The 42,954-nt window shown below is 62.6% G+C and carries 31 protein-coding genes and 1 tRNA gene; 13 read left to right on the forward strand and 19 right to left on the reverse strand.

Annotation, left to right across the window (positions count from 1 at the left end):
* Nucleotides 1-81 precede the first annotated feature (81 nt).
* The 3 genes from M5G11_RS14095 to gabD all read right to left on the reverse strand — a co-directional run bounded on the left by M5G11_RS14095 (nt 82) and on the right by gabD (nt 4,331).
* Complete coding sequence (locus M5G11_RS14095) at nt 82-1,290, reverse strand: response regulator (RefSeq protein WP_273909349.1); 1,209 nt, start codon at nt 1,288-1,290, stop codon at nt 82-84.
* Between the two features lie 135 nt (nt 1,291-1,425).
* On the reverse strand, nt 1,426-2,709 hold the full coding sequence (gene gabT, locus M5G11_RS14100) for a 4-aminobutyrate--2-oxoglutarate transaminase (RefSeq protein ID WP_273909348.1): 1,284 nt from the start codon (nt 2,707-2,709) through the stop codon (nt 1,426-1,428).
* A 179-nt stretch (nt 2,710-2,888) separates the two neighbouring features.
* Nucleotides 2,889-4,331 (reverse strand): NADP-dependent succinate-semialdehyde dehydrogenase, encoded by a 1,443-nt coding sequence (gene gabD, locus M5G11_RS14105; protein WP_273909347.1) that lies wholly within the window; start codon nt 4,329-4,331, stop codon nt 2,889-2,891.
* A 261-nt stretch (nt 4,332-4,592) separates the two neighbouring features.
* On the opposite strand from gabD, the gene M5G11_RS14110 reads away from it, so the two are divergent.
* From M5G11_RS14110 to M5G11_RS14125, 4 genes are all read left to right on the forward strand, one after another.
* A tRNA-Arg gene (locus M5G11_RS14110) sits at nt 4,593-4,669 on the forward strand.
* 181 nt (nt 4,670-4,850) lie between these two features.
* Nucleotides 4,851-5,366, forward strand: a complete 516-nt coding sequence (locus M5G11_RS14115; RefSeq protein WP_273909346.1) for a sigma-70 family RNA polymerase sigma factor — start codon at nt 4,851-4,853, stop codon at nt 5,364-5,366.
* Nucleotides 5,363-6,352 carry a FecR domain-containing protein gene (locus M5G11_RS14120; protein ID WP_273909345.1) on the forward strand — a complete coding sequence of 330 codons (990 nt, stop codon included), beginning with the start codon at nt 5,363-5,365 and terminating at the stop codon, nt 6,350-6,352. The genes M5G11_RS14115 and M5G11_RS14120 overlap by 4 nt, the downstream gene beginning before the upstream one ends.
* A gap of 96 nt (nt 6,353-6,448) precedes the next feature.
* Nucleotides 6,449-8,995: a TonB-dependent siderophore receptor gene (locus M5G11_RS14125; protein WP_273909344.1), complete on the forward strand. Its 2,547-nt coding sequence runs from the start codon at nt 6,449-6,451 to the stop codon at nt 8,993-8,995.
* Nucleotides 8,996-9,132: 137 nt separating this feature from the next.
* Here the strand turns inward: M5G11_RS14125 and mqo are convergent, their stop codons facing one another.
* Nucleotides 9,133-10,767: a malate dehydrogenase (quinone) gene (mqo, locus tag M5G11_RS14130; protein WP_273909343.1), complete on the reverse strand. Its 1,635-nt coding sequence runs from the start codon at nt 10,765-10,767 to the stop codon at nt 9,133-9,135.
* Nucleotides 10,768-11,576: 809 nt separating this feature from the next.
* On the opposite strand from mqo, the gene M5G11_RS14135 reads away from it, so the two are divergent.
* Nucleotides 11,577-11,894 (forward strand): DUF3077 domain-containing protein, encoded by a 318-nt coding sequence (locus tag M5G11_RS14135; protein ID WP_273909342.1) that lies wholly within the window; start codon nt 11,577-11,579, stop codon nt 11,892-11,894.
* A gap of 56 nt (nt 11,895-11,950) precedes the next feature.
* Here M5G11_RS14135 and M5G11_RS14140 read toward each other — a convergent pair whose 3' ends face one another.
* The 3 genes from M5G11_RS14140 to M5G11_RS14150 all read right to left on the reverse strand — a co-directional run bounded on the left by M5G11_RS14140 (nt 11,951) and on the right by M5G11_RS14150 (nt 14,692).
* On the reverse strand, nt 11,951-12,199 hold the full coding sequence (locus M5G11_RS14140) for a BrnA antitoxin family protein (protein ID WP_273909341.1): 249 nt from the start codon (nt 12,197-12,199) through the stop codon (nt 11,951-11,953).
* Nucleotides 12,177-12,455, reverse strand: coding sequence for a BrnT family toxin (locus tag M5G11_RS14145; RefSeq protein WP_273909340.1), 279 nt, complete (start codon nt 12,453-12,455; stop codon nt 12,177-12,179). Before M5G11_RS14145 ends, M5G11_RS14140 begins: the two co-directional genes overlap by 23 nt.
* Before the next feature lie 230 nt (nt 12,456-12,685).
* Entirely contained in the window at nt 12,686-14,692 is a 2,007-nt protein-coding gene (locus M5G11_RS14150; RefSeq protein ID WP_273909339.1) for a TonB-dependent receptor family protein, read from the reverse strand.
* 219 nt (nt 14,693-14,911) lie between these two features.
* Between M5G11_RS14150 and M5G11_RS14155 the strand changes: the two genes are divergently transcribed.
* The 4 genes from M5G11_RS14155 to M5G11_RS14170 all read left to right on the forward strand — a co-directional run bounded on the left by M5G11_RS14155 (nt 14,912) and on the right by M5G11_RS14170 (nt 24,795).
* Complete coding sequence (locus M5G11_RS14155) at nt 14,912-16,771, forward strand: DUF3857 domain-containing transglutaminase family protein (protein ID WP_273909338.1); 1,860 nt, start codon at nt 14,912-14,914, stop codon at nt 16,769-16,771.
* Between the two features lie 125 nt (nt 16,772-16,896).
* A complete protein-coding gene (locus M5G11_RS14160) occupies nt 16,897-17,406 on the forward strand; it encodes a hypothetical protein (protein ID WP_273909337.1) in 510 nt (169 codons plus the stop codon).
* A 1-nt stretch (nt 17,407) separates the two neighbouring features.
* A complete protein-coding gene (locus M5G11_RS14165) occupies nt 17,408-24,172 on the forward strand; it encodes a calcium-binding protein (protein ID WP_273909336.1) in 6,765 nt (2,254 codons plus the stop codon).
* A gap of 182 nt (nt 24,173-24,354) precedes the next feature.
* Nucleotides 24,355-24,795, forward strand: a complete 441-nt coding sequence (locus tag M5G11_RS14170) for a CBS domain-containing protein (RefSeq protein WP_273909335.1) — start codon at nt 24,355-24,357, stop codon at nt 24,793-24,795.
* Here M5G11_RS14170 and M5G11_RS14175 read toward each other — a convergent pair whose 3' ends face one another.
* From M5G11_RS14175 to M5G11_RS14185, 3 genes are all read right to left on the reverse strand, one after another.
* A complete protein-coding gene (locus tag M5G11_RS14175) occupies nt 24,796-25,443 on the reverse strand; it encodes an NADH:ubiquinone oxidoreductase subunit N (protein ID WP_273909334.1) in 648 nt (215 codons plus the stop codon).
* A gap of 72 nt (nt 25,444-25,515) precedes the next feature.
* The gene (locus M5G11_RS14180) at nt 25,516-25,758 is read right to left on the reverse strand and encodes a DUF2789 domain-containing protein (protein WP_273909333.1); all 243 of its coding nucleotides are present in this window, start codon (nt 25,756-25,758) and stop codon (nt 25,516-25,518) included.
* A gap of 61 nt (nt 25,759-25,819) precedes the next feature.
* Nucleotides 25,820-26,278 carry an aminoacyl-tRNA deacylase gene (locus M5G11_RS14185; RefSeq protein ID WP_273909332.1) on the reverse strand — a complete coding sequence of 153 codons (459 nt, stop codon included), beginning with the start codon at nt 26,276-26,278 and terminating at the stop codon, nt 25,820-25,822.
* A 109-nt stretch (nt 26,279-26,387) separates the two neighbouring features.
* On the opposite strand from M5G11_RS14185, the gene M5G11_RS14190 reads away from it, so the two are divergent.
* A complete protein-coding gene (locus M5G11_RS14190; RefSeq protein ID WP_273909331.1) occupies nt 26,388-27,725 on the forward strand; it encodes an NfeD family protein in 1,338 nt (445 codons plus the stop codon).
* A gap of 2 nt (nt 27,726-27,727) precedes the next feature.
* Complete coding sequence (locus M5G11_RS14195) at nt 27,728-28,471, forward strand: slipin family protein (protein ID WP_273909330.1); 744 nt, start codon at nt 27,728-27,730, stop codon at nt 28,469-28,471.
* 102 nt (nt 28,472-28,573) lie between these two features.
* Here the strand turns inward: M5G11_RS14195 and M5G11_RS14200 are convergent, their stop codons facing one another.
* From M5G11_RS14200 to M5G11_RS14225, 6 genes are all read right to left on the reverse strand, one after another.
* Complete coding sequence (locus M5G11_RS14200) at nt 28,574-29,974, reverse strand: efflux transporter outer membrane subunit (protein WP_273909329.1); 1,401 nt, start codon at nt 29,972-29,974, stop codon at nt 28,574-28,576.
* Nucleotides 29,971-30,846 (reverse strand): efflux RND transporter periplasmic adaptor subunit, encoded by an 876-nt coding sequence (locus M5G11_RS14205; RefSeq protein ID WP_273909328.1) that lies wholly within the window; start codon nt 30,844-30,846, stop codon nt 29,971-29,973. Before M5G11_RS14205 ends, M5G11_RS14200 begins: the two co-directional genes overlap by 4 nt.
* Nucleotides 30,843-31,055, reverse strand: coding sequence for a DUF1656 domain-containing protein (locus M5G11_RS14210; protein ID WP_273909327.1), 213 nt, complete (start codon nt 31,053-31,055; stop codon nt 30,843-30,845). Before M5G11_RS14210 ends, M5G11_RS14205 begins: the two co-directional genes overlap by 4 nt.
* Nucleotides 31,052-33,142 carry an FUSC family protein gene (locus M5G11_RS14215; RefSeq protein ID WP_273909326.1) on the reverse strand — a complete coding sequence of 697 codons (2,091 nt, stop codon included), beginning with the start codon at nt 33,140-33,142 and terminating at the stop codon, nt 31,052-31,054. Before M5G11_RS14215 ends, M5G11_RS14210 begins: the two co-directional genes overlap by 4 nt.
* Nucleotides 33,139-33,591 (reverse strand): MarR family winged helix-turn-helix transcriptional regulator, encoded by a 453-nt coding sequence (locus tag M5G11_RS14220; RefSeq protein ID WP_273909325.1) that lies wholly within the window; start codon nt 33,589-33,591, stop codon nt 33,139-33,141. Before M5G11_RS14220 ends, M5G11_RS14215 begins: the two co-directional genes overlap by 4 nt.
* Before the next feature lie 104 nt (nt 33,592-33,695).
* Nucleotides 33,696-34,514, reverse strand: a complete 819-nt coding sequence (locus M5G11_RS14225; RefSeq protein WP_273909324.1) for a tetratricopeptide repeat protein — start codon at nt 34,512-34,514, stop codon at nt 33,696-33,698.
* A 205-nt stretch (nt 34,515-34,719) separates the two neighbouring features.
* On the opposite strand from M5G11_RS14225, the gene M5G11_RS14230 reads away from it, so the two are divergent.
* Nucleotides 34,720-35,316, forward strand: coding sequence for a WYL domain-containing protein (locus tag M5G11_RS14230; RefSeq protein ID WP_273909323.1), 597 nt, complete (start codon nt 34,720-34,722; stop codon nt 35,314-35,316).
* A 130-nt stretch (nt 35,317-35,446) separates the two neighbouring features.
* Here M5G11_RS14230 and M5G11_RS14235 read toward each other — a convergent pair whose 3' ends face one another.
* Genes M5G11_RS14235 through M5G11_RS14245 form a run of 3 tightly spaced genes read right to left on the reverse strand, consistent with a single transcriptional unit; the run spans nt 35,447 to nt 40,358 of the window.
* Nucleotides 35,447-36,820 carry an HlyD family type I secretion periplasmic adaptor subunit gene (locus tag M5G11_RS14235; protein WP_273909322.1) on the reverse strand — a complete coding sequence of 458 codons (1,374 nt, stop codon included), beginning with the start codon at nt 36,818-36,820 and terminating at the stop codon, nt 35,447-35,449.
* Complete coding sequence (locus M5G11_RS14240) at nt 36,810-38,966, reverse strand: type I secretion system permease/ATPase (protein ID WP_273909321.1); 2,157 nt, start codon at nt 38,964-38,966, stop codon at nt 36,810-36,812. The genes M5G11_RS14235 and M5G11_RS14240 overlap by 11 nt, the downstream gene beginning before the upstream one ends.
* Before the next feature lie 39 nt (nt 38,967-39,005).
* Nucleotides 39,006-40,358, reverse strand: a complete 1,353-nt coding sequence (locus tag M5G11_RS14245; protein ID WP_273909320.1) for a TolC family outer membrane protein — start codon at nt 40,356-40,358, stop codon at nt 39,006-39,008.
* A gap of 348 nt (nt 40,359-40,706) precedes the next feature.
* Between M5G11_RS14245 and M5G11_RS14250 the strand changes: the two genes are divergently transcribed.
* On the forward strand, nt 40,707-42,954 hold a 2,248-nt coding region (locus tag M5G11_RS14250), incomplete at its 3' end, for a retention module-containing protein (RefSeq protein WP_273925297.1).

Genomic DNA, 42,954 nt, shown 5'->3' on the forward strand with positions numbered 1-42,954 from the left:
CCTTGCCGGCACCTACCACAAATGCGGTTTCAGCCAGATCCTGTGGGAGCCGGCCTTGCCGGCGATGGGGTCACCTCGGTCTCAAGCCTTGCGCAACCGCCCCAATTCAACCATCCCCACCTTCAACAACCTAGCCGCCCGACTGTCTGCCAGCGGCTCCAGCCCCTGATCCGCCGGCAAGCGCGCCAGCTGCCCGCACAGGTTCATTACCAGGTCTTCGCGCTGATACACCCCGCCACCCAGCTGGTACACCGCTGCGATCAACTCACGCAGCTCCAGCGGCAAACGCCAGCGCGTACGCAACGCCGAGCCATACGCCGCGCCATATTCGTTCAGCGACAGCTCGATGGCATCCTCATCCAGTTCACCTCCAGCCTGCTGCCACTCCTGCAAAACCCGCAACAACGCCAGGTCCCCCAGGCAATGCAGCAACCCCGCGCAATAACAACGCTCCTGCTCAAGCTCCAGCATCCTCGCCAGCGTGCGCGCGTATTCGGCGGTGTGCAGCGACATGTCCCAGAAGTGCGCGGCATTTTGCGCCAGCAACGGGTCTGTCAGCTTGGCACTGCGCTTGAGCGTCAAGCCCAGTATCAGGTTCATGCTCTGGGTGGTGCCCAGCTTGTTCAGCGCTTGCATCAACGTCTGCACCGCACCATCGCGGTGCAAGGCCGCGCTGTTGGCCGCCGCAATCAACACCGCCGTGATCTGCGGGTCACCGCGCAGCTCCTCCTCCAGCACCTTCAAATTCAAACCCTGCGGGTTCAACGCCCGCTTCACCGCCTGCTTCACATCGGCAATCAACGGCCCGCCATCCGCCGTGGCGCGGTGATCTTCCAGGTAGCGCGACAGGGTGATCCCCGGGCGCAACGGCACCACCAGGCAAGCGATCTGCTCGCCCACCTTGAGCAGCAGCTCCTCCAGCCGACGGCGCAGCAGCTCCATGTCCAGCGGCTTGCTCAGGTACGCCGTAGGCGCCAGTGGCAGCGCCTCGCGCACGCTGGCACTGTCGCTGCGGCTACTGAGCAGAATGAACGGCAAGGCCGGCTGCCGGCGCTTGGCGCGCACATTGCGCAGCAAGTCCAGGCCATCGAGCCCCGGCAGTTCACGGGCGGCGATAATCAGGTCAGGTTGGCTGGCCAGTGCGGCCAGCGCCTCGTGGCCATCGGCACAGACCTGCATGCGGGCGTCGCAGCGTACATCGAGCACCAACTGGGTCAGCATGTCACGCACCCACGGGTCACCCTCCGCGATCAGCACACAAGGCGCCGCCGCTATGTCTTCAACAGTCATCGGTCTCTCCTGACAGCTTTGCACGCGTTCCAGTGCACCTTCCTGGGTGTCTCGTTAGGGAAACCTTAGCGCTCACACATTCATTTGGGCGAAAAAAAACCCGCCGAAGCGGGTTTTTCTCTAGCCGGTCACAGTTTACGCAAGTTCGTCGAAGCACTCGGCGATGATTGCCAGACCTTGGTCCAGTTGTTCATCAGGCGAGGTCAGCGGAACCAGGATACGCAGGACGTTGCCGTAGGTGCCGCACGACAGCAGGATCAGACCCTTGTCACGCGCCTTGGCCACAACCGAGGCCACTGCAGCAGCGTTCGGTACCAGGGAGCCGGCTTTCTCGACGACTTCGATGGCGATCATCGAACCCAGTGCACGCACTTCACCGATGATTGGGTGCTTGGCCTGGATCTGCTTCAGGCCGGCAACCAGACGCTCGCCAACAGCCTGGCTGCGTTCCAGCAGTTTCTCTTCTTCGAACACTTCCATCACGGCCAGGGCCGCAGCGCAAGCGATCGGGCTACCGGCGTAGGTGCCGCCCAGGCCGCCTGGTGCGATGGCGTCCATGTACTCGGCCTTGCCGCACACACCGGCCAGTGGGAAGCCACCAGCGATGGATTTGGCGAAGGTGGTCAGGTCAGGCGCAACGCCCATCTGTTCCATGGCGAAGAAGGTGCCGGTACGGCCAGCGCCAGTCTGCACTTCGTCAGCGATCAGCAGGATGCCGTGCTGGTCGCACAGGGCACGCAGACGCTTCATGAACTCTTTAGGTGCAACGTAGAAACCACCTTCGCCCTGCACTGGCTCGAGGATGATCGCCGCGATGTCACGGGCTTCAGCGTCGTTCTTGAAGATGCGTTCGATCGAAGCGATCGAGTCGTCAATGCTCACGCCGTGCAGTTCGTTCGGGTACAGCGCGCGGAAGATACCGCCTGGCATCAGGCCCATGCCGGCCGAGTACGGTACGACTTTGCCGGTCAGACCCAGGGTCATCATGGTACGGCCGTGGTAAGCGCCGGTGAAGGCGATCACGCCAGCACGGCCGGTAGCGGCACGGGCGATCTTGATGGCGTTTTCAACGGCTTCGGAACCGGTGGTGACCAGCAGGGTTTTCTTGGCGAAGTCGCCTGGCACGCGAGCGTTGATCTTCTCGCAGACTTCTACGTACGGCTCGTAAGCCAGTACCTGGAAGCAGGTGTGGGTCAGCTTGTGCAGTTGAGCTTCAACGGCAGCGATGACTTTCGGGTGCAGGTGACCGGTGTTCAGTACCGCGATGCCGCCGGCGAAGTCGATGAACTCGCGGCCTTCAACGTCGGTCACGGTGGCGTTTTTCGCCGAGTCGGCGAAGATCGGGTGGATCTGGCCAACACCGCGTGGAACAGCGGCGACACGACGTTGCATCAGGGATTCGTTGGTCTTCTTGCTCATGATGTCCTCATTTCGCCAGCACAGTGGCGCGATTCAGTCTGGGCGGCCGGTATTCAACTGCAACAGCATTCGTTGATCGACTGCTGCAGGGGCCAGGCTGCCGGATGTTTCGGTGTAAAAAAGGCCAGCGAGACGGCGCTCTCGCGTCCCGCTGGCAGAGGCAAAGCCTTACCGGTGGATCAGACGCTGATGCACAGGTATTTGATTTCCAGGTAGTCCTCGATGCCGTACTTGGAGCCTTCACGGCCCAGGCCCGACGCCTTGATACCACCGAACGGCGCGACCTCGTTGGAGATCAGGCCGGTGTTGATGCCAACCATGCCGTATTCCAGCGCTTCGGCAACACGGAACACACGGCTGATGTCGCGGGCGTAGAAGTACGACGCCAGGCCGAATTCGGTGTCGTTGGACATGGCGATGACTTCGGCCTCGTCCTTGAAGCGGAACAGCGGCGCCAGTGGGCCGAAGGTTTCTTCCTTGGCCACGGCAGCGTTTTTCGGTACATCAACCAGGATGGTCGGCTCGAAGAAGTTGCCTTCGATCAGCTTGCCACCGCTCAGTACCTTGGCGCCTTTGCTCACCGCGTCGGCGATGTGCTCTTGCACCTTGGCCACGGCCTTGCCGTCGATCAGCGGGCCGGTGGTGGTGCCTTCTTCCAGACCGTTGCCGATCTTCAGCTTGGCCACGGCGGCCTTGAGCTTCTCGGCGAACTGCTCGTAGACGCCGTCCTGCACGTAGATACGGTTGGCGCAGACGCAGGTCTGGCCGTTGTTGCGGTACTTGGAGATGATCGCGCCGTCGACGGCCTTGTCCAGGTCGGCGTCGTCGAACACGATGAACGGCGCGTTGCCGCCCAGCTCCAGGGAAACCTTCTTGATGTCCTTGGCGCATTCAGCCATCAGCTGGCGGCCGATTTCGGTCGAGCCGGTGAAGGACAGCTTGCGCACGATCGGGTTGCCGGTCAGCTCGCTGCCGATGTCGCCGGCGCTGCCGGTCACCACGCTCAGCACGCCAGCCGGGATGCCGGCGCGGGTGGCCAGTTCAACCAGGGCCAGGGCCGAGTACGGGGTTTGCGAAGCAGGCTTGAGCACCATGGTGCAGCCAGCGGCCAGGGCCGGGCCGGCTTTACGGGTGATCATCGCGGCCGGGAAGTTCCACGGGGTAATGGCCGCGGTCACGCCGATAGGCTGCTTGATGACGATCAGGCGCTTGTCTGGCTGGTGGCCAGGGATGGTGTCGCCGTAGACGCGCTTGGCTTCTTCGGCGAACCACTCGATGAACGAGGCGGCATAGACGATTTCGCCCTTGGCTTCGGCCAATGGCTTGCCTTGCTCGGAGGTCATCAGGCGGGCCAGGTCGTCCTGGTGCTCGATCATCAGTTCGAACCAGCGGCGCAGCTTGCCGGCACGCTCTTTGGCGGTCAGTGCACGCCAGGCCGGCAGGGCCTTGTCGGCCGCTTCGATGGCGCGGCGGGTTTCAGCGGCGCCCATTTTCGGCACGGAGCCGAGGATCTCGCCGGTGGCCGGGTTGTTGACCTGGATGGTCTGACCGTTGTCCGCGTCCAGCCACTCACCGTTGATGAAGGCTTGCTGGCGGAACAACTGGGCGTCTTTAAGCTGCATGTCGGCTTCCTTAACAGCACCGCGTAGGAACGGGGCGAATTATTGATTGTAAAAAAGGAGAGCGTTTGAAATCTCAAACGAATCCTAGGATCAACGGCAAAAAAGGACAATAGGGTGTTCGAAAAAAAGAACAAAACGTTCAAGCTTTCCGTCGTTTTTCGGATCAACGACAGGTATAGACCCTAATGTGTGCGAAATCGAACACAGCAGTGTTCGACGATGGACGGGGCAGGGTGAGATGGGTATCATGGCGCCCGCATTGCACTCGTAGCTCAGCTGGATAGAGTACTGCCCTCCGAAGGCAGGGGTCGTGGGTTCGAATCCCGCCGAGTGCACCATCTATTAGGGCTGGATCTGTCCCAGATAATCTAGCCCCCGAGAAGCCCGCCCTGTGCGGGCTTTCTTGTTTCTGGCCTGAGCGACCCCGGGCAACTCAGCCGGCGCTTGCCATGTTCAATCGCCAAGCTATAGGATGCGATGAATTCTCAAATGCACTGAGTTTTCATAAAGGGGCTTGCCGTGTCGCCATCCTCCGCTCCCCCCTCTTCGCCGCTGGACGTCCAGACCCTTTACCTCGATCACCACGCCTGGCTGGTCGACTGGCTGCGCAAGCGCCTGAGGCACCGCGACAATGCCGCCGACCTCGCGCATGACACGTTCGTAAAGATTCTCGGCAAACCGCAACGGCTCAGCGAAGTGCGCCAGCCACGGGCCTGGCTGAGCACCGTGGCCAACGGCCTGCTGATCGACCGCGTACGTCGGCAACGGGTTGAGCGTGCCTACCTGGAAGCGATTTCGCACATTCCAGAAGCACTGGTGCCGCCACCGGAAACGCAATTGATGCTGATGGAAACGCTGGCGCGCATCGACCAATTGCTCGATGGCCTTGCGCCCAAGGTTCGTGCCGCTTTCCTGCTCTCTCGCCTGGAAGGCTTGGGCCACAAAGAAATTGCCATGCGCCTGGGGGTGAGCCTGCGCTCGGTGGAAAAATACATGGTCAGCGCCATCCGTCACTGTTATCTGGCCCAACGATGAGCGCCGCGCCCGCCCCTGAGCTGCCCGAAAAAATCCTCGACCAAGCCATTGGATGGCTGGTGCGCATGCAATCTGGCAACGTCTCCGATCAGACCCGCAGCGCTTGCGCACGCTGGCGCCAGGCGGACCTGCTGCATGAAGCCGCCTGGCAGGCATTGCAGGCAAGCGAGCGGGATTTTCAGCGCATCGGCGGCTTGCAGGGCATCTGCGGTGAGGTGGCAATCGACACCCTCGAGCGTCTGCAAAGCGCCCGGCACAGCCGCCGCAACGCGCTCAAGCTGCTCGGCCTCGGCACGATGGCCGGCGCCATGGGCGGCTGGGGATTGAACGAGCGCCCACTGTCGACCTGGGGTGCGGACTATGTGACCGGCGTGGGGGAGCGTCGACCGTTCAACCTCAGCGACGGTACGCGGCTGCAACTGAACACGGCCAGTGCAGTGGACGTGCAGTTCAGTGCGCAGCGGCGGCTGATCAACCTGCGCCGTGGCGAAATTTTCATCGACACCGGCAACGACGCGGCCAGCCCCACAGGGCGTCGCGAGTTTTGGGTGCACAGCCCGCACGCACGCTTGCAAGCGTTGGGAACCGCCTTCGCGGTACGCCAGTTGCCACACGCTTCACGCCTGCGTGTCGAGCAGCATGCGGTGGTTATCCACAGCCACGCGCAGCAGATCCGGGTAGAGGCTGGCGAAGAGTATCTGATCACCGCCGAGGGCTGCCGCAAGGTCGAAGGCAACCCGATGCATTCCAGTGCCTGGACCCAAGGCCAACTCGTAGCCAGGCGCATGCGCCTGCGCGACCTTGCCGCCGAGCTTGCGCGCTACCGCCATGGCTGGTTGAGCTGCGACCCGCAGATTGCCGAGCTGCACGTCTCGGGGGTGTTCCAGCTCGATGACATCGACCAGGCCTTGAGCGCCGTGGCAGATCACTTGCCGGTGCGCATCGAGCGCTTCACCTCACTGTGGAGCCGTATCGTCGCGCGCTAAACCGGATGCCTCGATTGTTTAAAAAAAACAGTGCGGTTTTTTTCGAGCACTTCGGCAAATAGGAAAACATCCTGTTTTCGCAAGGAGTCGCCGTACATGTCTTCCGCTTCCACTCCCCCCCGCACATTGCAGCGCAGCCACCTGGCACTCGCCCTGCGCGGTATCTTGTTGGGCAGCATCGCCACCACGCCCGTGGTCAGCTTCAGTGCCCATGCGCAGCAAGCCGCCGTACGCCAATACGACCTGCCCGCCGGCACCCTGGAAGACTCGTTGAATGCTTTTGCGCAGGCCGCGGGCATCAACCTGCCGCTCGACCCCGCCATGCTGCACGGTAAACGCGCGACCGCCCTCAAGGGTGAATATGGCGTGCAAGAAGGCCTCAACCTGTTGCTCAGCGGCAGCGGGCTGGCTGCCAACCCCAGCGCGAGCGGCAACTGGCTGCTGTCTGTTGCGCCCCTGCACATCGGCACGCTGGAGCTCGGTGCGACCACGGTCAGTGGGCAAGGCATGGGCCAGGCGACCGAGAACTCCGGCTCCTACACCAGCGGCCTGGTGAGCGTCGGCTCGAAGACGCCGGTCAGCCTGAAGGACACCCCGCAAACGGTGTCAATCATCAGCCAGCAGATGATCGAAGACCAGCGCATCACCACCCTGCCTGAGGCCATGAAACGCACGCCTGGCATTACCGTGCGCAACAGCAACTACCACACCCAGCAGTTCTTCTCGCGCGGCTTTGCCATCGACAACGTGCAAATTGACGGCGCCGCGCCCATGGACATCGGCACCGGCCTGGGCACCTTTTACAGCGACCGTCAGTACGACATGGCCACCTACGACCATATCGAGGTGCTGCGTGGCGCCAGCGGGCTGCTGGGTGGTACCGGTGACCCGGGCGGCATCGTCAATCTGGTGCGCAAGCGCCCACTGGACCAGTACCAGCTCAAACTCAACACCTCGGCAGGCTCCTGGGACAACTACCGCAGCGAGGTCGACCTGACTGGCCCATTGGCGTTCGACGGCAAGCTGCGCGGGCGCATGGTAGCGGCCTACACCGACCGCCAATACTTCATGGACAACCGTAGCACCGAGAAGCCATTGCTCTACGGCATCCTTGAAGCAGACCTGACTGACAACACCCTGCTGACCGTCGGCGGCAGCTACGACAAGGTCAAGGAAAACGGCACCGGTGACGGCCTGCCGCGCTACAGCACCGGCGGCGACGTAGGCCTGCCGCGCCATACCTGGTACACCACCAACAAGGCCTGGTCCGACAGCTACTCGCGTGAGTGGTTTGCCAAGCTTGACCACGATTTCAATGAAGATTGGAAGCTCAACACTTCCTACACCTACTCCTATAACCACTCCACCACCGAAGGCATCATTCCCTACGGCTCGGTGGATGAAACCACCAATAGCGGCCCTTACTGGTGGGGCAGCTACGCGTCGAGCTGGAGCAAACAGTCGGTCTTCGACGTCAACCTGTCCGGGGGCTTCGACGCCTTCAATCGTCGTCATGAGGTGCTGTTCGGCGCGGACTACCAGAAGGTCACCAGCCGTTGGCGTGCGGCCCAGGGCATGCTCGGCAAAGGTGGCCTGATCGACCTGTGGGACCCGCAATCGACCCCGTTGACCAGCGATGCGTCCAACCACAAGTTCTTCCGTGATTACTCACCCAACCAGCGTGAGCAATATGGCCTGTACTCGACCCTGCGCCTGCAACTGACAGACCCTCTGAAACTAGTGGTGGGGGCCCGTGCCCAGCGCTACAAGTTCGAGCAGGCCTACCGCATGCGCCCACAAGCGGGCACTGGACCGTGGGCCGAGCAAGACAGTGTTTCGGATCGCGAACCCACCACCCTGGTGCCGTTTGGTGGCCTGATCTACGCATTGAATGATGAATGGTCCACATACGTCAGCTACGCCGAAGTGTTCAAGCCTCAGGCGCAGAAGTTGAAAGGGCCGCTGGACGCACCTGCCTCCATCGAAGCCATGACCGGCAAAACCTACGAGACGGGGATCAAGGGTGAAGTGCTCGACGGCCGGATGAACGTCAGCGCCGCGCTGTTCTACACCACCCGAGAACATCAGGCAGCGAAAGACCCGTCCTACCCTGAAAAGCCGTTCAGCTACAGCAGTTCGTGTTGCTACCTGGCCCAGGACAAGATCGTCAGCAAAGGCCTCGACCTGGAAGCGACCGGCGAGATTACCCCCGGCTGGGAAGTGCAGGCCGGCTACACCTACAACCAGGTTCACAACGACACGGCCGAAACGCTCTACAGCACCGTGACGCCAAAGCACCTGCTCAAGCTCTGGAGCCTGTATACCTTGCCTGGCCGGTTGTCTGACTGGCGGGTTGGCGCCGGTGTGACCGCGCAAAGTGCAACGTTCGTGGAAGGCCAGGCCTACCGTTTCGACAGCATTGGCGAACCGATTGACGCCCAACCCTACAAGTTCAGCCAAGCCGGCTACGCCGTGTACGACGCCATGGCAGAGTACACAGTGGATGAAAACTGGTCGGTAGCGCTCAACGGCAACAACCTGTTCGACCGCAAGTACTACGCCAGTGTGGGCACTTCGGAGTACGGCAACTACTACGGCGAGCCCCGTAACTTCACCATTACCCTGCGCGGCACCTTCAAATAGGCACCCCGCCCCTCTGTGGGATGGGCCGCAGCGGCCCCACTTGGCAAGCCCAGCGGCTACAAAAAATGGGGACGACAGTTGGGCACAAAAAAGCCCCGTCAAATCACTTTGACGGGGCTTTTGTCTGACCGGGGGCTTTACAGCGCCATGTCAGAAACCGGCTTGTTGTCCTTTGCAGGCGCAGCAGCTGGCTGTGGAGCGACAGTCTTGTTGATCATCGGCGGCGGGGTCAGCTGCAGGGTTTGTGCAGTGTTTACCCACTCCTGATACGCCTTCTCAGGCGAATCGTTCAGCTTGGTGCCGTAGCTTGGGATGATCTCGTGCAGCTTCGCTTGCCACTCTGGGGTAGCAACCTTGTCCTTGAAGACCTTCTCCAGCACGCTCAGCATGATCGGCGCGGCAGTCGAAGCACCTGGCGATGCACCCAGCAGGCCGGCAATGCTGCCGTCCTTGGAGGTGACGATCTCGGTGCCCAGCTTCAGCACGCCGCCGTGCTCGGCATCACGCTTGATGATCTGCACGCGCTGACCGGCTTGCCACAGGCGCCAGTCTTCCTTCTTCGCGTGAGGGTAGTATTCCTTCAGCGCGGCGAAGCGGTCGTCGTCAGACATCATCAGCTGGCTGCCCAGGTAGGTCACCAGCGAGAACTGATCAACACCCACCTTGAACATCGACCACGCGTTGTGGGTGGTGGTCGAGGTCAGCAGGTCAAACAGCGAGCCGTTCTTCAGGAACTTGGTGGAGAAGGTCGCGAATGGCCCGAACAGGATCACGCGCTTGCCGTCCAGCACGCGGGTGTCCAGGTGCGGTACCGACATCGGTGGCGCGCCGGTCGAAGCAATGCCGTAGGCCTTGGCCATGTGCTGCATGGCAATGGTCGGGTTCTCGGCCACCAGGAACGAGCCGCCTACCGGGAAGCCTGCGTATTCGTTGGCTTCCGGGATGCCGGACTTCTGCAGCAGGTGCAGCGCACCGCCGCCCGCGCCGATGAAGACGAACTTGGCATCGGTGGTGGTTTGCGTACCGTCTTTCAGGTTCTTGTAGGTGACGTGCCAGCCGCCATCCTTGTTGCGGGTGATTTCCTGTACTTCGCTCGACAGCTTCAAGGTGAAGTTCGGCTTGGTTTGCAGGTTGCCCACGAACTGGCGGGTGATCTCGCCGAAGTTCACGTCGGTGCCCAGCGAGGTCCAGGTAGCGGCCAGCTTCTGATTCGGGTCACGCCCTTCCATCATCAGCGGGACCCACTTCTTGATCTGCTCGTGGTCTTCGGAGTATTCCATGCCGCTGAACAGCGGGCTGGTTTGCAGCGCTTCGTAGCGGGCCTTGAGGAACTTGATGTTGTCATCGCCCCACATGAAGCTCATGTGCGGGGTGGAGTTGATGAACGACTGTGGGTTCTTCAGCACGCCCTGCTTGACCTGCCAGGACCAGAACTGACGCGAGATCTGGAACGACTCGTTGATCTCGATGGCCTTGGTGATGTCGATCTTGCCGTCTTTGTACGGCGTGTAGTTCGACTCGGCCAGTGCGGAGTGACCGGTACCGGCGTTGTTCCAGCCGTTGGAGCTTTCTTCGGCGACGCCGTCGAGGCGCTCGACCATTTCCATCGACCAGCCCGGCTCCAGCTCGTTCAGCCAGACACCCAGGGTCGAACTCATGATGCCGCCACCGATCAGGAGCACATCGACTTGCTTTGTATCTGCTGCATGCACAGGCATGATCCCGGCGGTCATGGCCATGACCAGCAGGGACTTGTTAATTTTCTTCAACATTCGGTCACCCATATGAAAAACGTCTTCCGCCCGCCGCTCTAGTCATGAGGAGGCCTGCGCAGGGGCAGGCCAATGGCGCTCTCAATCCATAGGACTGAAGGAGGGGGATCTATAAGGCCGTGACGCCTCTGACCTTTATTTATTTCCCTACTGCGCTGACTTCTTGTTCATATTGGTTTCAGCTGGCTTGAAGGGTACGAGGTAGCCACGCTGCTTCAGGCATAAGCGTAGGCTCTCGTGGTACAACCGGCGCATTGTAAGCGGAAATATCCTCAATTCCTTGGGAAAAAACGATTTAGCCGGGGATTTTCTGTAACGAGATTGGCTGATTTGCCATTACAGCTTGCCTATATGGCCACAACGGTAGTGGCGCTGCTCTCTGTGGGAGCTGGCCTTGCCAGCGATTGGCCGGGGGCCATGGGTCGATTTCACGGGCCCCATCGCCGGCAAGGCCGGCTCCCACAGGGGAAGATATCGCCGGCGTTTAAACCGGATGTTGAAGGCAAGTGTGGATATTTCTGCTGGCGGAGACAGTTGCCTACGAAATACCCTACGCGGTCTGTCATTCATGGATGGCTTACCCTGGGCTTCCGACCAGATACGCTCCCCCTGTCGCCGAAAACTCGGTGATCGGGTGTGGTAACCCGGGGTACGGTAAAAAACAGCTGACTGTTGTTATGGCGGCTGTGCGCGGGAGGCCTTCGGGTCTGCCGGTGTTCCTGTGCCCCGGTTTACCACCCCGCGTACAGCTGCCACCCAATCGTGTGGTAACGAGCGGACGCAGCTTCATCTCACAGGATAAGTTCGCCATGAAGAAAATCGTCCCCGATCCCCCGCTCGACGCCAACTGCGCCACGGCTGCCATGATTTTTGGCAGTTGCCAGGCCGGTCACCATCCGTTGTTCTCCGTGTGCGCGGGCATTGCCGCCCACGATGTGCTGGTGCACGTATCGCTGTACCTGCGCTGCGCCTACGACACCGCGCACAAATCCTTCGACGGTATCGATGCCGACAACAAGGGCTTCCTCTGGTCGACAATGCACTCGGTCGAAATGGCCAAGGGCCTGGTCGATGCACTGCTCGATGGCATTGAAGAACGCGGAATAAGCAAAGCCGCCGCCAGCTAGCCAAGCACAACCCTGTAGGAGCCGGCGTTGCCGGCGCCTACAGTGAGTGGTGAGCTCTAGCCCTGATGCGCCTGCATGTAATGGCGCAGCAGCTGGTTGATCCGCGTCTGGTAACCCGCACCCTGGCTTTTGAACCACTCCAGCACGTCGGCATCAAGGCGGATGGTCACCGTTTGCTTCACTGGCACACGCAGCTCGGCGCGCCGGAAGAAATCTTCGCCAAGCTCGGGGATATCGCTGGTATCAATGGCCTGGTCATCTTGCTTGGCCAGGCGTTCCCAATCAGTTTTCGATGGTTTCGACATAGTGTTTGCCCTCCTGTCGGGTGGCTTTGCGGGCAGAAATGATACGAATCACATCGCCCCGTCGTTCCGTGTAAACGACAACGCCAATCACTGACCTGATCCGCCCGATGCTGATCCAGCGTTCTTCGTCATAGTCCCGGCGATGATCACGCAAGACCAGTGTCGGATGCTGGAAAAGCTCAGGTACGTCATTGAAATCGATGCCGTGCTTGTGAATGTTGACCCGGTTCTTGGCCTCATCCCATTCAAAATACATGGGGTCGTCCTTGTATTTACATATGTAAATACACCATAGCTGGTGGAACGGCAAGGACAAGCTTGATTGGCCGGGTATTCGTTACAAACGGCTTCGGTGCCAGGCCGGCCCACAGTTCTGCGCATGACACTGTAGCCGCTGCCGTCAGGCTGCGCTGGAGCCTGCCAGGGCTCCCGAAAGCGGCGCCTGCGTTGCAGGCGAGCGCAGCCTGACGGCAGCGGCTACAAGGCTTAGAAGGTCACCTTGACCCCTGCATACACCGTACGCCCAGGCCCCGGTTCGTAGTACCGACTGCTACCGTCGTTGATCCGCAGGTTGTCGTAGTAGCGACGGTCAGTCAGGTTATCCAGGCCCACGTACGGCTCCAGCACCTGGTCCTGCAACTTGAAACGCTTGCCCAGGCGCACGTTGAACAACGCCACCCCCGCCACCCGCGCGGTGTTGGCGTTGTCGGCGTACTGCGGGCCATAAGCGTTCATGTTCAGCCGCGCATAGAAGTCATCCGCCTCATACGCCACCTCACTGAACAAGGTCTGCCGCGGGATGCCCGGCAAGCGCTTGTCGTCATACGGGTCGAACCGCGTGTAGCGGTAATCACTGAAGCTATAGGCCATCGACAAACGCCAGTGCTCGACCGGCGTGTAGTCCGCGCTCAGCTCCACCCCGTCACGCTGCGAGCGACCGGCATTGCGGTAGTAGGTCGGCCCGCTGCCGCCCACGGTGTAGGGCACCAGTTCGTCCTGCAGCAGAATGCTGTAGGCCACCGCCTCCCAACGCAGGTTGTCCCACTCACCCTTCAGGCCCAGCTCGCGGTTCAGCGCCTTGGCAGGCTCCAACCCCGAATTGAAGCCACCCCCGGTCGGGCTGGTCAGCTCATTGAGCGTCGGCGTTTCGAACGAAGTGGCCACCCGCGCATACGCCAGGTAGTGCTCATTGATCCGATAACTCAAGCCGACGCTGTAGTTCCAGTCTTCAAACCGCTGCACATCGGAGTCATCACCGTTGCCCAGAAAACGATCATCCACCGACTGGCGGATCGTGTCGTAACGCCCACCCAACGTCAGCTGCCAGCGCTCACTCAGGTCGATGCTGTCTTGCAGGTACAACCCGACACTGCCGGCCTTTTCCCGTTGGCGCAGGGTCAGCGCGCCGGTGCCGCCACCGACCAGATTGTTGTGCCGCTCGCGGTCATCGCGCTGCTGCTCGATATCGACCCCGGTGGTCAGCACGTTGCCCAGCCCGAACCACTCGGCACGGTGGGTGAACTGCGCGCCAGCGCCCGCGAACAACCGCCCATAGGAAGTCTGCCCACCGGCGCTGTAAGGCAGCCGATTGCCAAACTCGCGGTGCCCCAGCCAACTGCGCAGCTGATAGCTGTTCGCCGCGTCCAGGTCTGCCGTCCAGTTCACCGCCAGGCGCTGCTGGGTGATGGTCTCGTCGGAATTGAATTTCAGGCTTTCCGGCCGCGCCTGGCCACGGTCGGCGCGCACCTGTTGCAGGTTCAGCGCGCCCGGATCTTCCCAGCGGTTGTCCAGCGCCTGGAAGGTCACGCCCAGTTGCCCGTTGTCACCCTGCCAACGCACCTTGCCGGTCAGGTTGCGTGCCTCGGAGGTCGAGTGCTCGCGGTAGCCGTCCATGTTGGTGACGTTGAGCGCCAGCAAGCCGCCGACATTGCCGGAGGTGCCGCTGGTTTCTGCGCGCAGGCGTTGGTAGCCGTACTCGCCACCACTGACATCAATCGTCGACGTCGGGGTCAGCGACGGCTCGCGGGTCTGGATCGCCAGCACCCCACCAGCGCCATTGCCATACAAGGTCGAGGCGGAGCCGCGAATGACTTCGACACGCTCCACCAGGCCGAGGTCGACGCCGTCCATTTCGGTCTGGCCGTCAGGCATGGTCAGCGGCACGCCATCGACCATCACGCGAATACCGCGCATGCCGAAGCTGGAACGCGCACCGAAACCGCGAATCGACAGGCGCATGCCCTGGGCCATGTTGTAGCGGCTCTGCGACACGGTGCCCGGCACGGCGCTGAGCAGGCCGTCGAGGGTTAGCAACTGTTCGCCGGGCTTGTCGGCAACGCTCACCGAGCTGATGGCGGCCGGGGTTTCCAGCCAGGTCGAGGTGACCCGCGTGGAGGTCACCTCCAGGGGGGCCAGGTCAATGCTGTCGGCGGCACTCGCGGTGCCGGCACTCAACAGTAAAACGGTAACGACGGATCGCCGCCTCGAAAACATGCAAACTCCTTGGTCGTGGCTGCGCCGAAAACGAGTGTGGAAGACTCCCCCACTGCGCAGCGAGTCACGAAAAACGGCAGATTGTGTTGCGCAGTATTTCCTCGATACCCCAACGTTCTAAATTGCCTCAGCAAGCCTGCGTTCAACAAGGCAGAATGCCGCGCACTTTCTCGTGCTTTGGTACGAAAAAGTCGGATCAATAGTAGAAAAAGGAATTTTATGAAGCAGTTTGTTTCATCCCCAGCCCGTTGGCTGGCGATGCTCGCTTGCCTGTTCACGGTTACCCTGGCGCAGGCCCAGGATGACGGCACCGATCATTCGGTGACCATTGAAAAGGATATTCGCCACACGGTTGTCGCTGCCGACGGCACCTACACCTTCACCCAGGACCTGGTCCTGCGGATCAATGAAGACCGCGCGATCAAAGTCCGCGCCCAGCACCCGCTGCCCTACAACCGCACCCAGGAAACCCTTGAGGTAAAAGAGGCCTATACGCTCAAGGCCGACGGTCGCAAGGTGGCGGTCAGCGCCGAGCAGATCCGCGAGCAGCAGGAGCCGGCATCGGCCCAGGCGCCGATGTTCCATGACAGCCTGGTCAAGGTGGTGATCTTCCCCGACGTGGCCGTGGGCGACCGCCTGGTGCTGTCGTACAAGAAGCAGCGCACCACCGCGCTGTTCCCGGGGCAGTTCGAAGACATCAACTTCCCCGAGCTGCACCCCGTTGACCGCTTCACGCTGATCTACGACCTGCCCGCCGACCTGGCGTTGCAGGCCGATGCCAAGGGCTTCAAGGCCTCCAGCCCGAAAGCCGCAGCCGGCCGCAAGGTCTACCAGTGGGATTACCAGCCGAGCGCACAACCGCGTCGCGAGCAGGGTTCGATTGCCTATTCGGATTACGGCCAGTACCTGGCAGTGTCGACCTTCAAGGACTACGCCAGCTTCGCCCGCGCCTACGCGCAACGCGCCAATGTCGAAGTCACGCCAGCCATTCGCGAGTTGGCCCTGTCGCTGACCGCCAAGGCCGACAGCCCACGCGCCAAGGCCCTGGTGCTGGGCGACTGGGTGCGCAAGAACATCCGTTATGTCGCCGTGTACATCGGCTCCGGCAGCGTCGTGCCGCATGCTGCGCAAACGGTGCTGGACAACCGCTACGGTGACTGCAAGGACCACGTCGCCCTGCTCGAGGCACTGCTCAAGGCCGTGGACATCGACAGCACGCCGGCGCTGGTCAACCTGGGCAGCGCCCACCAGTTGCCGAAGGTGCCGACCCTGGGCGTGCTCAACCACGCGATCAACTACATTCCGCGCCTGGACCTGTACCTCGACAGCACCGCTGAACCCATCGCGGCGGGCTTCCTGCCGATCACCGTGCTGGACAAGCCAACCGTGCTGACCGCCAGCGCCACCCTGGGCCGCACCCCGGGTATGCAGCCGAGCAAGGTCGAGAACCTCACCACCTTCCGCATCGACGCCAAGGGCGGCGCCAGCTTCGAACACGACTCCAACGTCGAAGGCTGGGCTGCCGAGTTCAACCGCTGGGGCCTGCGCTCGATGCAGCCAAGCGACCGCGACCTGCTGGTGCAGCGTATCCTCAGCGCCTACGGCCAGAGCGGCAGCGGCAAGGTCGAGGTGTCCGGGCTGGACGAGGTCAGCCCAAGGTTCGACATGAAGTTCGTCGGCACCACCAGCAACCTGGTGAACTTCCCCGGCCCGATCGGCGTACCGACACTGACCAGCTTCGCCGGCGGTATTGCGCAGAGCGTGTTCGGCATCGTCAGCGAAAAAGAACGCCGCCAGCCGTTCACCTGCATTGCCGGGCTGACCGAAGAGCGCGCGCGCTTCGAGTTCCCGGCAGGCGTGCAGATCATTGCCTTGCCCAAGCCAGTGGCGCTCAACACGGCGCACTTCGACTACAGCGCTGCCTACCAGCAGGAAGGCAATGCGGTGGTCATCACGCGTCGTTTCGACTTCCGTCACCCGAGCGCGGTGTGCTCGCCGGACGACTTCAAGGCGATGCTGCCAAGCGTCGAGACGATGATCCGCGATCTCAATAGCCAGGTAATCGTGCAGCAAGGCTGAACCTGACTTTTTGGAATAACGCTTAATCCGTTTTTGTTGAAAATGCCGAGCTACGGACACAACGTGGCTCGGCTACGCTCGATTCAGCGCCGCATTTGCGTAAGTGCCTGGACGAGATCGAGCGTATGGAAACGACCACCCTGCCCCGCTGGCAAGCCCCCCGTTGGTTCCGCACCTACGGCGCGGCAATTCTCTATTTGGGCTATGCCCTGATCAGCCTTGCCTATCAATGGGCACTCGCCATCCCCGACGAGCTGCAGACGCAGTCCGGCACCTTTTCCATCGAGATCGTCGGCAAGAAGCACATGAGCGCCGTGACCTCTGCCGAAGGGACCTTCCTGTTCAGCTGTGCCAGCACGCTGGGCGGTCATCCCGAGTGCGTGGATATCAAGGACGAGGCGAATTACGTCGGCAAACCTGCCCAGGTCAGCTGGTACCGCCAGCCGATTTTCCCTGGGGTGACGCTCAACAAGCTGGTCACCTTGAGCATTGATGGCAACGCCATCGTGACCCGCGCCAAGGCCGAGGCGTGGATGGCCAGCAGAACCCGCATCAGCCTGTGGACTCACCTTGGCGTGGGGCTGTTCATTCTTTGCCTGTGCATATGTTTTTTAAGGAAAACAAGGAGCAACTGACGTGGACCCAAATACCGTCTCAGCCGTCCAAAGCCTGTTGTCGTTCTACAGCACACCGGTGAGCACAGCGCCTGTTACCGTCGGCATCTCCAAAGGCGAAACAATGGGTGCCACGGTGAGTGCCTTGCAAACTGCAGCGGGCGCTGCCGAGATGGTCGGCAAAGGTCTGAAAACCCCAGCCTCGGTGCTGCTCTCTGGTGTTGCCCTGGGCACGGATGTCTCCAACCTTGCCGACAGCATTGCCAATAATGGCCAGGTGAAGCAGCAGGATGTGCTGTCGGCGGCCTCCAACCTTACCAGCATGGCGGCGTCCATCGCCCTGGCGGCCGCTGCCGGGGCCACCGGTGTCGTTGCCGCGCCGGCATTGCTGGCGACGGCCGTGCTGGCGACGGCCGCCGCCGCAGTGCTCACGCTCATGGCGGTGTCCAAGGACGAAACCGACGTCATCGACGTGCAGCCGTACATCGACTCCATGAAGCAAAGCTTCGACAACCTGCGCGAAGTCATGGGCAGTGCCTATACCGATGCCGTCAATGCCTTCAAGTCCGCCCTGGATGCCGCTGGCGACTTCGGCCAGGCGTTGATGGACTATGCCTCCACTGCGTTCAATGACATCAAGAATTCCATTACCTCCCTCGACCTGACACAGATGGCCGATGACATCATCGCCAAGATATTCGGGGCCTTTGGCAATGCCGAAACCACCCGCAGCCCGCTGGTGCTCGACCTGGATGGCGACGGCGTGGAAACCCTGTCCAAAGCTGGCGGCATTCATTTCGACCACGACGGCAACGGCTTCGCCGAAACCACCGGCTGGGCCGGCAAGGACGACGGCATCCTGGTCTGGGACCGCAATGGCAACAACCAGATCGACGATGGCAGCGAACTGTTCGGCAACCACACTGCCGGCAGCGCCGGGGACGCGGCGGCCAACGGCTTTCTCGCGCTCAAGGCGCTGGACCGTAACAACGACGGCAAGGTCGACGCAGGCGATGCGGATTTCGCCAACCTGCGCGTCTGGGTCGACCGCAACAGTGACGGCAAATTGCAGAACGGTGAGTTGCTGACCCTGGCCGAGGCTCAGGTACAGGCGCTCAACGTTGGTTACCTGGAGCCTGGCAAGCCCAATGCAAATGGCGAGATACCTGGCGCAGTCATCGACAGTAACGGCAACCAGCACCGTCAAACCGGCACGTTCGTGCGCAGCGACGGCACCCAGGGCGGCATGAACGATGTGTGGTTCGATGCCGACACGGCACGCACCATCGACCTGAACCCGGTAGCCGTTGGCGCAACGATCAAAGCGCTGCCCGATATCGACGGGTTCGGCAATGTGCGCAGCCTGCACCAGGCCATGGCCCGTGATACCAGCGGGGTGTTGCAGGCATTGATCGTACAATTTGCCGCCAGCACCGATGAAGCCACCCGCAAAGGCCTGCTGACCGACATCATTTATCAATGGGCCGGCGTGCAAGACGTCGACCCCGACAGCCGCGCGGCCTCGAAAATCTATGGCAATGCCATTGGCGATGCCCGGCGCCTGGCGACACTGGAAGCGTTCCTCGGCCAGAACTATTTGGGCACCTGGTGCTGGGGTGAGCGCGACCCCAACCCCCACGGGCCTGCGGCCACCATCCTGTTGCAGGCGTTCGACAACCTGGCGGGGGTCATCTACAGCAAGTTGATGTTGCAGACGCATTTGTCGGCGCTGGTCGACGTGGTGAAAATCGATGCCAGCGGTACAGGCGTCAACTGGAACATCGACAACCTGGTCACCCTGTTGCAACAGAAATACAACGAGAACGCCGCCACCGGCGGCGCACTGGTCACCGAGCTGACCAAAGCCCTCGGCTCCAGCGGCGCCTTTGGCAAGGAAATCATCGGGCAACTGGTGGGCCGTGGTGACCCGCAGGGTTCGGGGCTGTCCCTGCTGCTGGCACAGCTGGGCAACCCGCTGCTGGGCAGCGCCGGCAGCGACTTCCTGTTCGGCACGAACAACGATGACAACCTGCTCGGGCTTCAAGGCAACGACAACCTCTACGGCAATGCCGGCAACGACCGCCTCACCGGTGGCGCGGGTGACGACAACCTGAGCGGCGGCGACGGCGCCGACACTTACGTGTTCAACCGTGGTGATGGCCACGACACCATCAACAATGCCGACGCGGATGCCTACGGCGTCGCGCTGGACACCCTGAGCTTCGGCGCAGGCATCAGCCCGGATGACATCCTGCTGACCGGCGCCTACTACGACCTGATCATCACCATCAAAGGCAGCGACGACAGCATCAGGGTCTTCAGCTTCTTCGATGACACATCGGTGATGAACTACGGCTACGCCATCGACCGCTTCACCTTTGCCAATGGCACGGTGTGGAACAGCGATCAGATCCGCGCGTTCCTCAACCAGCCCGGCGCAGGGAACGACACGCTGTACGGTGGCGCTGGCGCCGACACGCTGTCCGGCGGGCTGGGCAATGACATCCTGATGGGCGAAGCCGGCAACGACATGCTGTTCGGCGGCGATGGCAACGACGAACTATGGGGCTCGACCGGGAACGACACCCTGCAAGGCGACCGCGGCAATGACATCCTGTATGGCGGCTATGGCAGCGATACCTACCTGTTCTCGCTCGGCGACGGACACGACAGCGTGGTCTACGGTGAACGCGGGGCGGGCGATATCGACACCCTGCGCTTTTCGGCGGGCATCCTGGCTGCGGATATCAAGGTGGTCGGCGTCGGTGCCGACCTGGTGCTCAAGCACAGCAACGGCACGGACAGTGTCACCCTCAAGTTCTGGGGCAAGGACTACGACAGCCACTATCGCATTGACCGCGTCGAGTTTGCCGACGGCACGCTCTGGACCGGCTTCGACTTGAACGAACGCCTCACCCGAATGGTCGGCGGTGCCGGCGACGATATCCTCGATGGCAGTACCAACACCTTCGATCTGCGCCTGGAGGGTGGCGCGGGCAACGACCAGCTTTCCGGTGGCAAGGGCAACGACCGCCTGGAGGGCGGCAGCGGCGACGACGTGCTTGAGGGCGGCCTGGGCCAGGACATCCTGATCGGGGGCGCTGGCAACGACACGCTGCGTGGCGGGCCAGGGGTGGATACCTACCTGATCGAGGTGAACGGCGGCCAGGACGTGATCGAGGATTTCGATGGTTACTTCAACCCCAATATCCTCAAGTACGGTGCCGGCATCAATGCCGCCGACATCACCGTCAGCCGCGATGGCCTCGACCTGTGCCTGACGCATGTGAATGGCGTGGACAAGGTGACGCTGAAGAACTGGTTCAGCCTGAACGACCGCCAACCCTACATCAGCCGAATCGAATTTGCCGACGGCACCCTCTGGTCGCCCATGGAGATCAGCAACCAGTTCCTCAACCTGTACGGCACTGATGGCGACGATGTACTGACCGCCACCGGCGGCCTGCCACAACTGCTGTTCGGCGGTGCGGGCAACGACACGCTGATCGGCAATTATGGTGACGACACGTTCATTGGCGGCACAGGCAACGACCTGATGATCGGCGACCTGGGGGCCGACACGTTCATCTTCAATCTCGGCGATGGCAACGACACCATCATCGAGAGCTATGGCAATGCAGTCGACAGCCTGGTCTTCGGCGCCGGCATCAGTGCAGCAGACATCACCGTCAGCAAACAGGGCCAGAACCTGGTGTTCAACCACCTCAACGGCCTGGACAGCATTACCGTCCAGGACTGGTTCAAGAACGCCACCACCCTTGAGCAGATCAAGTTCGCCGACGGCACCGTCTGGAATGGCCAGGACCTCACCCAGGTCTACTCCCACGTCACCGGCACCGCGGCCGATGACACCTTCGACCAGGCGGACATCTATCAAAACCAGGTGCAGAACGGCCTGGATGGCAATGACGTGCTGATCTCCGGTGGCGGTAACGATCAGTTGTTCGGCGGTGCGGGCAACGACCTGCTCAAAGGCGGCAAAGGCGCCGACCAGCTGTTTGGCGGCGATGGCGATGACGTCCTGATGGGTGAGGAAGACAACGACGTACTCACCGCAGGCGCGGGGAATGACGTACTGGTGGGCGGTGGCGGTGCGGATGTGCTGACAGGGGGAAGCGGAAACGACACCCTGGACGGCGGCTATGGCTCCGACACCTACCACTTCAGCCTGGGTGACGGCCAGGACATCATTCTTGAAGAGGACGGCAGCTTCGGCAGCAACGTCGATGTGCTGATATTCGGCGCTGGCATTCTGGCTGCCGACATTCGCATCGAGCAGGCCGGCACCGACCTGGTGCTGGCTCACCAGAATGGCAGCGACAAGGTCACCATCAAGCGTTTCTTCGAGTACGACGACTTCCGCTTCAGGGTCGAGCGCGTGCAGTTTGCCGATGGGTCCTTCTGGACCAGTACCTACCTGGCCGGGCGCTTTGCCGACCTGCGCGGTGGCGACGGCGACGATGTTCTGACCAGCAACGCGGGCAATACGCCGCAGTTCATCTTCGGCGGTGGCGGCAACGACACCATCACCACCAGCACCGGCAACGATACCCTGCAAGGCGGCACCGGGAACGATACGCTGGTGGGCGGCAGCGGCTCAGACACCTACCTGTTCGAGCTGGGCGACGGTCGTGATGTCATCAGCGAAACCATGCAGTATTACTTCGCCGACACCAACGTGCTGAAGTTTGGCCAGGGCATACGCCCCGAAGACATCACCATCAGCCGTGACCAGTACGGGGCACTCGTGCTCAAGCACAGCAACGGGACCGACCAGGTGACGATCCAGGACTGGTTCGCCTACAACTGGCAACTTGAGCGCGTCGAGTTCTTTACCGGTGAAGTGTGGACCAGCACCGACCTCGCCAGCACATTCCTGACCTTTGAAGGCACTGCCGCCGACGACGACATCAGCGCCAGCTACACCAACCGTCAACAGGTGCTGCGCGGCCTGGCGGGCAACGACCAGTTGACCGGGGCACGCGGTGACGACCTGCTGGAAGGCGGGGCCGGCAATGACTACCTGCTGGGCATGGCAGGCAACGATACCCTCAAGGGCGGCAAGGGCAACGACACCCTGAACAGCGGCAACGGCTCGGACACCTACCTGTTCGACCTGGGTGATGGCGATGACCTGATCCTGGAGGACGGCACCAGCTGGTTGAGCTCGGCCCCCGATATCGACGTGATGAAATTCGGCCCGAACATCCTCGCCAGCGACCTCACCGCCATCCGGCTCGGCAACAACCTGGTGTTGAGTCACGCCAACGGGCTGGATCGCATCACCTTCGCGCAATGGTTCAGCGCGGGCCCGACGCCTGGTCATTACCAGATCGAACGCTTCGAGTTTGCCGATGGCACCCAGTGGCAAAGCAGCACGCTCGCGCTCACAGCTCCCACGCTGGCAGGCACCGACGCCGATGATGTGTTGGTTGCATCACTGGCCACCGATCAATTGATCATGGGCGGCGCAGGCAATGATCAGCTGACCGGGGCTGCGGGGCGCGACATTCTGGAGGGGGGCACAGGCAACGATACCCTCAGGGGTGGCAGCGGCTCGGACCTGTACTACTTCAGCAAAGGTGACGGCCAGGACCTGATCGAAGAACTGCCCGGCACAACCCCGGACAACAACGTCATACGCTTCTCGCCGGAGGTTTCCAGCCGCGACATTCTGGTCAGCCTGCAAGGCCAGGACCTTGTGCTGAGCAACCGAACCACAACCGACACGATCACCGTGAGAGACTGGCTGGTGGGTGATTCGGCAGCCCGACTGGCACAGGTTGAGTTCGCGAACGGCACACGTTGGAGCGCAGCAGAACTGCAACGCTACGTGTCTGGCGCCAGCACTACGGGCGGCGATGGCGACGACCAACTCAACGGGCTCGATGACTACTATCAGCTCTCCCTCTCCGGTGGCGCCGGCAACGACACCCTGATCGCAGGCACAGGCGATGACCAGCTTGTCGGCGGCCAGGGCAATGACATGCTGGTTGGCGGGGCCGGCTCGGACCTTTACCTGTTCGCCCGAGGCGATGGCCACGACACGGTGCTTGACAAGAACCTGCGCTGGGAAGGCACTGACACGCTGAGGTTCGGGCAGGGGATCACCCCTGAAGAGCTGACGCTGACCAGGAACGGCCTGGACCTCACCCTGGCTATTGCTGGAACAACCGACAGCGTCACCATCAAGAGCTGGTACCTGATCGATCAAGCAAGCGGGACAAGCCTCAACCAGATCGAACGGATCGAGTTCGCCAACGGCGTTGTCTGGAACAATACCGACATATCCTACAAGGTACCCAGCGACGGTGACGACACGCTGATTGGCGATGCCGGCAACAACCACCTGCGTGGCGGCAAAGGCAACGATGTGCTGGGCGGCCTGGCGGGTAGCGATACCTATTATTTCGCCGCCGGTGATGGCCAGGACCAGCTCGTCGGTATCCAGAACAACCCCGCAGACGCCGACAAGCTGGTGCTCGAAGGGCTCTCGGTGAATGACCTGTGGTTCTCGCGCAGTGGCAACGACCTGACTCTGGACGTTCTGGACTCAAGCGATCGCATCACGGTCTACGGCTGGTACACCGACGATTCCATGAAGCTGGCCGCTATCGAAGCCGGCAGCCAGACGCTGTACCTCAATGCGCTCAACAACCTGGTCGATGCCATGGCAGCCTTCGGCCCGCCCGTTGCTGGCGAGGTGACGCTTTCCTCTTCGCAGCGCGACGAAATCAACGTAGCCATCGCAGTGAACTGGCAGTGACGGCCCAGGCCGTTTGCCCGCAACCCGCCTGAAATCATGGCCGCCGGTATGAAAACCTGCGGCCATGGCGTTTTTCCATGGCATTCATGCCGCTTTCAACCTTGCCCACTTGCCATCTGTGCACGATTCTTTAGCTATCTGCCGCCACCGCGCGCCGACCAATAACAATGCAGAGGCCTCTTATGAAAACCGTGGCACAGCTTTTGAAGTTGAAGTCCCAGCAGAATCAGCAGGTCCACACCATCGCGCCTGACCAGACGGTGCTCGAAGCACTGCAACTGATGGCGGAGAAAAACGTCGGTGCGTTGCTGGTGGTTGAAGGTCGCCAGGTAAAGGGCATCGTCAGTGAACGCGACTATGCCCGCAAGATGGTGCTCAAGGGACGTTCCTCCGTCGCCACGCCCGTGCGCGAGATCATGAGCGCGCCGGTAATTACCGTAGACACCCATAAAGACGTCGATCACTGCATGAAGATGATGACCGACAGCCACCTACGCCACCTACCTGTGGTGGAGAACGGCGAGCTACTAGGGTTGCTGTCGATTGGTGACCTGGTCAAGGAAGCCATTGCCGAACAAGCCGCGCTGATCCAGCAACTGGAGCAGTACATTCGCGGCGAGTGATCAGCGGTATTCGCCCTCCAGCTCATCGAGCTGGTGGTCGAAGCTGCGCAGGCGGGCCGACCAGGTGTACACCAGCACTTCCAGGTCGCGGTTGAGCACCGCGCCGCCTACCCCACCGCGGCGGCTGCTTTGCTGCGAGTCGCACAAGTCCAGCTGATAACGTTCGCGGGCCATCGAGGTGGCCACGCTGGACAGTTCACGGGCATTGTTCAACCAGTGCCAGCGGCGGTCGTGTACCTCCTGGTCCAGCTCGCGGCATTGGCGCTTGAGTGCTTCAAGGCTCTGCTCCAGCGGCGTGCCTTCAAGCTCGCCCATGACCTCCTGGAAAGTACGCCCCGGCTGCCAGTAACTGCCCCAGAAATAGCGGTCGAACACCGTTTCAACCCGGCGCAGCGCCACCTTGGTGTTCCAGATGGCGACCAGGGTGCGCCCCTGCGCCAGCTGGCGTTTGCGCACCTTGAGCTGCTGCCAGCTGGACCAGGCCAGCGCGCTCAAGGCCAGCGCCGCGATGATCGCGGCCCCGGCATAGAGAAAATGCATGGCCTGCGCGAGCTGGTACAGCTCGCGCACACCGTAGAAATAACCAGCGGTCAGTAACGTCAGAGCAGTCACGGCTGCCCAGAAACCAGGCATGTAGGGGTCTTTCATTGGCGCTGTCCCCTTGTTGTTTTTTTCTGAGCATAGCAACGCCAACCGCTCACACCCTGTGCCGCTCGGCGGTTATTTTTTCGGGTGCCTGAGCGCTTCGTTGAGTTGGTCGAACATCAATGCCCAATCGGCATCCTCGTTGATGCTGTCGCGCAGGAAGGTGCGCTGTGGCTCAGACCAGAACGGCGCATCCACCAGCTTGATATCGCTTTTGAGTGGCGAGTGGCTGGTGATGAACTGGTCGATGCCTACCGGGTCATCCGGCAAGCCAAGCTGCTTGAACAGTTCGGAAAAATTGTGCGTTGGCGCTTCCATGGGTCACTCCTGCGAGCCCGGTCGGGCATCCACGACGCCGGCCGGGGGATGGTTGAATTCATCAGCAGACCTCGCGCACTTCGGCGTGAGGCACCAGCTTGAGGTACTGCTCCATGCTCATGTGGATCAGGTGATCGTGGTCGCCTGCCTCCAGGTAGACATCACCCTGACGGGTCAAGGTCGGGTCCAGGAGCATTTTTATCGCATAGGCTTCGCCCATGGCCGGTATCGCGCCGCGTTCGCAGTCACCAAACAGGTGCGGCAAGCCGCTTTCGCGGGTCATCTGCCAATTGCCGGTGCTGCGCACCTTGCTCATGTCCAGGTGACGGTTGGCCGGGAGCACGGCCATCAGGTAGTTGCCACGGCGGTCGTCGAGCATCACCGACTTGGCCACCCGTTCTGCCGGTACGCCGGCCGTGCGGGCCGACTCCAGGCTGGTGGCCGAGTGTGGATGGGCAACGATGTCGTAGTCGCAGTTTGCTTGGTCCAGGCTTTGTTGCAAGGTCTTGGCCATACGCATGATGCACCTCCCGCACGGTTGTCTCCCCCAGGTGATTAAAGTTTAGGCAGTGGTGTGGCCCGGCGCCGGACTAAACTCAAGGTAACTGTCCAACCCAGGTAGCCGGAAGGTGAACATTCAGCGCTGTCGGGGCCTGCTGCTGGTCCTGCTGCTCGCTTTCCTGACGGGTGGTCAGGCCGCGCCCGGCAACCCGGTACTGCACCTGAGCGTGAACGATGCCATTGGTCCGGCGACGGTGGATTACCTGACCCGCGGCCTGGAATTTGCCCAGGCGCAGCAGGCGCAACTGGTGGTGATCGAGCTGGACACCCCCGGCGGCCTCGACAGTTCGATGCGCGCGATCATCAAGGCGATCCTCGCCAGCCCGCTGCCGGTAGCCACCTTTGTCGCCCCCGGTGGCGCCCGCGCCGCCAGTGCGGGCACGTACATCCTCTACGCCAGCCATGTCGCGGCAATGGCGCCAGGCACCAACCTGGGCGCTGCGACGCCAATCCAGATCGGCGCCGAAAAAGACAAGAAACCCGCCACTGATGAAGACACCCTCGCCCGCAAGCAGGTCAATGACGCCGCTGCGTACATTCGTGGCCTGGCACAGCTGCGCGGGCGCAATGCCGACTGGGCCGAAAAGGCGGTGCGCGAGGCGGTCAGCCTTCCGGCAAGCGAAGCGCTCACGCTCAAGGTGATCGACCGCATCGCCAACGACCTGCCCGACCTGCTGCGCCAACTCGATGGCCAGGCCATCAGCACCGCCCTGCAGCCGGTGCAGTTGCATACCCGCGACGCGCCGCTGCTCGAACGCGAGCCGGATTGGCGCAGCCGCCTGCTGGCGGTGATCACCAACCCGAGCGTGGCGCTTATCCTGATGATGGTCGGGGTGTATGGGCTGCTGTTCGAGTTCATGAGTCCAGGCTCTGGCGTGGGCGGTGTGGTCGGGGGCATCTGCCTGTTGCTGGGGTTGTATGCGTTGCAGTTGTTGCCGGTGAACTACGCAGGCGTCGGCCTGATTCTGCTGGGGCTGGCGTTCATGATCGCCGAGGCGTTCCTGCCCAGTTTCGGCATCATCGGCTTTGGCGGGGTTGTCGCGTTTGTCACCGGGGCGGTGATCCTGATGGACACCGACGTGCCGGGCTTTGGTATTCCGCTGCCGTTGATTTTCGCCCTGGCGCTGGTCTCGGCGCTGCTGTTGTTCGGCTTGATCGGCATGGCCCTGAAAGCCCGCAAGCGCGTGCTGGTGAGCGGCGATGCCGGTTTGGTGGGTAGCCTGGGGCTGGTCACCGATGTCGATGGCGACGACCCGTTTCTGGGCTGGGTGCAGGCCCAAGGCGAGCTCTGGCAGGCGCAGAGTCAAACACCGCTGCACCCCGGGCAGTCTGTCCGGGTGGTAGCCCGCAATGGTCTTCAGCTGGCCGTCAGTGCCGCCGCCGAGCAACCGGCGCAAGGAGAGTGAGCATGTTCATGCAAGTGGGTTTCGGCACGATCATCGTGCTGGTGGCGGTGGTATTGCTGTCGGCGTTTCGCATCCTGCGCGAGTACGAGCGGGGCGTGGTGTTCCAGCTTGGGCGCTTCTGGCAGGTCAAGGGACCGGGGCTGATCCTGCTGATTCCCGGGGTACAGCAGATGGTGCGGGTGGACTTGCGCACCATCGTGCTGGATGTGCCGCCGCAGGATGTGATCACCCGTGACAACGTCTCGGTGAAGGTCAATGCGGTGCTGTATTTCCGTGTGCTGGATCCGCAGAAGGCGATCATCCAGGTGGAAGATTTTTTAACTGCCACCAGCCAACTGGCGCAGACCACCTTGCGGGCGGTGCTGGGCAAGCATGAGCTCGATGAGCTGTTGGCCGAGCGGGAGCGCTTGAACATCGACATTCGTCAGGTGCTCGATGCGCAGACCGATGCCTGGGGGATCAAGGTGGCGAACGTCGAGATCAAGCATGTCGATTTGAACGAGTCGATGGTGCGCGCGATTGCCAAGCAGGCGGAAGCCGAGCGCGAGCGGCGGGCCAAGGTGATTCACGCTGAAGGGGAGTTGCAGGCCTCGGAGAAACTGATGCAGGCGGCCGAGATGCTTGGGCGTGAGCCGGGGGCGATGCAGCTGCGGTATATGCAGACGCTGGGGAGTATTGCCGGGGACAGGTCGTCGACCATCGTGTTTCCGGTGCCCGTCGATTTGCTCAAGGGTTTGATGAAGTAGCGGCTGGTCCAATCGCCGGCAACGCCGGCTCCCACAGGTTGGGTGCTTGCACAGGGAAAACGGCACTCCCTTGTGGGAGCCGGCCTTGCCGGCGATGGCGCCCTACCAGCCGCCACCCAGCGCCAGGAACAAGCCGATCTGCCCCATCGCCACCTGCGTATTGGCCATCGCCAACTGCGCTCGCATGTCGGTATAGGTCCGCGTCGCCTGCAAGTCCGCCAGGAACGACGCCCTGCCCGCCTGATAAAACCGGTGCGTCTGGTCCGCCGCCAATTGCGCCGAGCGCTCGGCGTCCTGCAGCGCATCGCGCCGCTCCAGCAACGCGCTGTACTGCGCCAGGCTGGTCTGGGTCTCGCGAATGGCGTTCAACACCACCCCGTCAAAATGCGCCAGCGCCGCCTGCGTCCCCGCCTCGGCTTCACGAATGCGTGCCCGCGAACCATTGGTCGGCACGGTCCAGGTCAGCATCGGCCCAAAGCCCCAACGGTTGGTTTCTGGCTTGCCCAGGTTGTCCAGGATGCCGATGGTCCCCACCTGCGCACCAATGCTGATGTCCGGGTACAACTGCCCCGTCGCCACGCCAATACTCGCCGTCGCCGCCGCCAGATGGCGCTCCGCCTGGCGGATGTCTGGCCGACGCTTGAGCAAGGTGGCCCCATCCCCCACCGGCAACACCTGGGCGATGTGCGGCAGCTCCGCACACGCGGCCGTGCCCGCCGGCAATTGATTCACTGGCTTGGCCAGCAGCATCGACAAGGTGAAAAGGCCCGCTTCCCGCGCCGCCTGATAACGCGGCAACTCCGCCCGCAACGACTTGAACTGGGTTTGCGAACGCGTCACCTGGGTTTCGTCACCACGCCCGGCATCACGCAGGCGCTGGGTCAGGGTCACGCTCTGCTCCTGCAAGTCCAGGGACTCACGGGCAATATGGTATTCCTCGTTGGCCGCGCACACCTGGGTGTACGCCTTCACCACATCCGCGACCAGGGTGATGCGCGCCGTGTCGGCCGCCGCCTGGGTGGCATCGGCATTGGCCTGCGCCGCCTCGACCCCACGCTTGAGCGTGCCCCACAGGTCAAACTGGTACGAGGCACTGAGAATCGCCTCGCCGATGTTCGCCACTGGCACTTTCTCTGGCAGCAGGAAGGCTTCGCCAGACTCCTGCAAACGCTGCGCACCCAGCTTCACGCCGCCGTTCCAGCCACCCTGTGCCTCGGCTTCCTCAACCTGGGCACGCGACCGGGCGATGTTCGCCGCCGCCACGCGCAACTCGGTGTTGGCCGACAGTGCCTGGTTCACCAGCGCATCCAGCCGCGCATCGTGGTACAGCCGCCACCAGTCGGCCGGCACCGGCGCCGATACCACGCTGTTGGCGTCACTGCGCAGCGGGCCTTGCAGGTCGCCACGATTGAAGGCCGCGTCCTTGGGCAACTCATAGTTCGGCCCGACCATCTGGCAGGCCGACAACATCAAGCCGACCCCGAGCAGCGACAGCTTCTTCATTGCGCCGCGCCCTCCAGGATCGACACCGTGGCGGTGCGCCCGGCGATCATGCGAAAGTCCTGGGGCACTTCGTCAAACGCGATGCGTACCGGAATCCGCTGCGCCAGGCGCACCCAGCTGAAGGCCGGGTTGACGTTGGGCAACAGGTTCGCGCCGCTGCTGCGGTCGCGGTCTTCGATGCCGGCGGCGATGCTCTGCACATGACCGCGCAGGCGGGTGTTGTCGCCCATCACGCGGATATCCACAGCCTGGCCGATATGGATGCCGGCCAGCTTGGTTTCCTCGAAGTAACCATCGACGTGGTACGAGTCGCCATCGACCACCGACAGCACCGGTCGCCCAGCGGTGACGAACTCATGGGCACGCGGGGCGCGGTCATTGAGGTAGCCGTCTACCGGGCTGCGCACCACCGAGCGGTCCAGGTTCAACTGCGCGGCATCCACCGCCACCTGCGCTTCAGCCAGGGCCGACTGCGCACGTGCCTCGCGGGACTGGCTCTCTTCCAGTTGCTCCGCTGCGACCAGGTTGCCCAGGCCGCGATTACGCCTGGCTTCACGTTGGGCCTGGGCCAGGGTTTCCTTGCGCTCGGCCAGGGTCGCCTGGGCATGGCGCAAGGCAAGGTTGAAGCGGTCCTGGTCGATGCTGAACAGCACATCGCCGCGCTTGACCACCTGGTTGTCGCGCACGTCCACGGACTGGATCAGCCCGGACACATCCGGGGCGATCTGGATCACGTCGGCGCGGATGTGGCCGTCGCGGGTCCAGGGCGCAAACATGTAATACAGCACCATCTGCCAGACCAATACGGTCGCCAGGGTTACAACCAGCAGCGTCAGGACCACACGGCCCAGGGTCAACAAAGGTTTTTTCATGGCAGCATCAGGTTTCGACAAAAGTGGTCCACCGTACCGAGCAGCACGGCGTAGAGAGCAACGTTGAACAACGCCCGGTGCCAGACCAGGCGGTAGAAGTGCAGGCGCGTCAGCAGCGCATGCACCCCCAGGAACAATCCATAGGTGAACACCATCATCACCAGCAGCGTGGGCAGGAACACCCCGCTGATATCCAGCTCACCAATCACAGCGGCGCTCCATCGATGCCATAGGGCAGTTGCGGTTGACGGTCAGACGGTTCGAGCACCACCTCCACCCCCGGCAACAGGGCCAGGCGCAGGCCACTGAGGGCATGCAGCAGGTGCAGGCGGGCTTCGGCGCAATCGGCCATGGCCTCGAAATTCAGCGCGCGGCGGGCGCGGTCCATGCTCTGCAACAGCTCGGCCGGTGCATGCAGGCGGTGGCCGGCGTCCAGGCAGGCCTGAAAATGCGCACCCACTTCAGCCACCACCTGCTCCAGCAAGGCCCGTGGCTGCGGGTTGGCGCGTGGCAGGTAGGCCAGCAGGTCGAGCAAGCCCAGGCCGACCCGCAAGTCGCGCAAGGCGCTGCCGCTGTCCTGGCCGATCTGGGTCAGGCGCGGCAGGTGCTGCATCAACCGGTCGAGCATCTGCACGCCGAGGCGACGGTGCTCGGCCAACGTCGCCGGCTGGGTCATGCCGACGATGTCGTGCCAGCTGAAGCGGGTCAGGCGGCGGGCCGCAAGGTCTACGCCGAAGGGACGCACGACGATGGTCCACAGGAAGGCGAACAGCAGCCCCACCGGTCCCGCCAGGTTGGCGTTGGCGAAGGTGAAGAAGTCGGCGTCGTAGGCACCCTGGATGCTGATGAACGAGGCGGTGTTGACGATGGTCAGCAAGGTCCCCAGGTAGAAGCGCGGCTGCACGGTCAGCGTGCCGATGCAGATGAACGGCACGGCAAACGCCAGCACCAGCATCGGGAAGTCGTGCAGGTTCGGCAGCACCAGGAACAAATACAGGCTGGCGAAGATCACCGACAGCGTGGTCCAGAAGAAGAACCGGTAGATCTGCGGCGCCGGGTCATCCATGGCGGCGAAGAAGCTGCACGCCACTGCCGCGAGGATCACCGCGCTGGCACCGTCGGCCCAGCCGGTCACGATCCACAGGGCCGTCGCGGCGAGGATCGCGGTAAAGGTGGAGAACACCGAGTAGAGCATCAGCCCACGGTCAAGGAACGGCGTCAGCCGGCCCAGTCGCCAGTGCCGGTAGACCGCACGCCAGGGCGACAGGTCTTCGCTGCTCAGCGCATGTTGCAGGCTGCAGCAGTCCTGCCACAGGTCGATCCATTCGCCCAGGCGGTACAGCGCGTTGGACAGCAGCAGGCCCGGGCGCTCGTCGAGTTCGGCGACGCTGGGCTGCAAGTGTTCAAGCTGAAGCCGTAGTGCGCTCCAACGCGCAGGCGAGGCGTCCTTGGCGGTGTCCTGCAACCAACTGCGGGCCTGTTCGAGCACGCCCTGCAACTGGGCGAACTGCGTCGGGGCACGGGCTTCAAGGGCCAGCAGGGCGTCGTCCAGGGCGTCGATCACCGGGAACAGGTGGATCATCCGGCCACGCAGCTCGCGGGCGTTTTTCACGGTCTGCGGGCGCGCCCCTTCGTGGGACAACTGGCCGATCATCATTTCCAGCGAGTTGAACGTGGTGACCATAGAGGCGCGCAGGCCGCCAACGGTATCGGCCGAGGTCTGCCGGGCCAGGTAGGTGTCGCAGTAACGAATGGCTTCGGCGAACCAGTTGCCGGTCGCGCCCACCACCACGGGGGTCAGCCGGCGTGGCCAGAAAATCGCCCCGACCACGGCCGCACAAACGATGCCCAGGCAAATTTCCTGGGCCCGCGAGGAGGCAATGTCGAAGACCATCAGCGGATTGTCGACTACCGGCAGGGCGATCATCGGCAAGGTGTAGCCGGCCAGCATCAGCGCGTAGCTGTTGGCGGTGCGCAGGTGCAGGGAGAGGAACAGCAAGGTGGCCGTCCACAGCGCCACTGCCACCGCCAGCAACACCGGGGTCTGCACCAGCAGGGGCACCAGGAAGACCGCCCCGGCCGCGCCCAGCAAGGTGCCCGCTGCGCGGTACAGCGCCTTGGAACTGGTGGGCCCGACGAACGGGCTGGAGACGATATACACCGTGGCCATCGCCCAATACGGGCGCGGCAGTTGCAACAGCAGGGCAATGTACAGCGCGATCATCGAGGCGGCGAAGGTGCGCACCCCGTAGAACCAGTCCCGCGCGGGGGGCATTGAGCTGAAGAAGCCGTTCACGTCGGCGACTCCGGGGCGTTCTGGCCGGCCTCTTCAAAGGCCCGCACCACGCGCAAGGCGGCTTCAAGGTCTGCCGGCGGGATGCCTTCGAGCACTTCCCGGCGCAAGCGCACCAGCTCGCCCTCGATGGCCTCGGCCAAGGCCCGGCCGCTGGCAGTCAGGCTCAGGGCCTTGGCGCGGCGGTCGTCCGGGTCTTCGCTGCGGCAGACGAACCCGGCATTGCACAGTTGGTCCAGCAGGCGCACCAACGACGGGCTCTCAAGCCCCGCCGCCTGGGCCACCTTGACTTGGTGCACGCCATCGCCCAGGCGCACGATCATCAGCAATGGCCCGGCGCAGGCTTCGGAAATACCGTAGCCGACCAGGGTCGTCTGGCAGATGCGCCGCCAGTGTCGGCTGGCCACGATCATGCCGCTGCTGATGTTCAGGTGCAATGCATCGAGATTCATGGGAGAGGATCGAACCGATATTCATAGTTTGCTAACTATCTATGTTCTTCGATCCAGCGGCCGGCCGTCAATAGCGGCTGACTGACATTCATCCGGCGGTCATCTCAGGGGCGCAGTTGGTCTTCCAGTTTCATCGTCAGGGCCAGCGCGCTGCCCTGGGACAGCGCCTGATCGCGCCAGAACAGGTAGCGCAACGGGTTGCGCTCGCCACTGTAGAACAACGCCAGCTCCTCGGCGGCCTGCATCACCCCGGCGACGGCCGCCAGTTCCAGCCAGTAGACGGCGGCCTTGCTGTCGGCCTCGACCTGCTGGCCGTGCAGCAGCCGAAAGCCGATTTCGAAACGGCAGCGCGCATCGCCGCGCTGGGCGCCGCGCAGGAACCAGTCATAGGCCTGTTGCAGGTCGACCTGCCAGATTTGCTGTTCGCTGTCGCAGATCTCTTCTTCGAACAGATCGCCCAGGGCGGCGGCGGCTTCGGCCAGGCCGCGCTCGAAGGCCTGCTCGTAGTATTCGGCGGCGCTGCTGTAGGCGACGTTCACGCCCTTGCCGAAGTAATGCTGCTGGCCCAGGTTGAACCAGGCCACGGCACTGCCCTGCAAGGCGGCCATGCGCAACAGGTGCCCGGCCAGCTGCGGGTCGGCGCGCCAGTACTTGCCGTTGAGCCAGATCCAGCCCAGGTCGTTGAGTGCCGCGACGCTGCCCTGCAACGCCTGCACACGCATCTCGGCGTATTCGGCTTGCAGGTCGGCGGCTTCGTCCAGGCGGCTGACCAGGCTGAAGCTCTCGCCCAGTGCCGCTCGCTGCGCCGGCATGCCGACCCCAGCGAACAGCCGCCGCAGGGTACCCGGACGCCCGGGCGCAGGGATGACACGCTCGGGCAGCAAGCGCTCGAGCAGTGGGTAGATATTGCTGGCAGCAGACATGTTCATCCTCATTGAACCACCCACAGTGAAGACGACGTGGGCGATGAGGCGTGATTCTGCGCAAGGTCACGACAAAACCTGTCGCGAACGATTCGAATCGGGTAAATCAACAGATCGTCCTTGAACGAATAAATAAATGGCCAATTGCCATAAGTCTTCGCTAACGCCATGCTTACGCCGCAAGATTAGACAAGGACGCCACCTTTTGCCCTCCGCTACGACCCGCGCCACTCTCAGCCGTCAATGGGAGCTGCTGCGCCAGCTGCCCAGCCGTTCACCTGGAGTGACCAGTGCCCAACTGGTGATGCGCCTGAAGGATGCCGGCTTCCCGATCAGCAAACGCAGTATTGAGCGTGACCTCAATGAGCTGTCGCTGATTTTCCCGCTTGAGCGCAATGACAAGAGCATTCCGTATGGCTGGCATTGGTCGACGGCGTTCGCCGCGCACCGCTCGCCATTGCTGGAGATGCTGGGGAGCAGCAGCGAAGGGCTGCGTGAGTTCGAGCTGTCGAGCTGCTTGCAGCATGAGCTGCCGCCGTTCGGGCATCCGGAGAAGATCGAGTTGATCGCCTGGGTCAATGAGCACCTGGCGCGTTTGCTACGTGAGACGCCGCTGTCGGCGGACATGCGCCTGATGGCACTGGAACAGGGGCATCAGTTGACGGCGACAGTGAGCAACAGCTGGCAGTTGCGCTGGTGGCTGTTGAGCCAGGGGGATGGGCTGATCGTTGAGCAGCCGGTGGCGTTGCGGGAGCATATTGCGCTGACCCTGATCAGCGCGGCGGCGCAGTATCAGGCTTGAGTCGAGGCAACAACGTTCCCTCGTAGCCGCTGCCGTGAGGCTGCGCTCGCCTGCATAGCAGGTGCCGCCTTTGGGAGCCCTCATGGGCTCCAGCGCAGCCTGACGGCAGCGGCTACAAAGTACGAAGCCTCTAGCGCTCGCGCAGCGCTTCCGCCCGGGCGCGAATGATCGGCTTGAGCAGGTAACTCAACACGCTCTTGTGACCGGTGATGATATCCACCGACGCCACCATCCCCGGAATGATCAGCAACGGTTTCTCGTCCGTGCCCAGATGGCTGCGATCAGTACGCAACTTGATCAGGTAGAACGTATTGCCATCCTCATCGGTAATCGTATCCGCACCAATCTGCTCAAGCTTGGCCTTCAACCCGCCATAAATGGTGAAGTCATAGGCCGTGAACTTGACCATCGCCTCCTGCCCAGGGTGCAGGAAGGCAATGTCCTGCGGACGAATCCGCGCTTCCACCAGCAAGGTGTCATCCAACGGCACGATTTCCACCAGGTCACTGCCCGGCTGGATCACTCCGCCAATGGTGTTGACCAGGAACTGCTTGACGATACCGCGCACCGGCGAGGTCACCAGCGTCCGGCTGACCCGGTCTTCCAAAGCCTTGCCCGTCGCCTGGGCCTTGCTCAGGTCGGTGCGCGCCTCGTTCAGCTGGGTCAGTGCATCACTGCGGAACTTGCCGCGCGTCTCGTCGATCTTGCGCTCCACTTCCTTGATCGCCGACTCCGCTCGCGGAATCGCCAATGAGGTCGCATCCAGCTGCCCACGGTTCTCCACCTCGGCTCGCTTGAGGCGCAACACCTCCACCTGGGAGATCGCACCCTGGGCCACCAGCGGCTCGGACATCTGGATCTCCTGACGCAGCAACTGCAAGCTGTTGCGGTACTGCGACTGCTTGGAGCTGAACTCGCGCAGCTCCTGCTGACGCTGCACCAGTTGCTCCTGCAAACCACCAATCTCGTCCTGCAACTGCTGGCGGCGGCTCTGGTACAAGGATTCTTCGTTGGCCGCCTGGCCCGGCGCCGCCGTGAGGATCGCCTGGTCGACGTTCAACGGCCGGTCCTCGACCTCGGCGCTCAAGCGCTCCACCCGCAAGGCCATGGCCAGGCGGTCGGCCTCGGTTTCGCCAACGTTGGAGACGAAACGGGTGTCGTCCAGGCGCAACAGCGGCGCCCCAGCCTCGACAATCTCGCCTTCCTTCGCATAGATCTGGGCGACGATGCCGCCTTCCAGGTTCTGGATTTTCTGCAACTTGGACGAAGGGATCGCCTTGCCATCGCCACGGGTAACTTCATCGATAACCGCGAAGTGCGCCCACAGCCCGAGGAACAGGAAGAAGCCGATCACCCCCCAGATGGTCAGGCGCACGATGCGCGGGGCATCTTCGATCAGCGCCTTGTTGACCTCCGGCAGCGGCTCCTGGCCGAAGGATTCGGAGCCCTTGAAATAGCTGCGCAGGCTGTCCTTGAAACGCCCCATTCCCGACTTAAGCAACACTGATCTGCCCCTTCTTCAGCGCATCCATGACGGAGGCTTTCGGGCCATCCGCGACAATCTGTCCGCGATCCACCACGATCAACCGGTCGACCAGCGACAGCAGCGAGGCACGGTGGGTAACCAGCACGACGGTCTTGCTTTCGATCACCGCCTGCAGGCGTTGCTTGAGGCGCTCTTCACCGGTGTTGTCCATGGCGCTGGTCGGTTCGTCCAGCAGCAGGATCTGCGGGTTGAGCAGCAACGCCCGGCCCAGGGCAACGTTCTGGCGCTGGCCGCCGGAGAGGTTCTGGCCGCGTTCACCCACCTGCAACTCATAGCCTTGCGGGTGCAGTCGGGCGAATTCGTGAACACCGGACAACTCGGCCGCCTGCAACACCATTTCGTCCTCGACGTAGCGCGCGCCGCTGACCAGGTTGTCACGCAGGGTGCCGGCCATCAGCTGGATGTCCTGCGGGACATAGCCGATGTTGTGGCGCAATTCGCTGACGTCGATCTGGCGAATGTCCACGCCATCGATCAGCAACGACCCGCCGTCCGCTTCGTACAGGCCGACGATCAGCTTGGCCAGCGAGCTCTTGCCCGAGCCACTGCGGCCGATGATGCCGATCTTCTCGCCAGGGCGAATCGACAGGTTGACGCCCTTGAGCGCCAGGTTCTGCTGGTTCGGGTAGGTGAAGTCGACGCCACGGAACTCGATGGCGCCCTGCAGCACCTGGCGGCTCAGCGGGCGCTCTTCAAAGTTGCGCTCCTGCGGCAGCTCCATCATCTGGTTGGTGGAGACCATGGTGACCTTGGCCTGCTGGTAACGCGTGAGCAGGCCGGAGAGCTGGCCCAGCGGACCGAGGGCGCGACCACTGAGCATGTAGCAGGCGATCAGCCCGCCCATGCTGAGGTTGCCGGCCATGATCTGGTAGACGCCGGCGCAGATCAGCGCCACGCCCGCCAGTTGCTGGATCAGCAAGGTGATGTTCATGGCCAGGCCCGACAGCACCTTGACCCGCAGCTCCAGGCGGCTGAGGGTGCCGATGGTCTGCTCCCACATGTATTGGCGTTCACTTTCGGCGTTGTTGACCTTCACCGCATCAAGCCCGGCGAGGGTTTCGATCAGGCTCGACTGACGCTCGGAGGCCAGCGCCATGGTACGTTCCAGGGTCGCGACCAGCGGCTTTTGCAAGGCATAGCCGATGCCCAGGGCCAACGGGAAGGCCACGATGGGGATCCACACCAGGTGCCCGCCGACAATCCCGATCACCAACAGGATCAGCAGGGTGAACGGCAGGTCGATCAGGCTGGTCAGGGTCAATGAGGCGAGGAAGTCGCGCAGCCCCTGAAACTCGTGGATGTTCTGCGCAAAGCTGCCGACCCGCGCCGGGCGGTATTTCATCGACATGCCGACGATGCGTTCGAACAACGTCGCCGAGATGATCAGGTCGGTCTTCTTGCCCGCCAGGTCCAGGCACAGGCTGCGCAAGCCCTTGAGGACCAGGTCGAACAGGTAGGCGCCAGTGATGCCGATGGCCAGCACCCAGAGGGTCGAGGTGGCCTGGTTGGGCACCACGCGGTCGTACACGTTCATCACGAACAGCGGCGCAGCCAGGGCGATCAGGTTGATCACCAGGCTCGCGGCAATGGCATCGATGTACAACCAACGCGAACGCTTGAGGGTGTCGCGGAACCAGGAGCGCGCACGCGGAATCAGGTTGCCGTGGTTGACGTCGAACTTGTGCTGCGGCTGGGCGAAGAACACCCGGCCGCTGTAGTCGCTGAGCAGGGCTTCGCGGCTGACATGCACCTCGCCGCCGTCGCTCTCGCTGAGCAACAGGCGTGCGGTGTTTTCGTTTTCCCAGCCGAGCAGGATGGTGCTACGGCCTTCCTTGAGCAGCAGCATCGCCGGCATGGCGATGGCCGGGATCTGCTCCAGCTTGCGCTGCAGCAAACGCCCCTGCAGCCCGGCCCGGGCAGCGGCGCGCGGCAGCAGCTCCGGGCTCAGGCGCTGCGCCGGCAGCGGCAGGCCGGTGGTCAGCATGGCCCGGCTGGCGGGCTTCTGGTGCAGCACGCAGAGCGACAGCAAGCTGTCCAGCAACGGGTCATCGTGCTGACTGCGTGGATCGTGGGTGAGCTGGGCTCGACTGACTTCTGATTCCACGCGAACTCCCTTCGACGGCTAAGGGTGGAAAGTACTGCCTCAGTTCATGCCGGGCAGGTTCACCTTGGGTTTCATGTCGTTTTGCACGACCGATGCCAACGGTGCCACCACTCCCTGGCTTTTGAGCAGCTGACCAATGGTCGCCTTGATTCGGTACTGAGTAAACATCTGAATGAACTTCACCTCATTCAGACGACGCTGCGCCGTGAAGAGTTCGTTCTCGCTGTCGAGCAGATCGAGCAAAGTACGGTCGCCAAGGCTGAACTGCTTCTGATAGGCCGAACGTACCTTGCTGCTGTGGTCGACATACTGCTGGGCAATCGGCACCTGGGCATTGGCATTGGTTTGCGCATTCCACGCCAAGCCTAACTCCTCATTGAGCTGGCGCAAGGCGTTGTTGCGAATATCCAGCGCCTGGTTGGCCAGGTACGACTTGGATTCCAGGTCGGCCTTGTTGCTGCCCCCGGAATACAGGTTGAAGCTCATGCGCAGCATGGCCTGCCATTCGTTGTTGTGGCCATTCATGCCGTCCAGGTCGTTGTCGGCACTGCGGCCCAGCTCGGCATCGAAGCGCGGGTAGAAGGTCGATTTGGCTGCATCGTATTGCTTCTCGGCGGCGGCGATGTCCGACTCGGCCGAGCGCAGGATCGGGCTGTTTTCCACCAACTGCTGGCGGGCTTCATCCAGCGTTGCCGGGAGCAAGTCGACAAATGGCGCAGGCGTGCTTAACTCGTCGGGCATTTGTCCGACCACGCTGAGGTAGTTGGTTTGCGCGTCCGCCAGGTTCGTTTGTTCGGTGATCAGATTGTTGCGCGCCTGGGCCAGACGGGCTTCAGCCTGGTCGAGGTCGGCCGCGCGACCGACGCCACGCGCAGTGCGCAGCTGGATCTGGTCGTAGATGCGTTCGTGGCTGCGCAGGTTGTCTTCGGCCAGGCGCACCATGTCGCGACGAGTCAGGACATCCAGGTAGACCTGGGCAACATTCAGCGCGGTGCGTTCGGAACTGCCGAGCAACGAGTAGGCACGGGCATTCACCGTGGCCTGCTGGCGACCCACTTCGCTGGAGGTGGCAAAACCGTCGAAAACCATCTGCCGCAGGCGCACGCTCGACTCGCCACGGTTCAGGGTTTCCCAGTGGTTGCCGCCACCGCCGGCACGGGTGCTCGGGCTGTCGGTGCCTTCACGGCCGTACCCGGCGAGGACATCGACCTTGGGCAGGTAACCGCCCTGGGCCGCACGCAGCTGGTAGTCGGCGGCGATCCGGCTGTTTACCCCAGCCTGGATCTCGGGGTGCACTTCAAGGGCCCGCTGCATGGCTTCTGGCAGGGACTGTGCTTGAACAAGGCTGGTGGCGAGGGCGAAAGGCAGAGCTGCAAACAGAAACAAACGCATTAGCTTTTTATCCCAGGGACCGCTTGTCCCAAATCAGAGCCGGAACCTGCCAGAAGACGGAAAATATCGGTCCTGAAAACCGTATGTCGGAAACTTCTGAATGCGCAGGCGTTTCATACGCTGAAAGGCGAGGAATAGCGGAAATATCAATGTGACATTACGCAATCGATTGTTTAGGATGGCGAGTAGAAGGTCAATAGTTTGGCATAAACTAAATAGCCAAACGTTATAGACAAAAAATTGACACGAACGGCGTCAAAAAGCCTTGCGAAACATTCCTGCTGCTAGCGATACAGCACCGCTGATCGGGCACGGAAGCCAACTTGAACGGGTAGTTCGGAGAGTCTCATGAGCAGTGTTGTTGCGATCGTCAAAAGCATTGTTGGCCAGGTCATTGCCGTATCCCCTGAGGGGATTCAACGTGTACTCATCGAGGGCGACCGCCTGTTCCTGGGGGACCAGGTGCTTACCGGCCTTTCAGGCGCGGTCACCCTGGAGCTGGCCGATGGCCGCACCCTGGACCTGGGTCGCGACACGCAGTGGAGCGCCGACACCCCGGACAGCAGCACCGACCTGAGCGAAGCCACCGCGCAAGCGGCGCCGTCGGTTGAAGAGCTGCAGCAAGCCATCGTCGCCGGTGCCGACCCGACCACCGACCTTGAAGCGACCGCAGCCGGCCCGACCTCCGCAGGCGGCGGCGCGGCCGGTGGCAGCCACAGCTTCGTGATGCTGGATGAAACCGCTGGTGTGGTTGACCCGACCATCGGCTTTCCGACCGTGGGCCTGGGCTTCAATGCCGCGCTGGACACCGAGGAAGTCGGTGGCCTGCTCAACAACGGTGCGACCAACAACAACGGCACCACCGAACTGCGCGCTGCGGGCCTGACCCTGAGCGCCACGCCGACGCTGACCGAAGCCGGTGGCGCGCTGACCTACACCGCGACCCTGACCCAGGCGCCGCTGACTGACCTGACCGTGACCCTGTCCAACGGCCAGACCCTGGTGATCCCGGCCGGGCAAACGAGCGGCAGCCTGACGGTCACCATTCCACCCGGCGACACCGTCTACCTCGATGCCCACGAGATCACCACCAGCATCACCGGTACCACCGGCGGTGCTGGCCTGTTGGTGACCCCGGACACCAAGCCTGCGGTCACGCAGATTACCGACACGCAGGACACCACCACCGTCAACCTGAGCGCTACCGGCTCGGTGACCGAAGGTGGCGTGATTGTCTATACCGCGACCCTGACCAACCCGGCGCAGACGCCGGTGACCGTGACCCTGTCCAACGGCTCGGTGATCACCATTGCTGCCGGGCAGAACAGCGGCACGGTCAACGTGCAGACCCCGCCGAACGACGTCTACAACAACGGCGGCACGATCAGCACCAGCATCACCGGCGCGACCGGGGGCAACTTCGAGAACCTGGTGCCCGGCGCTACCCCGGCGGTGACCACCGTCAACGACAGCCTCGACACCACCACGGTCAGCCTGACCGCCACCCCGACCGTGGGTGAGAACGGTGTGATTACCTACACCGCCAGCACCACCTCGCCGGTGACCGGCTCGCCTGTGGTCGTGACGCTGTCCAATGGGCAGACCATCAGCATTCCGGTGGGCGGTTCCAGCGGCACCGTCAACGTGACGGCACCGAACGACGTGTACAACGGCGCCGAGCCGATCAGCACGACGATTGCCGGTACCACCGGCGGCAACTTCGAGAACCTGGTGCCCAACGGCACGCCGGCAGTGACCGCGGTGACCGACAGCGTCGACACCACCGCCGTCACCCTGACTGCCACGCCGACCGTGGGCGAGAACGGCGTGATCACCTACACCGCCAGCACCAGCTCGCCGGTGACCGGCACGCCGGTGGTGGTGACCTTGTCCAATGGCCAGACCATCACCATTGCCGTCGGCCAGGCCAGCGGCACGGTGGACGTCACTGCGCCGAACGATGTGTATAAAGGTGCGGAGCCGATCAGCACCACCATCACCGGTGCAACCGGTGGCGACTTCGAGAAGCTGCAGCCCAATGGCCAGCCAGCGGTCACCGTGGTCAACGATACCGTCGACACCACCACGGTCAGCCTCACGGCCTCGCCAACCGTCGCCGAGAACGGCGTCATCACCTACACCGCGACGGTCACCTCGCCGGTGACCGGCTCACCAGTGCTGGTGACCCTGTCCAATGGGCAGACCATCAGCATCGCCGTCGGTGAAACCAGCGGCACCCTGAACGTCACGGCGCCGAACGATGTGTACAACGGTGCAGAGCCGATCAGCACAGTGATCACGGGCACCACCGGCGGCAACTTCGAGAACCTGGTCCCCAATACCGCGGCGGCTGTGACCACGGTGAGCGACAGCCCGGATGTCACCGGGCTGAGCCTGACCGCGACCGGCAATGTGGCCGAAGGCGGGCAGATCGTTTACACCGCGACCCTGACCAACCCAGCTGGCACTGCGCTGACCGTTACCTTGTCCAACGGGCAGACCATCACCATTGCAGCGGGCCAGACCAGCAATAGCATTTCGGTGAATGCGCCGTCAGACAGTGTCTATCTGAGAAGCGCACGGCGACCCCTGCGGA

The organism is Pseudomonas fontis, assembly GCF_028656955.1.
Classification (GTDB): domain Bacteria; phylum Pseudomonadota; class Gammaproteobacteria; order Pseudomonadales; family Pseudomonadaceae; genus Aquipseudomonas; species Aquipseudomonas fontis.

Excerpts from the sequence above, each read along its gene's own strand:
- M5G11_RS14175 (WP_273909334.1), bottom strand. The coding sequence starts at position 25,443 with ATGAAAGACCCCTACATGCCTGGTTTCTGGGCAGCCGTGACTGCTCTG.
- M5G11_RS14145 (WP_273909340.1), bottom strand. The coding sequence starts at position 12,455 with ATGTATTTTGAATGGGATGAGGCCAAGAACCGGGTCAACATTCACAAG.
- M5G11_RS14205 (WP_273909328.1), bottom strand. The coding sequence starts at position 30,846 with ATGAAAAAACCTTTGTTGACCCTGGGCCGTGTGGTCCTGACGCTGCTG.
- M5G11_RS14180 (WP_273909333.1), bottom strand. The coding sequence starts at position 25,758 with ATGGAAGCGCCAACGCACAATTTTTCCGAACTGTTCAAGCAGCTTGGC.
- M5G11_RS14150 (WP_273909339.1), bottom strand. The coding sequence starts at position 14,692 with ATGTTTTCGAGGCGGCGATCCGTCGTTACCGTTTTACTGTTGAGTGCC.
- M5G11_RS14225 (WP_273909324.1), bottom strand. The coding sequence starts at position 34,514 with ATGTCTGCTGCCAGCAATATCTACCCACTGCTCGAGCGCTTGCTGCCC.
- M5G11_RS14160 (WP_273909337.1), top strand. The coding sequence starts at position 16,897 with ATGGAAACGACCACCCTGCCCCGCTGGCAAGCCCCCCGTTGGTTCCGC.
- M5G11_RS14170 (WP_273909335.1), top strand. The coding sequence starts at position 24,355 with ATGAAAACCGTGGCACAGCTTTTGAAGTTGAAGTCCCAGCAGAATCAG.
- M5G11_RS14120 (WP_273909345.1), top strand. The coding sequence starts at position 5,363 with ATGAGCGCCGCGCCCGCCCCTGAGCTGCCCGAAAAAATCCTCGACCAA.
- mqo (WP_273909343.1), bottom strand. The coding sequence starts at position 10,767 with ATGTTGAAGAAAATTAACAAGTCCCTGCTGGTCATGGCCATGACCGCC.
- M5G11_RS14195 (WP_273909330.1), top strand. The coding sequence starts at position 27,728 with ATGTTCATGCAAGTGGGTTTCGGCACGATCATCGTGCTGGTGGCGGTG.
- M5G11_RS14135 (WP_273909342.1), top strand. The coding sequence starts at position 11,577 with ATGAAGAAAATCGTCCCCGATCCCCCGCTCGACGCCAACTGCGCCACG.
- M5G11_RS14200 (WP_273909329.1), bottom strand. The coding sequence starts at position 29,974 with ATGAAGAAGCTGTCGCTGCTCGGGGTCGGCTTGATGTTGTCGGCCTGC.
- gabT (WP_273909348.1), bottom strand. The coding sequence starts at position 2,709 with ATGAGCAAGAAGACCAACGAATCCCTGATGCAACGTCGTGTCGCCGCT.
- M5G11_RS14245 (WP_273909320.1), bottom strand. The coding sequence starts at position 40,358 with ATGCGTTTGTTTCTGTTTGCAGCTCTGCCTTTCGCCCTCGCCACCAGC.
- M5G11_RS14155 (WP_273909338.1), top strand. The coding sequence starts at position 14,912 with ATGAAGCAGTTTGTTTCATCCCCAGCCCGTTGGCTGGCGATGCTCGCT.
- M5G11_RS14125 (WP_273909344.1), top strand. The coding sequence starts at position 6,449 with ATGTCTTCCGCTTCCACTCCCCCCCGCACATTGCAGCGCAGCCACCTG.
- M5G11_RS14095 (WP_273909349.1), bottom strand. The coding sequence starts at position 1,290 with ATGACTGTTGAAGACATAGCGGCGGCGCCTTGTGTGCTGATCGCGGAG.
- M5G11_RS14220 (WP_273909325.1), bottom strand. The coding sequence starts at position 33,591 with ATGAATCTCGATGCATTGCACCTGAACATCAGCAGCGGCATGATCGTG.
- gabD (WP_273909347.1), bottom strand. The coding sequence starts at position 4,331 with ATGCAGCTTAAAGACGCCCAGTTGTTCCGCCAGCAAGCCTTCATCAAC.
- M5G11_RS14185 (WP_273909332.1), bottom strand. The coding sequence starts at position 26,278 with ATGCGTATGGCCAAGACCTTGCAACAAAGCCTGGACCAAGCAAACTGC.
- M5G11_RS14140 (WP_273909341.1), bottom strand. The coding sequence starts at position 12,199 with ATGTCGAAACCATCGAAAACTGATTGGGAACGCCTGGCCAAGCAAGAT.